This window comes from Mycobacterium sp. WMMD1722, assembly GCF_049315205.1.
Lineage (GTDB): Bacteria > Actinomycetota > Actinomycetes > Mycobacteriales > Mycobacteriaceae > Mycobacterium.
In genome coordinates this window covers 5,053,158-5,110,167 of record NZ_CP186056.1, presented here as the reverse complement: position 1 = coordinate 5,110,167, position 57,010 = coordinate 5,053,158, and the positions used below count along the sequence as shown (strand labels likewise).

At 69.0% G+C, this 57,010-nt stretch carries 53 protein-coding genes (2 of these 53 only partly in view); 20 read left to right on the top strand and 33 right to left on the bottom strand.

Annotated elements, in window-relative coordinates:
- Both ACN27E_RS24850 and ACN27E_RS24845 read left to right on the top strand, forming a co-directional pair.
- A protein-coding gene (locus ACN27E_RS24850; RefSeq protein ID WP_422745582.1) for an Mrp/NBP35 family ATP-binding protein crosses the window boundary here: on the top strand, positions 1 to 318 show its 3' end. It extends 825 nt beyond the left edge of the window; the window shows 318 of its 1,143 coding nt (coding positions 826-1,143); the start codon falls outside the window, past its left edge; its stop codon occupies positions 316 to 318.
- A gap of 54 nt (positions 319 to 372) precedes the next feature.
- Positions 373 to 1,044: a glycoside hydrolase gene (locus ACN27E_RS24845; protein ID WP_422750103.1), complete on the top strand. Its 672-nt coding sequence runs from the start codon at positions 373 to 375 to the stop codon at positions 1,042 to 1,044.
- Here the strand turns inward: ACN27E_RS24845 and ACN27E_RS24840 are convergent.
- On the bottom strand, positions 1,041 to 1,181 hold the full coding sequence (locus ACN27E_RS24840; protein ID WP_422745580.1) for a hypothetical protein: 141 nt from the start codon (positions 1,179 to 1,181) through the stop codon (positions 1,041 to 1,043). The two genes, ACN27E_RS24845 and ACN27E_RS24840, sit on opposite strands and share 4 nt — an antisense overlap.
- A gap of 532 nt (positions 1,182 to 1,713) precedes the next feature.
- Between ACN27E_RS24840 and ACN27E_RS24835 the strand changes: the two genes are divergently transcribed.
- On the top strand, positions 1,714 to 3,294 hold the full coding sequence (locus tag ACN27E_RS24835) for a hypothetical protein (protein ID WP_422745578.1): 1,581 nt from the start codon (positions 1,714 to 1,716) through the stop codon (positions 3,292 to 3,294).
- A 50-nt stretch (positions 3,295 to 3,344) separates the two neighbouring features.
- On the opposite strand, the gene tatB is transcribed toward ACN27E_RS24835, so the two are convergent.
- The 4 genes from tatB to sigE form a co-directional block, all read right to left on the bottom strand.
- The gene (gene tatB / locus ACN27E_RS24830; RefSeq protein ID WP_422745576.1) at positions 3,345 to 3,761 is read right to left on the bottom strand and encodes a Sec-independent protein translocase protein TatB; all 417 of its coding nucleotides are present in this window, start codon (positions 3,759 to 3,761) and stop codon (positions 3,345 to 3,347) included.
- Positions 3,761 to 5,251: a S1C family serine protease gene (locus ACN27E_RS24825; RefSeq protein ID WP_422745574.1), complete on the bottom strand. Its 1,491-nt coding sequence runs from the start codon at positions 5,249 to 5,251 to the stop codon at positions 3,761 to 3,763. Before ACN27E_RS24825 ends, tatB begins: the two co-directional genes overlap by 1 nt.
- Positions 5,252 to 5,335: 84 nt before the next feature.
- Positions 5,336 to 5,734, bottom strand: coding sequence for an anti-sigma E factor RseA (rseA, locus tag ACN27E_RS24820; protein ID WP_422750102.1), 399 nt, complete (start codon positions 5,732 to 5,734; stop codon positions 5,336 to 5,338).
- A 98-nt stretch (positions 5,735 to 5,832) separates the two neighbouring features.
- Positions 5,833 to 6,612, bottom strand: coding sequence for an RNA polymerase sigma factor SigE (gene sigE, locus ACN27E_RS24815; RefSeq protein ID WP_422745572.1), 780 nt, complete (start codon positions 6,610 to 6,612; stop codon positions 5,833 to 5,835).
- 178 nt (positions 6,613 to 6,790) lie between these two features.
- On the opposite strand from sigE, the gene ACN27E_RS24810 reads away from it, so the two are divergent.
- The 4 genes from ACN27E_RS24810 to ACN27E_RS24795 all read left to right on the top strand — a co-directional run bounded on the left by ACN27E_RS24810 (position 6,791) and on the right by ACN27E_RS24795 (position 10,746).
- A complete protein-coding gene (locus ACN27E_RS24810; protein WP_422745570.1) occupies positions 6,791 to 7,456 on the top strand; it encodes an O-methyltransferase in 666 nt (221 codons plus the stop codon).
- A gap of 116 nt (positions 7,457 to 7,572) precedes the next feature.
- Positions 7,573 to 8,241, top strand: a complete 669-nt coding sequence (locus ACN27E_RS24805; protein WP_422745568.1) for a TetR family transcriptional regulator — start codon at positions 7,573 to 7,575, stop codon at positions 8,239 to 8,241.
- Positions 8,228 to 9,145 (top strand): ATP-binding cassette domain-containing protein, encoded by a 918-nt coding sequence (locus ACN27E_RS24800; RefSeq protein WP_422745566.1) that lies wholly within the window; start codon positions 8,228 to 8,230, stop codon positions 9,143 to 9,145. Before ACN27E_RS24805 ends, ACN27E_RS24800 begins: the two co-directional genes overlap by 14 nt.
- Positions 9,142 to 10,746, top strand: a complete 1,605-nt coding sequence (locus ACN27E_RS24795) for an ABC transporter permease (protein ID WP_422745564.1) — start codon at positions 9,142 to 9,144, stop codon at positions 10,744 to 10,746. The genes ACN27E_RS24800 and ACN27E_RS24795 overlap by 4 nt, the downstream gene beginning before the upstream one ends.
- 94 nt (positions 10,747 to 10,840) lie before the next feature.
- Here ACN27E_RS24795 and glgC read toward each other — a convergent pair whose 3' ends face one another.
- On the bottom strand, positions 10,841 to 12,055 hold the full coding sequence (gene glgC / locus ACN27E_RS24790; RefSeq protein WP_422745562.1) for a glucose-1-phosphate adenylyltransferase: 1,215 nt from the start codon (positions 12,053 to 12,055) through the stop codon (positions 10,841 to 10,843).
- Between the two features lie 172 nt (positions 12,056 to 12,227).
- Here glgC and glgA point away from each other — a divergent pair, with 172 nt between their 5' ends.
- Positions 12,228 to 13,391 (top strand): glycogen synthase, encoded by a 1,164-nt coding sequence (glgA, locus tag ACN27E_RS24785; RefSeq protein ID WP_422745560.1) that lies wholly within the window; start codon positions 12,228 to 12,230, stop codon positions 13,389 to 13,391.
- A 24-nt stretch (positions 13,392 to 13,415) separates the two neighbouring features.
- On the opposite strand, the gene ACN27E_RS24780 is transcribed toward glgA, so the two are convergent.
- The 7 genes from ACN27E_RS24780 to ACN27E_RS24750 all read right to left on the bottom strand — a co-directional run bounded on the left by ACN27E_RS24780 (position 13,416) and on the right by ACN27E_RS24750 (position 18,977).
- On the bottom strand, positions 13,416 to 13,583 hold the full coding sequence (locus ACN27E_RS24780) for a DUF3117 domain-containing protein (RefSeq protein WP_005059648.1): 168 nt from the start codon (positions 13,581 to 13,583) through the stop codon (positions 13,416 to 13,418).
- A gap of 149 nt (positions 13,584 to 13,732) precedes the next feature.
- Positions 13,733 to 14,344, bottom strand: a complete 612-nt coding sequence (locus ACN27E_RS24775) for a DNA-3-methyladenine glycosylase I (RefSeq protein WP_422745558.1) — start codon at positions 14,342 to 14,344, stop codon at positions 13,733 to 13,735.
- A complete protein-coding gene (locus tag ACN27E_RS24770) occupies positions 14,341 to 14,655 on the bottom strand; it encodes a DivIVA domain-containing protein (protein ID WP_422745556.1) in 315 nt (104 codons plus the stop codon). Before ACN27E_RS24770 ends, ACN27E_RS24775 begins: the two co-directional genes overlap by 4 nt.
- Before the next feature lie 21 nt (positions 14,656 to 14,676).
- On the bottom strand, positions 14,677 to 15,654 hold the full coding sequence (locus tag ACN27E_RS24765; RefSeq protein WP_422745554.1) for a glucosyl-3-phosphoglycerate synthase: 978 nt from the start codon (positions 15,652 to 15,654) through the stop codon (positions 14,677 to 14,679).
- Entirely contained in the window at positions 15,651 to 16,475 is an 825-nt protein-coding gene (folP, locus tag ACN27E_RS24760; RefSeq protein ID WP_422750100.1) for a dihydropteroate synthase, read from the bottom strand. The genes ACN27E_RS24765 and folP overlap by 4 nt, the downstream gene beginning before the upstream one ends.
- Before the next feature lie 80 nt (positions 16,476 to 16,555).
- A complete protein-coding gene (fadD6, locus tag ACN27E_RS24755; RefSeq protein ID WP_422745552.1) occupies positions 16,556 to 18,364 on the bottom strand; it encodes a long-chain-acyl-CoA synthetase FadD6 in 1,809 nt (602 codons plus the stop codon).
- A 46-nt stretch (positions 18,365 to 18,410) separates the two neighbouring features.
- Entirely contained in the window at positions 18,411 to 18,977 is a 567-nt protein-coding gene (locus ACN27E_RS24750; RefSeq protein ID WP_422745550.1) for a TIGR00730 family Rossman fold protein, read from the bottom strand.
- Positions 18,978 to 19,047: 70 nt separating this feature from the next.
- Between ACN27E_RS24750 and ACN27E_RS24745 the strand changes: the two genes are divergently transcribed.
- Both ACN27E_RS24745 and ACN27E_RS24740 read left to right on the top strand, forming a co-directional pair.
- Complete coding sequence (locus ACN27E_RS24745; RefSeq protein WP_422745548.1) at positions 19,048 to 21,147, top strand: AAA family ATPase; 2,100 nt, start codon at positions 19,048 to 19,050, stop codon at positions 21,145 to 21,147.
- A gap of 85 nt (positions 21,148 to 21,232) precedes the next feature.
- The gene (locus ACN27E_RS24740; protein WP_422745546.1) at positions 21,233 to 21,892 is read left to right on the top strand and encodes an ESX-1 secretion-associated protein; all 660 of its coding nucleotides are present in this window, start codon (positions 21,233 to 21,235) and stop codon (positions 21,890 to 21,892) included.
- On the opposite strand, the gene ACN27E_RS24735 is transcribed toward ACN27E_RS24740, so the two are convergent.
- Positions 21,889 to 23,505 (bottom strand): ABC-F family ATP-binding cassette domain-containing protein, encoded by a 1,617-nt coding sequence (locus ACN27E_RS24735; protein ID WP_422745544.1) that lies wholly within the window; start codon positions 23,503 to 23,505, stop codon positions 21,889 to 21,891. The genes ACN27E_RS24740 and ACN27E_RS24735 overlap by 4 nt on opposite strands.
- A 92-nt stretch (positions 23,506 to 23,597) precedes the next feature.
- Positions 23,598 to 24,665, bottom strand: coding sequence for a succinyl-diaminopimelate desuccinylase (dapE, locus tag ACN27E_RS24730; RefSeq protein WP_422745542.1), 1,068 nt, complete (start codon positions 24,663 to 24,665; stop codon positions 23,598 to 23,600).
- 14 nt (positions 24,666 to 24,679) lie between these two features.
- Between dapE and dapD the strand changes: the two genes are divergently transcribed.
- On the top strand, positions 24,680 to 25,645 hold the full coding sequence (gene dapD / locus ACN27E_RS24725; RefSeq protein WP_422750098.1) for a 2,3,4,5-tetrahydropyridine-2,6-dicarboxylate N-succinyltransferase: 966 nt from the start codon (positions 24,680 to 24,682) through the stop codon (positions 25,643 to 25,645).
- On the opposite strand, the gene ACN27E_RS24720 is transcribed toward dapD, so the two are convergent.
- Positions 25,642 to 26,247 carry a TetR/AcrR family transcriptional regulator gene (locus tag ACN27E_RS24720; RefSeq protein WP_422745541.1) on the bottom strand — a complete coding sequence of 202 codons (606 nt, stop codon included), beginning with the start codon at positions 26,245 to 26,247 and terminating at the stop codon, positions 25,642 to 25,644. The genes dapD and ACN27E_RS24720 overlap by 4 nt on opposite strands.
- Positions 26,248 to 26,329: 82 nt before the next feature.
- On the opposite strand from ACN27E_RS24720, the gene ACN27E_RS24715 reads away from it, so the two are divergent.
- A complete protein-coding gene (locus ACN27E_RS24715; protein ID WP_422745539.1) occupies positions 26,330 to 26,545 on the top strand; it encodes a hypothetical protein in 216 nt (71 codons plus the stop codon).
- 13 nt (positions 26,546 to 26,558) lie between these two features.
- On the opposite strand, the gene ACN27E_RS24710 is transcribed toward ACN27E_RS24715, so the two are convergent.
- Together ACN27E_RS24710 and ACN27E_RS24705 are read right to left on the bottom strand one after the other, a co-directional pair.
- Complete coding sequence (locus ACN27E_RS24710; RefSeq protein WP_422745537.1) at positions 26,559 to 26,906, bottom strand: VOC family protein; 348 nt, start codon at positions 26,904 to 26,906, stop codon at positions 26,559 to 26,561.
- Positions 26,903 to 28,312, bottom strand: coding sequence for an acyl-CoA synthetase (locus tag ACN27E_RS24705; protein ID WP_422745535.1), 1,410 nt, complete (start codon positions 28,310 to 28,312; stop codon positions 26,903 to 26,905). Before ACN27E_RS24705 ends, ACN27E_RS24710 begins: the two co-directional genes overlap by 4 nt.
- A gap of 43 nt (positions 28,313 to 28,355) precedes the next feature.
- Between ACN27E_RS24705 and ACN27E_RS24700 the strand changes: the two genes are divergently transcribed.
- The 3 genes from ACN27E_RS24700 to ACN27E_RS24690 all read left to right on the top strand — a co-directional run bounded on the left by ACN27E_RS24700 (position 28,356) and on the right by ACN27E_RS24690 (position 31,284).
- A complete protein-coding gene (locus ACN27E_RS24700) occupies positions 28,356 to 28,901 on the top strand; it encodes an NUDIX domain-containing protein (protein ID WP_422745534.1) in 546 nt (181 codons plus the stop codon).
- Between the two features lie 127 nt (positions 28,902 to 29,028).
- Entirely contained in the window at positions 29,029 to 30,681 is a 1,653-nt protein-coding gene (locus tag ACN27E_RS24695) for a nucleobase:cation symporter-2 family protein (protein ID WP_422745532.1), read from the top strand.
- 90 nt (positions 30,682 to 30,771) lie between these two features.
- On the top strand, positions 30,772 to 31,284 hold the full coding sequence (locus ACN27E_RS24690) for a hypothetical protein (protein WP_422745531.1): 513 nt from the start codon (positions 30,772 to 30,774) through the stop codon (positions 31,282 to 31,284).
- A gap of 10 nt (positions 31,285 to 31,294) precedes the next feature.
- Here ACN27E_RS24690 and ACN27E_RS24685 read toward each other — a convergent pair whose 3' ends face one another.
- Together ACN27E_RS24685 and pruA are read right to left on the bottom strand one after the other, a co-directional pair.
- Positions 31,295 to 32,263 (bottom strand): proline dehydrogenase family protein, encoded by a 969-nt coding sequence (locus ACN27E_RS24685; protein WP_422745529.1) that lies wholly within the window; start codon positions 32,261 to 32,263, stop codon positions 31,295 to 31,297.
- Between the two features lie 3 nt (positions 32,264 to 32,266).
- Positions 32,267 to 33,898, bottom strand: a complete 1,632-nt coding sequence (pruA, locus tag ACN27E_RS24680; RefSeq protein ID WP_422745528.1) for an L-glutamate gamma-semialdehyde dehydrogenase — start codon at positions 33,896 to 33,898, stop codon at positions 32,267 to 32,269.
- Positions 33,899 to 33,982: 84 nt separating this feature from the next.
- Between pruA and ACN27E_RS24675 the strand changes: the two genes are divergently transcribed.
- The gene (locus ACN27E_RS24675) at positions 33,983 to 35,554 is read left to right on the top strand and encodes a PucR family transcriptional regulator (RefSeq protein WP_422745526.1); all 1,572 of its coding nucleotides are present in this window, start codon (positions 33,983 to 33,985) and stop codon (positions 35,552 to 35,554) included.
- Here ACN27E_RS24675 and ACN27E_RS24670 read toward each other — a convergent pair.
- The 8 genes from ACN27E_RS24670 to ACN27E_RS24635 all read right to left on the bottom strand — a co-directional run bounded on the left by ACN27E_RS24670 (position 35,544) and on the right by ACN27E_RS24635 (position 44,244).
- A complete protein-coding gene (locus ACN27E_RS24670; RefSeq protein ID WP_422745524.1) occupies positions 35,544 to 37,286 on the bottom strand; it encodes an acyl-CoA dehydrogenase family protein in 1,743 nt (580 codons plus the stop codon). The two genes, ACN27E_RS24675 and ACN27E_RS24670, sit on opposite strands and share 11 nt — an antisense overlap.
- Positions 37,283 to 38,368: a succinyldiaminopimelate transaminase gene (dapC, locus tag ACN27E_RS24665; RefSeq protein ID WP_422745523.1), complete on the bottom strand. Its 1,086-nt coding sequence runs from the start codon at positions 38,366 to 38,368 to the stop codon at positions 37,283 to 37,285. Before dapC ends, ACN27E_RS24670 begins: the two co-directional genes overlap by 4 nt.
- Positions 38,369 to 38,400: 32 nt before the next feature.
- Entirely contained in the window at positions 38,401 to 38,724 is a 324-nt protein-coding gene (fdxA, locus tag ACN27E_RS24660; RefSeq protein WP_422745521.1) for a ferredoxin, read from the bottom strand.
- Positions 38,725 to 38,998: 274 nt separating this feature from the next.
- Positions 38,999 to 39,547 (bottom strand): YceI family protein, encoded by a 549-nt coding sequence (locus ACN27E_RS24655; RefSeq protein WP_422745519.1) that lies wholly within the window; start codon positions 39,545 to 39,547, stop codon positions 38,999 to 39,001.
- Between the two features lie 99 nt (positions 39,548 to 39,646).
- The gene (locus ACN27E_RS24650) at positions 39,647 to 42,223 is read right to left on the bottom strand and encodes a bifunctional FO biosynthesis protein CofGH (RefSeq protein ID WP_422745518.1); all 2,577 of its coding nucleotides are present in this window, start codon (positions 42,221 to 42,223) and stop codon (positions 39,647 to 39,649) included.
- 90 nt (positions 42,224 to 42,313) lie between these two features.
- Positions 42,314 to 42,706, bottom strand: coding sequence for a hypothetical protein (locus ACN27E_RS24645; protein ID WP_422745516.1), 393 nt, complete (start codon positions 42,704 to 42,706; stop codon positions 42,314 to 42,316).
- Positions 42,707 to 42,818: 112 nt separating this feature from the next.
- Positions 42,819 to 43,655 carry an N-acetyl-1-D-myo-inositol-2-amino-2-deoxy-alpha-D-glucopyranoside deacetylase gene (gene mshB / locus ACN27E_RS24640; protein WP_422745514.1) on the bottom strand — a complete coding sequence of 279 codons (837 nt, stop codon included), beginning with the start codon at positions 43,653 to 43,655 and terminating at the stop codon, positions 42,819 to 42,821.
- A gap of 28 nt (positions 43,656 to 43,683) precedes the next feature.
- Positions 43,684 to 44,244, bottom strand: a complete 561-nt coding sequence (locus ACN27E_RS24635) for a hypothetical protein (protein ID WP_422745513.1) — start codon at positions 44,242 to 44,244, stop codon at positions 43,684 to 43,686.
- A gap of 184 nt (positions 44,245 to 44,428) precedes the next feature.
- Between ACN27E_RS24635 and ACN27E_RS24630 the strand changes: the two genes are divergently transcribed.
- Positions 44,429 to 45,475, top strand: a complete 1,047-nt coding sequence (locus tag ACN27E_RS24630; protein ID WP_422745512.1) for a class I SAM-dependent methyltransferase — start codon at positions 44,429 to 44,431, stop codon at positions 45,473 to 45,475.
- Positions 45,476 to 45,485: 10 nt separating this feature from the next.
- On the opposite strand, the gene ACN27E_RS24625 is transcribed toward ACN27E_RS24630, so the two are convergent.
- On the bottom strand, positions 45,486 to 46,451 hold the full coding sequence (locus tag ACN27E_RS24625; protein WP_422745510.1) for a phytanoyl-CoA dioxygenase family protein: 966 nt from the start codon (positions 46,449 to 46,451) through the stop codon (positions 45,486 to 45,488).
- A 126-nt stretch (positions 46,452 to 46,577) separates the two neighbouring features.
- Here ACN27E_RS24625 and ACN27E_RS24620 point away from each other — a divergent pair, with 126 nt between their 5' ends.
- A complete protein-coding gene (locus ACN27E_RS24620; protein WP_422745508.1) occupies positions 46,578 to 47,621 on the top strand; it encodes a class I SAM-dependent methyltransferase in 1,044 nt (347 codons plus the stop codon).
- A 12-nt stretch (positions 47,622 to 47,633) separates the two neighbouring features.
- Here the strand turns inward: ACN27E_RS24620 and purU are convergent, their stop codons facing one another.
- Together purU and ACN27E_RS24610 are read right to left on the bottom strand one after the other, a co-directional pair.
- Complete coding sequence (gene purU, locus ACN27E_RS24615) at positions 47,634 to 48,479, bottom strand: formyltetrahydrofolate deformylase (RefSeq protein ID WP_422750096.1); 846 nt, start codon at positions 48,477 to 48,479, stop codon at positions 47,634 to 47,636.
- 274 nt (positions 48,480 to 48,753) lie between these two features.
- Entirely contained in the window at positions 48,754 to 50,220 is a 1,467-nt protein-coding gene (locus ACN27E_RS24610) for a hypothetical protein (protein ID WP_422745507.1), read from the bottom strand.
- Between the two features lie 648 nt (positions 50,221 to 50,868).
- On the opposite strand from ACN27E_RS24610, the gene ACN27E_RS24605 reads away from it, so the two are divergent.
- Together ACN27E_RS24605 and ACN27E_RS24600 are read left to right on the top strand one after the other, a co-directional pair.
- Positions 50,869 to 52,014, top strand: coding sequence for a hypothetical protein (locus ACN27E_RS24605; protein WP_422745505.1), 1,146 nt, complete (start codon positions 50,869 to 50,871; stop codon positions 52,012 to 52,014).
- Between the two features lie 39 nt (positions 52,015 to 52,053).
- Positions 52,054 to 53,277 carry a chloride channel protein gene (locus ACN27E_RS24600; protein WP_422745503.1) on the top strand — a complete coding sequence of 408 codons (1,224 nt, stop codon included), beginning with the start codon at positions 52,054 to 52,056 and terminating at the stop codon, positions 53,275 to 53,277.
- On the opposite strand, the gene ACN27E_RS24595 is transcribed toward ACN27E_RS24600, so the two are convergent.
- The gene (locus ACN27E_RS24595) at positions 53,266 to 55,149 is read right to left on the bottom strand and encodes an ABC transporter family substrate-binding protein (RefSeq protein ID WP_422745502.1); all 1,884 of its coding nucleotides are present in this window, start codon (positions 55,147 to 55,149) and stop codon (positions 53,266 to 53,268) included. The genes ACN27E_RS24600 and ACN27E_RS24595 overlap by 12 nt on opposite strands.
- Positions 55,150 to 55,183: 34 nt before the next feature.
- Positions 55,184 to 57,010, bottom strand: the 3' portion of a protein-coding gene (gene typA, locus ACN27E_RS24590; RefSeq protein WP_422745501.1) for a translational GTPase TypA. The gene runs 75 nt beyond the window's last position; only the last 1,827 of its 1,902 coding nucleotides appear in the window; its start codon lies beyond the right edge, outside the window; its stop codon occupies positions 55,184 to 55,186.

The following is a 57,010-nucleotide window of genomic DNA, read 5'->3' as shown; positions in this document are numbered from 1 at the left end:
CAGCGGATCGTCGGGGTGGTGGAGAACATGGCCGGACTGCAGCTGCCCGACGGGTCGACGCTGCAGCTGTTCGGGGAGGGTGGCGGCCGGCAGGTGGCCGAGAGCCTGTCCCGCGCAGTCGGTGCCGAGGTCCCGCTGCTGGGACAGATCCCCATCGACAAGGCCATCGTCGACGCCGGCGACACCGGCGTGCCGCTGGTGCTGTCAGCCCCGGATTCGGCGGCGGGTAAGCAACTGCACGCCGTCGCCGACGCGCTGTCGGCACGTAAGCGCGGACTGGCCGGGATGTCGCTCGGACTGGATCCGGCCGGACGCTGACCCGCCGATCCGTCAGCGCGAAGTTGGCCTCGCCTCAGCCGTCGCGGGACTAATCTGCTCGACGTGGGCAAGGGACTGTTCGCCGGCGGCCGTGGCAGGGTGCTGGCCGTGGCGGCGTCCGTCCTGATCTGCGTGGGCTCGTTCTACTTCCAGGCCCACGCCCCCGCCGCGGAGAAACCCGCCGCGGCGCCGTCGATCGGTGACTCCGCACCCGCCGCGGCGCCCTCGATCGCCAGTCCGCCAGCCGAGCTGCTCGCGGCCAACGCGCCGGATCTGCCGGCCGCGGCGCTGCCGTTCGCGCTTCCCAAGGGCGTCGCTCCGGAGAGCGGATTGCAGGTGCGCACCATTTGGGCGGCCCGGGCGATCAGCGCAATGTTCCCCGAGATCACCACGATCGGCGGGTACCGGCAGGACGCCCTCCCCTGGCATCCCAACGGCCTGGCGATCGACGTGATGATCCCCGATCACGGCAGCGAGGCCGGCATCGAACTCGGTAACCAGATTGCCGGCCTGGCACTGGCGAACGCCCAACGGTGGGGCATCCGGGACGTGATCTGGCGGCAGGGCTACTACCCGGGTGTCGGCGCGCCGAGCTGGACGGCGGACTACGGCTCGGAGACCCTCAACCACTTCGACCACGTGCACATCTCAACGCTCGGTGGCGGATATCCGACCGGCCGGGAGACCTACTACGTCGGTTCGATGAATCCGGCGCCGAAGTCCTAGGTGGCGTCGGTGTCGAACGGCGTCACGCCGGGCGTGGGCGGTGTCGACGCGGCGGGCGGAGCGGTCGGCGGTGGTACCGCGGGCGGACCCGGCTGGGTCACCGGCTTCTCGGGCGTCTTGTCGAACTTGCTGAGCATACGTCAGCAAGCGGGTGAGACGGATGAGCGATCCTATTGCGATTTCAAGCAACGGCGTCTTGGCCAGTGGTAATCGAACGCTGAAGAAGGGGAAAACCGGCTACCATCCGTCCTCACAGACAATCATCAGGGGGTAGCTTTGAAGCGTAAGCGCCACGCAGGCACCGAGAAGAGTGACCGAGGACGGCATCGCGCTAGCCGCGGACTGCATACTCAACCCTATGCCTGGCTTGGAGCGGGCGCGGTTTCTCTCGGACTCGGCGCAGCGGCAATAGCCGTCGGATCAGGAATCGCCCATGCTCAAGACGGCTCTACCGGCGCGGGCACTGAGCCATCTTCCATATCTGGAGCTTCGACCACCACGCGCGCTGGCGTTGAGTCCACTCGGTCCCACTCGTCGACGTCTGAGCCTGACAAGCGAGCACTATCGGACAGGCGTTCTGCGATACAGCGCCCACTTTCGTCGCTGCGCAACTCCGGTCGCGATGTTGAGAACAGGGGCATCGAACCACGTAAAGCACGGGTTGAGGGAGTGGATGAGCACGAGCCCGATGGTGCAATTGAACGGCGCTCTACTGAGTTGACACTCAGCACGAGGCTCTCACGACACGCAGAATCGGCGGCGCCGACTTCCACGGCATACACTCTGTCTACGGTTTCCGAGAGCACCGCGTCAGCGCCGCGACATGTATTGAGCGCAGGCGAGTTATTCCTTGGCGGCAATTACATCGAACTGGGCATCAGCACGGTGGGCTCGTTCGGAACTGCAGGCGGCAAGCCCGAGGGCTTCACCGGAGGCAATCCGCCGGGCGGGCACGAGAACAGCATCGGCCTATCCTATGACGTCGACGGCTATGGACACGGGTCGGACGCCGCCCTTGACTTTTTCGTACCGGATGCTCCCGAGGAGCGGTGGTCAATCGGCATCGACAACACTAGATTCGCCGGCTTCAGTGCATTAGCTGGGACGGCGGGCAATGCGACTTCCCTGACGAACACAGCGCTGACGGACAACTCGAGCGGCAACGTCCTATCAGCTTCATTCAGCTCGACCGTCGATGAGTCGCTGAGGGTCACCCAAACGCACACGTTCAATACCAACGACAGTTACTGGGCAACGACTGTCACCCTGACGAACGTTTCAGGCGTTGACCTTGCGAACGTCGAATTCATGCGGTCGTTCGACCCTGATGGCACGCGTTCAGTAGGTGGCGACAACACAACTGTAAATACGGTGCTAGGACAATTCGAAACTGACGGCTTCTCAATGGTGTCGGCCGCTAGCCTGGAGGGTGACGCATACGATACTCTGACCGGAAGCCGCGCAGTTATCTTCCTCTACTCCAGAGACCCTCGGGCAATCGCTTACACGGGGGGGTTTACGAATGCTAATCCCTACGAATTCGATAATCTCAACCAGTCCAACGGTTACACCACGACAGCTGACGATGCCATAGGAATTGTGTTTAAAGCCGGGAATATGACGCCTGGGTCCACGGTCACGTTCACGTACTACACTGGCGCCACTACAGATGACGATCCCAACATAATTGAACAGCAGACAGGCGGGAGTTCATCGACTGTTGAAACCTTTGACTCGGACGCGAGTGGCGTTAACGCCTTCTATGGGAATCTAAACGCTGGTTGGTCATTGGCTGGCTTCTCAAGCGATGTGGCCGAGGTGTTCCGATCCAATACGCTTAACCCCGGCGTGAAGCGAGGCATAACTTTAGGCAGCTTTTTATTGGGCATCCGCGACATGATTTCAGGGCGCGCTCAAGGTGACGCCGGCCGTGAACTGAGCGGCCTTATAGATTCGAGTTCGGCAGTCGTCGGTTTAGTGAGCCCACCACTATCGGTGGCGGCTCAGATCGCCAAGACGTACGCGGCATTCTGGGTTCCGATCTCGAACGAGGAGCAGACCGCCTTCCTAAACTTCATCAGCCAGTGCGCCTTTCATAAGAATAGCGATCGATTAACAATGAGCGAATCCACTAGAGTGCTTAACCGTTACCAAGGGGCCCTCGGTCTGGCTAACTTATTGAGCGACCATTCACTTTACACGACCCGAGGTCTGGCGAACCTTCTCGGGCAAAGCGGATGCCCGTCGTAGTTGCCAGCAATGTTCCGCTACGTCGGTTCGATGAATCCGGCGCCGAAGTCCTAGGTGGCGTCGGTGTCGAACGGCGTCACGCCGGGCGTGGGCGGTGTCGACGCGGCGGGCGGAGCGGTCGGCGGTGGTACCGCGGGCGGACCCGGCTGGGTCACCGGCTTCTCCGGTGTTTTGTCGAATCTGCCGGTGAGAAACGAATCGTCACCGTCGAGCAGATGTTTGGTCAGGGCGGCGCGCGGGGTCATCCCGCGCAGCTTCTGCAGTTCGCTGATCGGCTCCCGCAGATCGTCGAATTCGGGGCCGAGGTCCTCGCGCAGCTGACTGGTGGCACCGCTGATGTAGTCGCGGGCCTGGCGCAGCGTGCTGGAGGTCCAGCGGATCGCGCCGGGCAGCCGCTCCGGCCCGAGGATCACCAGCCCGGCGATCACGAGGATCAGCATCTCGCCCCAGCCGATGTTGGAGAACATCAGTCGGCGGCGTTGTCGGCGGCGGGTGTGACGGTCAGCGTCACCGGACGCCCGGAGCGCATCACCTCGACCGGTGCCGGCTCTCCGATCTTGAGTTGGCGGACGGCGACCACGAACTCGTCGGCGTCGGCGACCTCGCGGTCACCGACCTTGACGATGACGTCGTTCTCCAGGATCCCGGCTCGTTCAGCCGGGCTACCGGCCACCACGTTGGCCACCTGAGCGCCGGAGGCGATGTCGTTGCTGACCGACTTGGCGGTGAGACCCAGGGTGGGATGCGAGATCCGGCCGTCCTTGATCAAGGCGTCGACCACGGTCTTGACCTCGTTGACCGGGATGGCGAAGCCCAGGCCGCTGGCGCTGTCGGACAGCGACTTGCCGGCGGTGTTGATGCCGATGACGTTGGCGTCCATGTCGATCAGCGGTCCACCGGAGTTGCCGTGGTTGATCGAGGCGTCGGTCTGCACACCGTCGATCACGGTGTCGGTGTCGGACCCCTCGCCCGAGAGCGGAACCGGCCGGTGCAGGGCGCTGATGATGCCCGAGGTGACGGTGCTGCGCAGGCCCAGGGGTGCGCCAGCGGCGATGACCTCTTCACCGACGCGCAGCGAATCGGAGTCGCCCATCTTGGCCACGGTGAGATCGGGCACGTTGTCGACCTTGAGCACTGCCAGGTCGGTCTTGGGGTCCCGGCCGACCAGGTTGGCCGGGTACTCCTTGCCGTCGTTGAAGACGATGGAGATCTTCCACTGCGCCGGGTTGTTGGCCGCCTCGGAGATCACGTGGTTGTTGGTGACGATGTAGCCGCGCTCGTCGATGACGACGCCGGACCCCTGCGAGCCCTCCGGACCGTTCTTGGCCTCGACGGTCACCACGGAGTTCGCCACCGCGTCGGCGACCTTGGTGATCCGGTTCTCCGGCGGGTCACCGGCCTCGCCGGTCTCCAGCGTCACCTTCGAGGTCGTGAAGGCCGACACCTTGTCGGCGGTCTTGTTGCCGATCCAGCCACCGAGTCCACCGATCACCAACGCGGTGAGCACCAGCACCGCCAGCGCGATGTAGGAGACCCGCCCGCCGAACAGCACCTGGCGGACGCCGAGCTTGCCGATCGGGGCGGGTGGGGTGGCCGGTGGCGCCGGTGGCCGCGCCGGGGTTCCCAGCGACGCCGGGGCGCCGGGGTCACGCCACGGATCGGGTGCGGGGGCGCCGGCCGCGGGTCCGCCGTCGAGCGCACCGGCATCGGCGGGGTGGCGCTGCAGCGAATCGCTGCGCCCGGGTGGGCGGCCGAAGGCCTCGGCCAGGACGGGATCGGGCGCCTTGGCGGTCGGCCGGAATTCCGCGCGACCGCGGTCCTGCTCCACCCCGGTGAACGAACCGGTGACCCCGCCGGGCCGGCCGAATGCACGCTGCGCCGACGGATCCACCGGGGGCCGGTCGACGGGTCGGGGGGCCATGCGGTGGCTGGTGCCGGACTGGTCCTGGTTGGTCACCCGTGTATCGCTCTCTCCGTAGTGAGCACCCGGCGACCCGACAGGACCGGCCGGGGCACGCCGATCTCGACTTCGCAGACCAGCCTACCGGCGTTTGCGTCGGTCGCGCGTAGCGTCATCAGCAAACGTGGGCTGGTCCGCTCCGTCGGTGGCGGGATGCTGCATATGCTGCGGGATCTGCGACAACATGTCGAGCAGCGACGTGGGGACGGCAATCGGTCGCGAATCGCGCAACGCGGCGCGCGCCTTGCTCTGGGCGTCCACCTCGGCCGCACACTGGGGGCACAGCGACAGGTGATGCGCCGCGCGCAGATGCGCATTCATCCGCAACTCCCCGTCGACGAAGGCCGCCATGGCCTCGGTGGACAGGTGCTCGGTGGAGCCGAACTGGCGGGGGGCGCCGACCGGGGCGTCGCTCTGGGACGCGAACTGGGCGGGCAGCCAGGAGAAGGCCCGCCGGAACACGTGCCCAGGATCGACCATCACCCGCGCTCCCCTCGGTCCCGTCGTTCTCGATACGTCACCCACGTGAATACCCACTTGAATGTAGCGCGGCAGGGCCGCCCGGACACCCGTGATGGTCAGGCTGTTGCCGCGGCGTCGGGCGGATGGTGGGCGAGGTACTCGCGCAGGGCCTGCCGGCCCCGGTGGATGCGGCTGCGTACCGTACCGAGCTTGACGCCGAGTGTGGCGCCGATCTCCTCATAGGACAGGCCTTCGATGTCGCACAGGACCACGGCGGCACGGAACTCCGGCGGCAGCGAGTCCAGCGCCGCCTGCAGATCCGGTCCCAGGCGCGAATCGTGGTAGATCTGCTCCGGATTCGGATCGTCGGCAGGCACCCGGTCGTAGTCCTCGGGCAGCGCCTCCATCCGGATCCGGCCGCGGCGCCGGACCATGTCGAGGAACAGGTTGGTGGTGATGCGGTGCAGCCACCCCTCGAACGTGCCGGGCTGGTAGTTCTGCACCGAGCGGAACACCCGGATGAAGGTCTCCTGGGTCAGGTCCTCGGCGTCGTGCTGATTGCCCGACAGCCGGTAGGCCAGCCGATAGACCCGATCGGCGTGCTGGCGGACGAGTTCATCCCACGAGGGCATGGTCGTCTTGTCGCCGGTGGCGTCGAACACCGCCGTCCCGGTGAGCTCGTCGGACGGCTCCACCCAATCGGAATCGCTGTACTGCTCGAGGTGGGCCATGGACACAGGAGCGGCGGCGTTGGCCGCCGCGGTGTTGGTGGTCGTCGGATCCTCCATGTCGACACTGGCATCGAGTCCCTCGGCACCCGCCGATGGATCGTCGATTGCGGCAACACGATCACCGGCGTCGTTATTCCTGCCGCGACGCCATGCGATGTGTTCCATGCGAGCCACCGTTCCTGATCGGGGTGTGGGTGCGGTATGAGAGGTATGAACGTTCCCTGAGAATGCCGCTTACCCACTCGTTCACCTGCGGAAACCCGGCGGATTGGACGTACATCACACGTTGCCGCGCGGGCGTGTCGTGGACGCGCGGCTTGCCGGTGGGCAATACAGTGCGGGCATGGCCAGCACCGACGATCCGGCGGGCGAACCGCGACCCAGCCGCGCCGAGGCGATCGTCGCACATGCGGAGCAATCGATCTCCGAGGACGGCATCGTGGCCGCCGCCCGGGAACGGGCCGTCGACATCGGTGCCGGCGCGGTCACCCCCGCGGTCGGCGCACTGCTCAGCGTGTTCGCGCGACTGACCGGCGCCAAGGCTGTCGTCGAGGTCGGCACCGGCGCGGGCGTCAGCGGACTGTGGCTGCTGTCCGGGATGCGCGAGGACGGTGTGCTCACCACCATCGATGTCGAACCGGAGCATCAGCGCATCGCCAAACAGGCGTTCACCGAAGCCGCCATCGGACCGGGCCGCACCCGGTTGATCAGCGGCCGCGCCCAGGAGGTGTTGACCCGCCTCGCCGACGACTCCTACGACCTGGTGTTCATCGACGCCGACCCGGTCGACCAACCGCAGTTCGTCGTCGAGGGCGTGCGCCTGCTGCGCCCCGGCGGCGCGATCGTCGTGCACCGGGCCGCGCTCGGCGGACGGGCCGGCGACGCCGGCGCCCACGACGCCGAGGTCGCCGCTGTACGGGAGGCCGCCCGGCTGATCGCCGAGGACGAGCGCCTCACCCCGGTCCTCGTCCCGCTGGGCGACGGCCTGCTCGCCGCCGCGCGCGACTGATCCTCTCTGCCGCGAAACAGCATTCCGGGTCGTCAAGCCGCCCGCTTGGCAACCCGGAATGCTGTTTCGCGGCACCCCCTTGACGCGGGGCTGAACGCGCGTTTAGCGTATTGAACATGCGTTCAGCCGCCGACGATCGCACCACTGCCGCCCGCATTCGCGACGCCGCGATCGCGCAATTCGGCGAGCACGGGTTCGACGTCGGCGTGCGCACCATCGCCAAGGCCGCCGGGGTCAGCGCCGCGCTGGTGATCCACCACTTCGGGTCGAAAGAGAACCTGCGCGCGGTCTGTGACGACCACATCGCCGAAGAGATACGCAGCGGCAAGTCGGCGACCATCCAGAGCAACGATCCGGCCACCTGGTTCGCGCAGCTGGCCGAGATCGAGTCCTACGCGCCGATGATGGCCTATCTCGTGCGCAGCATGCAGTCCGGCAGCGACCTGGCCAAGACGCTGTGGCGCCGCATGATCGACAACACCGAGCAGTATCTCGACGACGGTGTGCGGGCCGGCACGGTCAAGCCCAGCCGCGACGCCAAGGCGCGGGCGCGTTATCTGGCCCTCAACGGCAGCGGGGCGTTCCTGCTGTATCTGCAGTTGCACGACAACCCCACCAACCTGCGCCAGGTCCTGCACGACTACGCCGAGGACATGGTGCTGCCTGCGCTGGAGATCTTCACCAACGGTCTGCTGGCCGAACCCACCATGTACGACGCCTTCCGCACCCAGCGGGAGAAGGACATCCCGTTCAGTCCCGGAGGAGACGACGATGAGCCGACATGACCGTCCGGAGACCCCGGCCGTCGAGATCAAGGGCCTGGTCAAGACATTCGGGCGAACCAGGGCACTCGACGGTCTCGACCTGACGGTGTCCCCGGGCCACATCACCGGGTTCCTCGGACCCAACGGTGCCGGGAAGTCCACGGCCATCCGAGTACTGCTCGGCCTGCTGCGCGCCGACACCGGTACGGTCCGGCTGCTCGGCGGGGACCCGTGGCGCGACGCGGTCGCCCTGCACCGTCGAATCGCCTACGTGCCAGGTGATGTCACGCTGTGGCCGAATCTCACCGGACGCCAGTCCATCGACTTCCTGGCCCGGCTGCGCGGCGACGGCGCCGTCGACACCCGGCGTCGGGACGACCTTCTCGAACGCTTCGAACTCGATCCCGACAAGAAGGCCAGGACCTACTCGAAGGGCAATCGCCAGAAGGTCGCCCTCGTCGCCGCATTCAGCACCGGCGCCGAGCTCTACATCCTCGATGAACCCACCTCCGGACTGGATCCGTTGATGGAGAAGGCTTTCCAGCGCTGCGTGGCCGAAGTCGCCGGCGACGGTGCTGCGGTGCTGCTGTCCAGCCACATCCTCGCCGAGGTCGAGAAACTCTGCGACACCGTCACGATCATCCGAGCGGGCCGCACCGTGCGCTCGGGCACCCTCGCGGAACTGCGCCATCTGATGCGCACGACCGTCACGGTGCGCACGCGCGCCGATGCACAGGCGTTGCGCAGCGAACCGTTCGTTCACGACCTCACCTGTTCCGACGGGCTCTACCGGTTCTCGGTGGGCCGCGACGACCTCGACTCGGCGATGACGCGGCTGAGCGGTCTGGGTATCGAGGAGCTCACGGTCACCCCGGCCTCACTGGAGGACATGTTCCTGCGCGAATACTCCGGAGCACTCGGATGAGCACCGCTGCGGTGGCCGCGTCGTCCGATACCGGGTCGCCCTATACCGGGGTGCCCGCTCTGCTGCGGCTCGCCGTGCGGCGTGACCGGGTCCGCCTGAGCGTGTGGATCGCCACGCTGACCCTGCTGATGGTCTACACCCCCACCGCGATCAAGCTGGCCTACCCGGACGAGGCGGACCGGCTCGCGCGGGTCCAGCTGCTCAAGACCCCGGCCGGCATGATCCTGGGCGGTCCGATGTTCGGCGGCAACGAGACCGATCTGGGCACCATGATGGCCAACGAGCTGATGCTGACCCTGATCGTGGCGGCGTCGATCCTGTCGATCCTGACCGTCGTGCGGCACACCCGCGCCGACGAGGAGAGCGGCGCGGCCGAACTCATCCTGTCCTCGGTGGTGGGTCGGTACGCCCGCACGACGGCCGCACTGGTGCTCGTCGCCGGGGTCAACGCCACGCTGACGGTCACCATGACCGTCGCGATGGCCGCCTCCGGTTTCAGCGTCATCGACACTGCGGCGATGTGCCTCGGCGTCACCGCGGTGGCGATGCTGTTCGGCGCGGTCGCCGCGGTCAGCGTCCAGCTGTGGCGCCAGGCGCGTGCCGCGACCGGTACCGCCATGGGCACGCTCGCGGTCGCCGCGCTGGTCCGCGGGGTCGGCGATGTGATCGACAACTCCGGCAGTGCGCTGAGCTGGTTCTCGCCCATCGCCTGGGCGCAACAGATGCGCTCCTTCGTCGCGCTGCGGTGGTGGCCGTTGACCATGATCGTGGCGGCGACCGTCGCGCTGATCGCGCTGGCCGCGGTGCTCGAGCGCCGCCGGCAGTACGACAGCGGAACCATTCCCGCGACCGGTGACCGGCCCGGCGCACCGCCGATCCGCGGGGTACTCGGCCTGCACCTGACGTTGCAGCGCGGCCTGACGGCCGGATGGGGCGTCGGGTTGTTCCTGGCCGGCCTGGCCTTCGGCTCCATGACCCAGTCGCTGCATGACGCGGCTCGAACCAACGAACTGATCGCACGACTGCTGCAGGCGCAGGGCCCCGACGGCGTCTACACGACGATGTCCCGGTTCCTGGCCGCCGCCTGCACGGCCTATGTCGTGGCTGCGGTGCTGCGCGGCTACGCCGACGAGGAGGCCGGCCGGGTCGAGCCGGTACTCGCCGGGGCGGTGTCGCGGTGGCGGTGGCTGCTCAGCGGGGTGGCCGCGGCGCTGCTGGGCGCGGTGCTGTTGATGGCCGGCGCCGGTCTGGGTAACGGCCTGGGTGCAGGTCTGACACTCGGCGAGCCCGCGACCATCGCGCGGTTGACGCTGGCCGGGCTGGCCTATGTGCCCGCCCTGGCCGTGCTGGCCGGTGTCGCCGCGCTCGCCGTCGCGCTGCGCCGTCCGTGGCTGGCCTGGTCGGCGGTCGCCTTTGTGGTCGTGTCGCTGTATCTCGGTGCGCTGCTTCGGCTTCCGCAGTGGCTACTCGACATCTCACCGGTGGGCCGGACCGCCGCGCCGAGCAGCTATTCGGTCGGCGCGCTCGCGGTCATGGTGGTGACCGCGAGCGCACTCACCCTTCTGGCGGCCTGGCTCTACCGGCGACGGGACGCGGCATGAGACTCGCAGTGAAGTCCCTGGCGTCGGCGGTGGCCGGGGTCCCGATGCTGGTGGCCCGGATCGTCGACGAGGAACCCCGGGTTGTGGTGACCGGCTAGATCCAGATGCCCTTGCCGACGGCGACCACTCCGCCGGCGCTGACGCTGAAGCGTTCCCGGTCCTTCTCGAGGTCGACGCCCACCATCTCGCCGGGTCCGACCACCACGTTCTTGTCGAGAATGGCGTGGCGCACGACGGCGCCGCGGCCGATCCGCGTGCCGGGCATGATGACGCTGCCCTCGACGATGGCGCCGTCGTCGACCACCACGTTGGACGACAGCACCGAATTGCGCACCGACGACGCGGAGATGATGCTGCCCGCGCCGACCACCGACTCCTGCGCCGAGCCGCCGTTGACGAATTTGGCCGGCGCCAGGTTCTCGGATTCGCCGCGGATCGGCCAACGCTTGTTGTACAGGTTGAAGATCGGGTGCACCGACACGAGATCCATGTGCGCGTCGTAGAACGCGTCGAGGGTGCCGACATCGCGCCAGTACCCGTGGTCGCGTTCGGTGGCACCGGGCACCTCGTTGTCGCTGAAGTCGTAGACAGCGGCCATGCCGTCGTTGACCAGTCGCGGGATGATGTCGCCGCCCATGTCATGGTCGGAGTCGTCATCGTCGGCGTCGGCGCGGATGGCGTCGATGAGCACCTTGGTGGTGAAGATGTAGTTGCCCATCGAGACGAAGGTCTGCTCCGGGTCATCCGGGGTGCCCGGCGGATCCGGTGGCTTCTCGATGAAGCTCTTGATCCGGCCGGACTCGTCGGAGTCGATGCAGCCGAATGCGGTGGCCTCGGCACGCGGCACCCGGATGCCGGCAACCGTCGCGCCGGCACCGCTCTCGATGTGGAACTGAAGCATCTGCTCGGGATCCATGCGGTACACGTGGTCGGCGCCGAACACCACGATGTAATCGGGGTCCTCGTCGTAGATCAGGTTCATCGACTGGTAGATCGCGTCGGCCGAACCGGTGTACCAGCGTGGACCGAGCCGTTGCTGTGCCGGCACCGGCGTGATGTATTCACCGGCCAGGCCGGACAACCGCCAGTTCTGCGAGATGTGCCGGTCCAGCGAATGCGATTTGTACTGGGTCAGCACACAGATGCGCAGATAGCGGGCGTTGACGAGATTCGACAGGACGAAGTCGATGAGTCGATAGGCCCCGCCGAAGGGAACCGCTGGCTTGGCCCGATCGGCCGTGAGCGGATACAGGCGCTTGCCCTCCCCGCCGGCCAGAACGATGCCCAGCACGTGTGGCAATTCCCTCATGACTCCAACCCTATTCGCCGGAAATGGCTGCGGCTAGCCATTGATCACACCAATACCCGCTCGCGGCCGGTCCACCGCAAAATTTCACCCGTTGTCGGGCATCGGGTTTCGCGTCGCACGCGTTCGCGAACAGGACTGTCGCCCGTCGGTCACGCGCACTACGGTCGTACCCATGCGGGTGGCGATGATGACGCGGGAGTATCCACCCGAGGTGTACGGCGGGGCCGGTGTGCACGTCACCGAGCTGGTCGCGCAGCTGCGCCATCTCGTCGAGGTGGACGTGCACTGTATGGGAGCGCCGCGCGACGGGGCGTTCGTCGCCCAGCCGGACCCAGCACTCAAAGGCGCCAACGCGGCGCTGGCCACCCTGTCGACCGACCTGAACATGGTCAACGCGGCCGGAAACGCCACCGTGGTGCACAGCCACACCTGGTATGCCGGGATGGCGGGTCACCTGTCGGCGCTGCTGTACGGCATTCCGCACGTGCTCACCGCCCACTCGCTGGAGCCGATGCGGCCCTGGAAGGCCGAACAGCTCGGCGGCGGTTACCGGGTGTCCTCGTGGGTGGAGAAGACGGCGGTCGAACATGCCGACGCGGTGATCGCCGTCAGCTCGGGGATGCGCGACGACGTCCTCAAGACCTACCCCACCCTGGATCCGGGCCGGGTGCACGTGGTCCGCAACGGCATCGACACCGACGTCTGGTACCCGGTCGAGCCGCCCCCCGATGAGTCGGTGCTCGCTGAGCTCGGCGTCGATCCGGCGCGTCCGATCGTCGCATTCGTCGGCCGCATCACCCGGCAGAAGGGGGTGGCGCATCTGGTCGCGGCGGCACACCGCTTCGCCCCCGAGGTGCAGCTGGTGTTGTGCGCGGGCGCACCGGATACCCCGGAGATCGCCGCGGAGGTGACGACGGCGGTACAGGAACTGGCCCGCGCCCGCACCGGTGTGTTCTGGGTCCGCGAGATGTTGCCGGTCGGCAAGATCCGCCAGATCCTCTCCGCGGCAACGGTGTTCGTATGTCCCTCGGTGTACGAACCGCTGGGCATCGTGAATCTCGAGGCGATGGCCTGCGGGACGGCGGTGGTGGCGTCGGACGTCGGCGGCATCCCGGAGGTGGTCGCGGACCGGCACACCGGATTGCTGGTGCACTACGACCCCAACGACCCGGTCTTCTTCGAGACCCGCCTCGCTGACGCGGTCAACTCCCTGGTCGCCGACCCGCAACAGGCACACCGCTACGGCGCCGCGGGTCGCGAGCGGTGCATCGCGGAGTTCTCCTGGGCACAGATCGCCCAGCAGACCGTCGAGATCTACAACGCGGTCACGGCCTAGGGTCTGCGCGTCGGCGGCCGGCGCTCAGCTGGTGACGTTCTTCAGTTCGTCGCCCAGTGCCGCAGCCTCGTCGGGAGTCAATTCGACGACGAGCCGCCCGCCACCTTCCAGTGGTACCCGCATCACGATGCCCCGCCCCTCCTTGGTTGCTTCCAGAGGACCGTCACCGGTCCGGGGCTTCATCGCCGCCATCGAGAGCTCCCTCCACATGAGCAGACCCGCCGCCGGACCCGCCATCTCTTGACGTGTCTCGGCAGTCAACTCCTCTATTCTTCCCTATCCGTGGGCATACGTCTGCCAAGACCCTGTCCAGCGACGTGTCCCGGGTCGCATCGGCGGGTTCAACGCACCGGCGCAACCCAGCAGGCGGCGACGTGGTCGTCGACCATTCCGGTGGCCTGCATCAGCGCATAGGCCGTCGTCGGACCCACGAAGCGGAAGCCCCGGCGTTTGAGCTCCTTGGACATCGCGGTCGACTCCGGGGTCGAGGCGGGGACCTGGGACAGCTCGGCCGGCCGCGGCCGGGGCGGCGGCGCGTACGACCACAGCAGCTCGGCGAGATCGACCCCGTCGTCGTCGAGCGCCGCGACCGCCCGGGCGTTGGCGATGGTGGCTTCGATCTTGGCGCGGTTGCGCACGATCCCGGTGTCGGACAGCAACCGTTCGACGTCGCGGTCGGTGTAGCGGGCGACGCGTTCGGCGTCGAAGCCGTCGAAGGCCGCCCGGAAATTCTCCCGTTTGCGCAGGATGATCAGCCACGACAGACCGCTCTGAAAGGCCTCCAGGCTGATCCGTTCGAACAGGTGCGCCGAATCTCGCACCGGCTGACCCCACTCGTAGTCGTGGTAGTCGCGGTACATCAGGTAATCCCCCGCGGCCAGCCGGGACCCGTCGAGCCAGCCGCACCGGACCCGGCCGTCCTCGGCCACCTGGGCGGATCGGGCCGTGGTCACGGTGACGGCTCGTCGGCCATCGTCTGGGCCGCGCGCACCGCAGCGAGTTCGCCGCGCAGCGCGTCGATCTCCTGGCCCAGGCGGTCCAGTGCCCAGTCCACCTCGCTGGTCTTGTACCCGCGCAGGGTCTGGGTGAATTTCAGGGCGTCGACGTCGGCCCCGGTGACGCCGGAAGCGGGCAGCACCGTGGCCGTGGTGGCGCGGGGCAGCGGCGGGAGCGACTCGCCGCGGCCGAACAGCACACTGCCCACCCCGAACAGCACCGTCGCGACCAGTACCAGCACCACCAGGTAGAGCAGTATCAGCGTCACGCCATCGATACTGCCCGACGGCTACGACAGCGAGCGCAGGGTGGCCATCGGCGGCCGATCCTCCAGCGAGACGCCCGAGGCCCGCGGCGAGAATCCGTCGCCGTCGGCGAAGAACTGGGTCAGCCCCACTCCGGAGTCCGGAATGCCGCACCGTGACATCAGGGTGGCGATGACCTGGCGGCTCATCGACGCCAACTCGGTGAGCGGCCGGTTGCGGTGGGTGCGCACCCCGAGATTCACCTGTGCGATGCCGTCCAGGCCGACCCGGTCGTAGGCGTCGACCAGCAGCCCAATCTCCACGCCGTAGCCGGGCGCGAACGGGACGGCCGTCAACAGCTCACGGGTGCCGGCGTACTCACCACCGAGCGGTTGCAGCAGGCAGGTCAGCTCGGGACGCAGCGACGCCAGCAGTGGACGGGCCACCAGTTCGGTGACCCGGCCGCCTCCGTTGGCATCCTCACGGCCGCTGACCTTGAGCGGCCTGCGGTAGAACCCCTTGACCAGGTGGACGCCCGGGGTGACCAGCAGCGGTCCCAGGAGTTTGGGCACGAACATGGGGTCGGGGTCGAGTAGGTCGGAGTCGACGAACGCGATCAGATCGCCGGTGGTGGCGGCCAGCGAACGCCACAGCACCTCACCTTTACCGGGCTGTGGGGCGATCTCCGGAAGCGCCACCTCCCGGCTGATCACCCGTGCGCCCGCGGCGACCGCACGGATCGCGGTGTCGTCGGTGGATCCGGAGTCGAGCACGATCAGTTCGTCGACCAGTCCGCCGAGCAGCGGGGTGATGGTCTCCACCACCCCGGCGACGGTCTCCTCCTCGTTGAGCGCCGGCAGCACCACCGATACGGTGCGCCCCGCCTTCGCGGCCTCGAGCTCGGCGACGGTCCATGCCGGCCGGTTCCAGCTGTGGGTGGCGAACCACGGGTGCTGGGCGATCGCATCCTCGGCGCGGAGTTCCGCGGTGAGATCCGATAGCGGTTCCGATAGAGCTGTCATGCCAGTCCCCTCACCGTGCGCGTCGGTGGACGCGAGCCCTGGATCGACGCGACCATCTCCAGGACGCGCCGAGTGGGTCCGACCTCGTGCACCCGGAACATGGCCGCACCGGCCGCCGCGGCGAGCGCCGTGGCGGCCAGCGTGCCCTCGAGGCGTTCGGTCAGACCCACACCCAGAGTCTCCCCGACGAAATCTTTGTTGCTCAGGGCCATCAGGACCGGCCATCCAGTTTTTACAAGGTCTTCCACGTGCCGCAACAAAGTAAGACCGTGGTAAGTGTTCTTGCCGAAATCGTGTGTCGGATCGATGAGGATGCGGTCCCGCGCGACGCCCGCGGCCACCGCCTGGTCCGCCGCCGCGGTGACCTCGGCGAGGACATCGTCGACCACGCCGCGTTCGGTGATGCCGTAGTTGACCCGGAACGGCCGGGTGCGGGGCACCGCGCCGCCGGTGTGCGAACAGACCAGCCCGGCGTTGAATTCGGCGGCCACCTCGGGCAGGCCCGGATCCGCTCCGCCCCAGGTGTCGTTGATCAGGTCGGCGCCGGCCGCGCACGCCTGTTTGGCCACCGCCGCACGCCAGGTGTCCACGCTGATCACCGCGTCGGGGAAGGTGGCGCGCAACCATTCGATGAAGGGGACGACGCGGGCGATCTCCTCGTCGGCGTCGACGACCTGCCCGGGCCCGGCTTTGACGCCGCCGACGTCGATGACGTCGGCACCGTCGTCGACGATGCGGTGCGCCGCCGCCTTGGCAGCCTCATCGGAGAAGGAGGCTCCGCGGTCGTAGAACGAATCCGGCGTCCGGTTCACGATCGCCATGATCAGCGCCCGGTCCCCGGCGACCGGGCGACCGCAGAAGGTCGACTGCACCCTTCCAGGCTACGGACGCATGAGGTCGGCTATTTGGGCTTCTGGCCGTCCTTCACCTCGGCGAGGTACTCGTCGTAGAACGGCACATAGCCCTCGTCCTTACCGGAGAGCACGTAGATGGGGTCGTCGACCGTGACGTCGTCGTCGTCACCCTCACCACTGCTGCCGCCGTAACCCTCCTTGCGCAGGTCGACCTTCTGGCTCTTGAACGTCGACGTGTGCGCCAGCTCCTCGACCACCCGCACGAACAGCGGCACGGCGTAGGCGGGCAGCTTGCTGTACACCGCGTCGGCGAGTTTCTTGCCGTCGAACTCCTGACCGTCCTTGAGCTGGATGGCGACCATGCCGGCCTTGCCGCCGGTGTCGGGTACCTCGACGCCGAACACCGTGCACTCTTCGACCTGTTCGTCGGTGGAGACGGCGGCCTCCACCTCGGTGGTGGCGACGTTCTCCCCCTTCCAGCGGAAGGTGTCGCCGAGCCGGTCGGTGAACGCGGCGTGTCCGAAGCCCTGAGCGCGCATCAGGTCACCGGTGTTGAACCAGACGTCACCCTCTTTGAAGGCGTCACGGACGAGTTTCTTCTCCGTCTCCTTCTTGTCGGTGTATCCGTCGAACGGCTGGAAGTTGCTCACCTTGGACAGCAGCAGCCCGGGTTCGCCGGTGGGGACCTTCTTCACCCGGCCCTTGTCGTCGCGCTTGGGGTCGCCGGACTCATCGTCGTATTCGACGAATGCCACCGGTGTCGGGCAGATCCCGGTGGTCTTGTCGAGGTTGAAGAAGTTGACGAACGCGGTGTTGCCCTCGCTGGCGGCGTAGAACTCGCAGACCCGGTCGATGCCGAAGCGGGTGGTGAACTGATCCCAGATCGCCGGGCGCAGGCCGTTGCCGGCGATGACGCGCACCTTGTGTTGGCGGTCGGTGTCCTTCTCGGGCTGATTGAGCAGGTACGCGCACACCTCGCCGATGTAGACGAACGCCGTCGCCTCATACCGGATCACGTCGTCCCAGAATTTCGACGCCGAGAACGACTTGCCGACCGCCAGCGTCGCACCCGAGTTCAGCACCGAGGACAACGCGACGGTCAGCGCGTTGTTGTGGTACAGCGGCAGACAGCAGTAGAGGGTGTCGTCGCTGGTCAGGCGCATGCCCATACCGCCGAACCCGGCGAGGGCGCGTAGCCAGCGGTAGTGCGTCATCACGCTGGCCTTGGGCATCCCCGTCGTGCCGGAGGTGAAGATGTAGAACGCCTTGTCCTTGGCCAGCACGGCCGAGGTGGCGGCCGGGTTGCCCGACGGTGCGGTCTCGGCGAGACGCTGGAATTCGTCGAGCGTCAGCAGGCCCTCGGTGTCGGCCCCGCTCTCCTTGATCGGGTCGACGAAATCCTCGTGGGCGACGACGACGGTCGCATCGAGCAGACCGAGACTGTGCGCGAGCACATCGCCGGTCTGGTTGTAGTTGAGCATCCCGGAGATCGCGCCGCACTTGACGGCCGCGAGCATGAGCAGGATCGGTTCCGGGGAGTTGCGCAACATGATGCCGACGACGTCGCCGTGGCCCACCCCGCGGGCGGCGAGCACCGCGGCGTAGCGGTTCACCGTCTCGTTGGCCTCGCGATAGGTGACGTCACGGTCCTCGAACCTCAGGAACACCGTGTCGGCATTGCGCGCGGCGCGCTCCTGGAACACCTTGCCGATCGACGTCTTCGCCGACGGGCGCGCCAGGAATCCGGTGAACACCCCCCGCAGGATGACCGGCGCATCCATGATGATCCCCGGCACCTGACTGGCGAGGTCCAGCAACCCGACGCTGCTGCGGGTGCCCGACTTGTCGTCGCTCATGCCTTCTGTTCCCTCCGCTGTTCGTTTGTCGCAAACACCATAGTGATCATGGTCGCTGCCGCGGCGCGCACGCCTGCAGGGCCTCCTCCACGTCGTCGACCACGACCAGCCGGTCCAGCGCACCCTGGGCGACGTAACCGGTGTCGACCAGCTGGCGCAGCCAGACCAGCAAACCGTCGTAGTGGCCGATGGGGTCGAGCACCACGACAGGTTTGTCATGCATACCCAAAACCGCCGCAGTCCAGGCTTCGAAGAACTCCTCCAGGGTGCCGATACCCCCGGGCAGGGCGATGAACGCGTCGGCGCGATCTTCCATCACCTGTTTGCGTTCCCGCATGGTGTCGGTCACGACGAGCTCGTCGGCGTCGACATCGGCGACCTCGCGGTGCACCAGCGCCTTGGGGATCACGCCGACGGTGTGGCCGCCACGCGCCCGAGCACCTCGGGCCACCGCGCCCATCGCCGAGACGTTTCCGCCGCCGGAGACCAGTGTCCAACCGCGCCCGGCGATGGCCGCGCCGACCCGGTTCGCGAGGTCGGTCAGGTCGGGGTGGTTCGGGCCGGACGCACAGTAGACGCAGACCGCCCAAGGATGCTGGGGTTCGGGAGACACACGGTCAAGGTAGACGAGCGTTTGGCGTAATCACCGTTCGCGCCGGAACGGCCGGACCTAGAATCCGGCGGTGCCTGTTGAGTGGGTGGTGGCGCCGCACGAACCGGCACTGGAGGCGATCGAGTCCGGGCTGGCGAGCCGGTCCGGCGCCGCGCTGATCGGCCCGGCAGGGGTGGGTAAGACCGCGCTGCTGCGGCTGGCCCACGAGCGACTCGGCGCGGCGTCCCTGGTGACGGCGACCGGGTCGACGCGGGTGATCCCGTTCGGCGCCCTCGGCGGTCTGATCGACATCCCGCCGACGGGGCGGACGGCGTCGATCCTGCGCGCGGCGCGCGACTCGCTGCACGACCGGCTGCTGCTGGTCGACGATGCCCACCTGCTCGATCCCCTGTCGGCGACACTGCTGCACCAGCTGGCGCTGAGCGGATCCGCGCGGTTGATCGTCACGGTGGCAGCGGGTGCGCCCATCCCCGAACCGGTGACCGCACTGTGGGAGGACGATCTGCTGGCCCGGGTGGACCTCGAGCCGCCCGGCCACGACGACGCGCGGGTGGCCGCGCAGGCCGCGGCGTTCGTCGCAGATCTGGACGCCGACGCCCGGCGGACGCTGCAGTGCCTCGCCGTCGAGAACCCGCTCACCCTCGACGTCCTGACCGCCCTCGCCGGTCCCGACGGACTCGGCGCCGCGGTGACGGCGGAGGCGGTCACGGTCGACGGCACGCTGGCCTACGCCGCGCACCCGCTGTTCGTCGATGCGGTGAGTGACCGCACCGGCGGACCGGAACTGCGCCGCATCCGCACGGAGCTGGTGGCCGTGCTGGCGTCGCACCGGCCCACCGGCGTGCTGGAGCGGTTGCGGCTGGCCGCGCTGGCGGTCGACAGCGATCACGAGCTACCCGCCGCGGATCTGACCGCGTCCGCGCAGGAGGCGCTGCGGCTCGGCGACCTCGGGCTCAGCGAACGGCTGGCCCGGGTGGCGCTGGAACTCGGGGGCGGCCTGGCCGCCCGGCTGGCGCTCGGTTACGCGCTGGCCTGGCAGGGCCGCGGCCGCGAGGCCGACGCGGTGCTGGCCGACATCGACGGCGGCCAGGACGAGAACACCCTGTCCGAACCCGATCTGCTGGCCTGGGCGCTGCCGCGCGCGGCCAACCAGTTCTGGATGCTGTCCGAACCCGAACGCGCGACCGCGTTCCTGCGCACGGTGCGGGGACGGGTCGGCAGCTCGACGGCACAGTCGACGATCGACGCGCTGTCGTCCACCTTCGCCATGAATTCGGGCCTGCCGGCGGCGGCGATGGAGCTGGTGACCAAGGTGCTGAGCCGCGAGGACGCCGATGCGACCGCCGTCGGGTGGGCCAGCGCGGCGGGCGCGCTCAGCTGCGCGCGGATGGGCCGGCTGGCCGAAGTGGAGAACCTGGCCGATCAGGCGCTGGCCGTACAGGCTCCCGGACTGCTCAGGTTCACCAGCGGGTACGGCCAGATCACCGCTGAACTGTTCGCCGGTCGGCTCGATCGGGCGCACGACCTGGCGCGCCGACTCACCGAGTTCTCCGAATGGCAGCAGCCCGGCCGCGCGATCGGCGAGGTGTTGATCGCCGACGTCCTGATCGCCCGCGGGGAGCTCGATGCCGCGGTCAGCCTGCTGCGCGACGCCGCGGCCACGCTCGCACCGACCGGGTACTCCTGGGGTCCGCTGGCGTGGATGCTGCTCGCGCAGGCGCTCGGACAGCAGGGTGCCACCGTCGAGGCCGGAAAAGCCCTGTCCCGGGCCGAATCCCGGCATGGACTGAAGTCGATGCTGTTCGCCCCGGAGCTGGGGATCGGCCGCGCGTGGACGATGGTCGCGCGCCGCGACCGCCACGGCGCCGTCGCCGCCGCGCGTGAGGCGGCCCGCAGCGCCGAACGCGGTGGGCAGCTCGCGGTGGCGCTGCGCGCACTGCACGAGGCGGCGCGCCTCGGCGACGCCCGGGCCGCCGATCAGATGGTGCGGGTGAGCAGCGGGCTCGGCATCGGTGACTCCCCGTTCGGTCGCGTGGCGCTGCAGCACGCGCGGGCATTGGCGGCGTCGGATGCCGACGGACTGGACGCCGCCGCCGCGGCGCTGGCGGGGATCGGGATGCAGGGCGCCGCCGCGGACGCGATGCGCCAGGCCGAGGCACTGCGCGGCTGAACGCGGCCCGCGGGCAAATCGGCGTCCGGACCGGCCGCCCGGCGGCCGTAAGATTCTTGGCGACGACCAGGGAGGTGACCCGCCGATGAGTGGACCGTTGAACGTGCACACCGATGGCCTGCGCCGGTTCTCGCAGACCCACTCGGACATCGCGTCGCAGGTGTCGCAGTTGGTCAGCGGTGCGCCCACCGCCGCGGGTGTGCAGACGACCCACGGTCCGATCGCCGCGGCCGTGCAGTCCGCGCTCGGTGACGTGCTGGGCTCGCGCACCGGTTCGCTGCAGAACACCGCGACCAGTGGGACCACGATCTCCGGGCTGCTGCACAAGGCCGCGCAGATGTACGACGACGGTGATCGCCAGGGTGCGGAGCGGGTCCGGGCGATCGCCGACGCCATGTCGCAGCAGGGGTCGGGCGGTGCTCCGGCCGCGGGCGGCGGGGCGGCTGCCGGCGGTGGTGGAGCGGCCGGCCAGGCGGGCGCAGCGCTGGGTCAGATGGTCGGTCAGCTCGGTCAGGTGAGCCAGCAGGGCAGCGGCGCGCTGCAGGGTCTGCAGCAGGTACCCCAGCAGGTGATGCAGGGCGTCCAGCAGATCGTCGAGGCGGCGACCGGTGCGGCCGGGGAGGGCGCCGAAGGCGCGACCGGGGATGCCGGCGAGGGAGATGCCGCTCCCGGGCTCGTCGGGCCGGCCATCGGCGGCGTCGTGGGCGAGGAGAACACGCCACCGCCGCCGACTCAGAGCACCTAGCTCTCCCGCAGCACACCGTCTTCGAGTCTCAGCCGTCGCTGAACCCCGATCGCGTCGAGGAACCGCTCGTCGTGGCTGACGACGATGAACGCGCCCTGATAGGCGTTCAACGCCGATTCCAGCTGTCCGACGCTGGCCAGGTCGAGGTTGTTGGTCGGTTCGTCGAGCAGCAGCAGCTGCGGCGCCGGCTCGGCGAACAGGACGCACGCCAGCGTCGCACGCAACCGCTCACCACCGGACAGCACTGCCACCGGAAGATGGATACGGTCTCCGCGGAACAGGAACTGCGACAACAGGTGTCGCTGCCGCGTGGTGTTCATGCCGGGCGCATGGGCCGCCAGATTGTCCACCACGGACCTACGGTCGTCGAGCAAGTCGAGCCGTTGCGAGAGGTAGGCCAGCCGGCCGTCGGCCCGTGCGAGGGCCCCTTCGCGGGGGATCAGCTCACCGGCGATGATCCGCAACAGCGTCGACTTTCCTGCCCCGTTGGCGCCGAGAAGGGCGATGCGTTCGGGTCCGCGGACCGAAAGGTCGATCCCGTCGCCCGCGAACAGCTCCGGTCCGCCGTGGTCGACGTGCAGACCGGTCGCGGTGACCAGATCGCGGCCGGCAGGAACCCGTGTTCCGGGGAGGTCGATGGTGATCGAGTCGTCGTCGCGCAGCGCGCGTTCGGCGTCGTCGAGGCGGGCCCGCGCCACGTCGACGCGTTTGGCGTGCACGTCGTCGGCCCTCGCCGCCGACTCCTGGGCGCGGCGTTGCATCGCCCCGGCGACGATCTTGGGTAAGCCGGCGTCTCGGACATTGCGCGTCGCGGTACCCGATCTGCGAGCCGCGCGTTCCCGGGCCTGCTGCATCTGTCGTTTCTGGCGGTCGAGGTCCAGTTCGGCGCTGCGCACGTCGCTCTGGGCCGCGCGTTGCGCCTCTGCCACCGCGTGCTGGTAGGCGGTGAAACCGCCGCCGAACTGTGTCATCTCGCCGCGGTGCAGTTCGGCGATCCGATCCATCCGGTCGAGCAGCGCCCGGTCGTGGCTGACCAGCAGCAAGCTGCCGGTGAAGTCGTCGAGGGTGCTGTGCAGGGCGGACCGCGCGTCGGCGTCCAGATTGTTGGTCGGCTCGTCGAGCAGCAGCACGTCCGGGGATGCGATCAGCTGGGCGGCCAGCCCCAGCGAGATCACCTCGCCGCCGGAGAGCGTGCCGAGCGTGCGGTCGAACGCAAGTCGGCCGAGACCCAGCCGGTCGAGCTGGGCCCGGGCCCGCTCCTGGATGTCCCAATCGTCACCGATCGCGCCGAACACCGCCTCACCGACCTCCCCGGCGGCGAGCGCATCGAGCGCCGCCAGCACCGGGGCGATGCCCAACACCTCGGCGACGGTGCGACCGGTGTCGATGCTCAGCCGCTGCGGCAGGTAGCCGATGACCCCCTCGACGGCGACCGACCCGGCGGTGGGTGCGAGCTCCCCGGCGATCAGCTTGAGCAGCGTCGACTTCCCGGCGCCGTTCGGGGCGACCAACCCGGTGCGGCCGCGCCCGAGGGTGAACGACAGGTCGTCGAATACGACCGTGTCATCCGGCCAGGAGAACGACAGGGCAGAACAGACGATGGATGCAGACATGAGTGGGACTCCACAGAGGAGGGACGAGTCAGCGTGCTCCGATCAGCCGGAGAATTCGTCTGCCCACATGCCGTCCAGGATAGGCAGCGCCGTCAAGCGGATAAATATCCGCGCAGCATGTCGGTGGCTCTGGTGATCTGGTCCACCGACACCCGTTCGTCGGCGCGGTGCGCCAGATTCGGGTCGCCCGGACCGTAGTTCACCGCCGGTATGCCGAGGGCGGCGAAGCGGGCGACGTCGGTCCAGCCGTATTTCGCCCGGACCTGTCCGCCGGCCGCGTCGACCAGCGCCGCGGCGGACGGACGGGTGAGCCCGGGCAGCGCGCCCGGGGCGGCGTCGGTCTGCTCCACCGCGACGTCGAGCCCGTCGAACACCTCGTACACGTGCGCCAGCGCCTGCTCGACCGAACGGTCGGGAGCGAACCGGAAATTCACCGTCACACTCGCCGCATCGGGGATCACGTTGCCCGCGATGCCGCCGTCGATGCGCACCGCCGACAATCCCTCCCGGTACATGCAGCCGTCGATGTCGACCGCCCGCGCGCGGTATCCGGCCAACCGGTCGAGCACGGCGCCGAGTTTGTGAACGGCGTTGTCGCCCAGCCACGATCGCGCGGAATGCGCGCGGGTGCCACTGGCCCGCACCACCACGCGCAGCGTGCCCTGGCAACCGGCCTCGATGAATCCGCCCGACGGCTCGCCGAGGATCGCCACGTCGGCCCGCAGCCAGTCGGGCAGTTCACGCTCGATGCGGCCCAGGCCGTTGGCGGTCGCTTCGATCTCCTCGCAGTCGTACATCACCAGCGTGATGTCGTGGGCGGGGTCGGCGATGGTGGCGGCCAGGTGGAGGAACACCGCATCACCGGACTTCATGTCCGACGTGCCGCACCCGTACAACTCGTCACCGACCCGACGGCTCGGCACATTGTCCGCGGCGGGCACCGTGTCGATGTGACCGGCGAGCAGCACCCGCGACGGCAGCCCGCGCCGGGTCCGTGCCAGCACGGCATCGCCGCTGCGGATGACCTCGAAGCCGACGGTCTGTTCGCGCAGCGCGGTCTCGATCTCGTCGGCGATGCGCTGCTCGTGCCGCGACTCGCTGGGGATGTCGACCAGCGCCGCGGTCAGCTCGACCGGGTCACCGTGCAGGTTCAGGCCCATGGGAGTCAACGGTAATCTCTAGGACCGTGACTTCTGCTGCTGGAATCGGCCTCGCGACCATCGCTGCGGACGGAACCGTGTTGGACACGTGGTACCCGGAGCCCGAAATCGACGTCGACCTCCTCAGCGACGACGAGATCGGCACCGTGCGCCTGTCCGCGGCCGAGGTCGCCGAACTCGGCGAACTGACCGGCCGCGATGAGGACCGCGATGTCGACGTGGTGGCCGTGCGCACCGTCATCCGCGATCTGGCCGACAAGCCGTCCGACGGTTACGACGCCTACCTGCGGCTGCACCTGCTCTCGCACCGGCTGATCCAGCCGCGCGGCGCCAACCTCGACGGCATCTTCGGGGTGCTGGCCAACGTGGTGTGGACCAGTCACGGACCGTGTGCCGTCAACGGATTCGAGATGGTGCGGGCGCGGCTGCGCCGCCGCGGTCCGGTGACGGTGTATGGCATCGACAAGTTCCCGCGCATGGTCGACTACGTGGTGCCCACCGGCGTGCGCGTGGCCGACGCCGACCGGGTGCGCCTCGGTGCGCATCTGGCCGAGGGGACGACGGTCATGCACGAGGGCTTCGTCAATTACAACGCGGGCACCCTGGGTTCGTCCATGGTGGAGGGCCGGATCTCGGCGGGTGTGGTGGTCGGCGACGGTTCGGATGTCGGCGGCGGCGCGTCGATCATGGGCACGCTGTCGGGCGGCGGCACAGAGGTCATCTCGCTGGGCAAGCGCTGCCTGCTGGGCGCCAACGCCGGGGTGGGCATATCCCTCGGCGACGACTGTGTGGTGGAGGCCGGCCTCTACGTCACGGCCGGCACCAAGGTGCGCACCGCTGACGGTCAAACCGTCAAGGCGCGTGAGTTGTCCGGCGCGAACAACCTTCTGTTCCGGCGCAATTCGGTGTCCGGCGCGGTGGAGGTGGTCAAGCGCGACGGCTCCGGCATCACGCTCAACGAGGCGCTGCACGCCAATTAGCTCGGGGGGCGGGTGATCACGTCGAACGCCCGCCGGACCTGACGGTCGAGTAATTCCACGGCCCTGGACGCGTCGAGCTCGCCGAGCAGCATCTGTGCCTGCAGACCGGAGGCGAGCGCCTCGAGTGTCTCCGCCTCGGCGCGGACGGCTGCTGCGTCCGCCGTCGCGTCCCCGATCACCTGCTGAAGTAGTGCTGCCAGCGAGGTCTCGGACCGCGACGCGCCCGCAGCCGCGGCCAGATCGTCGTCATGGAGCAGCCGAACGAAGTAGGCGGCGTAGACGGTGTGCCGCAGTCGGCGTTCCTCGTCCAACGGCAGCAGTTCCATCAGGACCTGGCGGACGAGCTCGGCCGGGGTGACTGCGCCGTCGCGCCGGAGCCGTTGCTGCGCAACCTGTTCGGCGTCGTCGTTCAGGATTCGCAGCGCCCCGACCAGGAGCTCGGAGCGGGTGCCGAAGTAGTACTGCACCAGCCGCATCGAGACACCGGCCTCGTCGGCCACCTTTCGCAGCGAGACGTCTTCGAGTCCCTGACCAGCGGCCAGCCGCCACACCGCCTCGGCGATCTGCCGGCGGCGCTGCTCGTGGTCGACCTGGCGCGGCATGGACCGTTCGTATCACACGGCTTGATGCGATCGCATCAAGCAGTTATGGTTCGATCGCACCATAAAATGGGAGGTTCACATCGTGCGCGGATTCGCAGTGGCACAGATCATCGGCATGGCTCTGCTGATCGCGGGCGGCCAGGGACTCATTCGACTGGTGGTGGACTCCGACAACCGCGGATTCCTCACCTGGCTGCCCGGCGGGGCGACATCGGTCGGCGGCGGGTACGCCGTGCTGGTCGTCGCCGGAATTGCGCTGGCGGCGTGGGCGCAGCGCCGCCGACACGCCACGGATTAGCGGCCGGGCCGGCCTACTCGGCGGACAGCACGCAGAATTCGTTGCCCTCAGGATCGGCGAGCACCACCCAGGTCTGCTCGCCCTGTCCGATGTCGGTCCGCCGCGCGCCGAGGCCGATCAGTCGGTCCACTTCGGCCTGCTGGTCGTCGGGCGTGAGATCGACGTGTAGACGGTTCTTGACCACCTTGTCGTCGGGTACGCCGAGGAACAGCCAGTCGGCGCCGGCGCCCGTGGGCGCCCGCAGGACGACGTCCCCGTCGTCGGCGTCTTCCATCGGCCAACCGAGTACCTGGGACCACCAGCTCGCCAGAGCGCGGGTGTCGTTCGCGTCGATGCACAGATCGCTGAACCTCAGAGTCATTTCATCAGTTCCTCCTTCATGACCTTCCCCATCGCGTTGCGCGGCAGGCTGTCGACGATGCGCACCTCCCGGGGCCGCTTGTGGACCGAGAGTTGTTCGGCGACATGAGCGATCAGGACATCAGGGGCGGCGTCGCCGACGACGAACGCCACGATGCGCTGACCGAGATCGGGATCGGGCACGCCGACGACGGCGACCTCGCGGACACCGTCGTGCCCGAGCAGCACCGACTCGATCTCTCCGGCACCGATGCGGAATCCACCCGACTTGATCAGGTCGACCGATTCGCGGCCGACGATGCGGTGCATTCCGGTCCCGTCGATGACCGCCACGTCGCCGGTGCGGTACCAGGTTCCGTCGAACACCTCGGCCGTCGCGTCCGGCCGGTTCAGGTAGCCGTCGAACAGGGTCGGCCCACCGACCTCGAGCCGGCCGATCGTCTCACCGTCGTGCGCCACCGGCGCACCCGCGTCGTCGACGAGCCGGGTCCGAACTCCCGGCAGCGGCAATCCGACCCACCCGGGCCGGCGCTCGCCGTCGGCGCGGGTGCTCAGCGTGATCAGCGATTCGGTACTGCCGTAGCGCTCCACCGGTTGATGTCCGGTCAATGCGGCCAGCCGGTCGAACACCGGCACCGGCAGCGGCGCGCTGCCGGATACCAGGAGCCGTGCGGCGCTCAGCGCCCTGGCCGCCGGTTCGTCGGCCGCGATGCGTGACCACACCGTCGGCACACCGAAATACAGGGATCCGCCCGCCGCGGCGTAGGCATCGGGGGTCGGCCTGCCGGTGTGGATCAGCCGATTGCCGATCCGCAGCGAGCCGAGCACACCGAGCACGAGTCCGTGCACGTGATACAGCGGAAGACCATGCACCAGAACGTCATCGGGCGTCCACCGCCAGGCATCGGCGAGTGCGTCGACATCCGCGGCGATCGCCCGGCGGCTCAACACCACACCTTTGGGCGGACCGGTGGTGCCGGAGGTGTAGATGATCAGCGCGGGCGCCTCGGCCGGGGGTTCGGCGTATCGATGCCACGATCTGGCGTGCAGCCGCACCGGGATATGCGGCAGTCCTTTCCCGTCGGCACCGTCGTCGCCCGGCCGCTCCCCGAGCCAGGCCTGCGCCCCGGAGTCGGTGAGGATGTGCGCGCGTTCGGCGACACCGACGTCGGCGGGCACCGGCACGACCGGCACCCCGGCGATCAGGCAGCCGGTGATGGCCAGCACCGTGGTGGCGGTCGGCGTGGCCAGGACGGCGACGCGTCCCGCGCCGGCGACCCGCTCGGCGACCGACGTCGCCGCCCCCACGAGATCGCTGTGGCTCAGCGTGGTGCCCCCGATGCGGACGGCATCGGCGAGGTCGGCGCCCCCGGCGACGGCGGCGGGGTTCAGTGCGGCCAGCAACACCACTGAGACGCTACTCGCGCGCGCCCTCGGCGATACTGGCCGCGTGAAGATCGAGTGTGTCGCGAGCCGCGAGGTGTACCGCAACGACTGGCTGGTCCTGCGCGAGGACGCCATCCGCCGGCCGGACGGCACGGACGGTATCTACTCCGTGGTCGACAAGCCGACGTACGCGCTGGTCATCGCCTGTGACGACGGCGACCGGGTGAAGTTGGTCGAACAGTTCAGATATCCACTGGGTCTGCGCCGGTGGGAATTCCCGCAGGGCACCGCGCCGGGACGGGCCGATATGGATCCCGAGGCGTTGGCCGCTCGGGAGCTGCGCGAAGAGACGGGGTTGCGCGCCGAGAACATCACCAGGCTCGGGTTGCTCGACGTGGCACCCGGGGTGAGCAGTCAGCGCGGCTGGGTGTTCCTCGCCACCGGGCTGACCGAGGGCGAGCACGACCGGGAGCACGAGGAGCAGGACATGCGCAGCGCCTGGTTCAGCCGCGCGGAGGTCGAGAGGATGATCGGCGCCGGCGAGATCACCGACTCCCAGTCGATCGCGGCCTACGGCCTGCTGCTGCTGCGGGAGCGCCTGCAGAGCTGAGCACCTCTGTCGGTGGCCGGTTCTGCCCGCGCGACGGTGCGTAATGCAACGGTCACCGCGAGGGAAAGGTCACGAAATCCCGCGATCCGACCATGAACCGGTGGCCACCCTGACCAGACTGATCTCCGTGGGCAGAGCAGCTCCGAAGCCGGTCGACGAGATCCCCCCACTACGCCGGCTCCTGCCGCTCGCGGTCCAACATGTGCTCGCCATGTACGCCGGCGCGGTGGCGGTACCGCTGATCGTCGGCGGCGCCCTGGTCAGTGCCGGCCGGCTCGACTCGTCGGACATCGTCCACCTGATCATGGCCGACCTGTTCGTCGCCGGGATCGCGACCATCCTGCAGGCCGTCGGGGTGTGGCGGTTCGGGGTGCGGCTCCCACTGATGCAGGGCGTCACCTTCGCCGCGGTCGGGCCCATGATCACCATCGGCAGCACCCACGGGGTCGCGACGATCTACGGCTCGGTCATCGCCTGCGGCCTCTTCATGATCCTGCTGGCGCCGGTGTTCGGCCGTCTCATCCGCTTCTTCCCGCCCCTGGTGACCGGCACCATCATCCTGATCATCGGGGTGTCGCTGATGCGGGTGGCCGCAGGCTGGTTCGGCGGCGGCACGGCCGCCGGTGCCGACTTCGGCGCACCCGCCGCGGTGGGCATGGGCTTTTTCACCCTGGTCGTGATCCTGCTGATCGAACGCTTCGCCCCCGAGGCCGTCCGCCGTGTCTCGATTCTGCTCGGACTGGTCATCGGCACCCTGGTGGCGATCCCGCTCGGGATGGCCGACTGGAGCCACCTCGGCGACTACGACTGGGTCGGCATCGTGACACCGTTCCAATTCGGCGTGCCCCGCTTCGAGCTCAGCTCGATCATCGCGCTGCTGATCGTCGCGATCGTCATCATGACCGAGACCACCGGCGACATCGTGGCCGTCGGCGAGATCGTCGACGAGAAGATCACCCCGCGCCGCCTCGCCGACGGACTGCGCGCCGACGGTCTGGGCACCGTACTCGGGGGCGTCTTCAACACGTTCCCCTACACCGCCTTCGCCCAGAACGTGGGCCTCGTCGCCATCACCGGCGTGCGCACCCGGCATGTGGCCAGCGCCGCCGGGGTCATCCTCATCCTGCTCGGGCTGCTGCCGAAGCTGGCCGCGGTCGTCGAAGGCATTCCATTGCCGGTGCTCGGCGGCGCAGGCGTCGCCCTGTTCGGCATGGTGGCCGCCAGTGGTGTGCGCACCCTGTCGAAAGTGGCCTTCGACAACACCAACGTGCTCGTCGTCGCCGTCTCGGTGGGGGTGGCGATGCTCACCGAGGCCAAGCTCTACTACACCGACCGCGCACTGGCCGACTCCCCCGGCTCCAGTGTCGATGTGTCACTGGATCTGTACAACCGGTTCCCCGACTGGTTCCAGACCATCTTCCACTCGGGTATCTCCGCCGGCGCGGTGACCGCGATCGCCCTGAACCTGTTGCTCAACAGTCGCTCTCGCACGGACTCGGCCGCGGATTCCGCCGAACACGCCGCCCACGACGCGCCGCGGGCAGCGCTGCCCGATCCGCTCGACGCACTGCGCGCTGCCGACCCGTCCACGCCGGCCGAGCAGCTGCGCGAGCTGGCCGAGCGCCGGCCCGAACTCCACACCATCATCGTCACCAACCCGTCGACCGATCTGGCGACCTACGAGTGGATCAAAGGTCACGGCGATCCCCAGGTCGAGACCGTGTGCCGCAGATGGGACGAGGTCACCGACGGACAGTTCTCCCGCCGGCGAGGTGAATAACAACATTGTCATTTTTCAGTAACGACGGCCCACCGGCGTGAAATGCGCCGCTACGCTTGTGCTTCCAGCCCGAGAAGTGCGAGGAAGGCGATGGCGACCCGTCGAGCGTTCACGGCGCTGCTGACAGCAGCCGCCGCCATGGCGGGGCTGCTGATGACGGCGCCGGGCAGCACGGGCGCACCGGTCGGCCAGCTGTGGACCGGCCCGTTCAACCTCGTGAGCTTCGCCTCGCAGAAGGGCGGAACCAGTTCGGCCGCACGCCAACCCGAGGCCGACTTCAGCGCGTCATACGTCTTCAAATCCGACTGCACAGGCGGTGTCTGCATCGCCACCGTCGTCAGCGGTCCGCGGCCGACCAACCCCACCATTCCGCAGCCCCTGCGCTACGTCTGGGACGGCGCCCGGTGGACCCAGTCCTACGACTGGCAGTGGGACTGCTTCATGGGCGACGGGCAACCCAAGGTCTGGGCCCCCGCCCGCAGCTTCGCCTACTACGTTCCGCAACGCGACGGCTCCCTGCAGGGCAGCTGGACCACCGAGATCTACGGCGGCCCCTGCAGCGGCAACGTCACCATGGCGGTCAAGGCCACCCCCATCTGGTGACGTCCGGACCTCAGTGCTGGACCAGCGCGCGCAGGAAGAACGTCAGATTCGCGGGCCGCTCGGCCAGCCGGCGCACCAGGTAGCCGTACCACTGGGTGCCGAACGGCAGATACACCCGCACCGCGTTGCCCGCATCGGCCAGTCGGCGCTGTTCGTTGTCGCGGATGCCGAACAACATCTGGTACTCGAACTGGGTGACGCTGCGTCCGTAGCGATCCGCCATCCCCGGCACAGCCTCGATCACCGCCGGATCGTGCGACGCCACCATCGGATAGCCGCTGCCCGCCATCAGCACGTCCAGACACCGTAGATAGTTGTCGGTGACCGCGGCGCCGTCCCGGAACGCCACCGAGTCGGGTTCGTCGTAGGCGCCCTTGCACAACCGGATTCGCGCGCCGGCCGCGGCGAACTCCTCGCAGTCCTCGAGCGTGCGGCGCAGGTACGCCTGGAGCACGGTGCCGAGCCACGGGAAGTCGGCGCGCAGTTCCCGGACGATCGACAGCGTCGAGTCGGTGGTGGTGTGGTCCTCGGCGTCCACGGTCACCCACGCGCCGATGCGCTGGGCCTGGCTGCAGATGGTGTGGGCGTGCTCCAGCGCGATCTTCCTCCCGTCGCGCGGCAGGGCCTGCCCCAGTGCGGAGAGCTTCAGCGACACCTCGAGGGGACGGACGGCGTCGACGTCCGTGCCGCCATATTCGGCATGGCGGCCCAGGGCATCGAGCAGGTCTGCATACGCCTCGGCGGTCTGCGCCGCGGAGTCGGCGTCGGTGACGTCCTCGCCCAGATAGTCGACGCTGACCAGGCGCCGCGAGTCCCGCAGCGCGCCCACCGTGGACAGCGCATCATCCACCGTCTCGCCGGGCACGAAGCGGTGCACCACCTCCCGTGTGACGGGCACCCGCTCGACGGTCCGGCGCAACGCGGCCGACCGGCTGGCCGCCAGGATGGCCGGTCGCGCGACGCGCTGGAAGACGCCCATCGCTCACCCCTCCATGTGTGGATAGTCGTGCGCGGTCGGCGGCGTGAAGTTCTCCTTGATCGACCGGGCCGACGTCCAGCGCAGCAGGTTCTGCGGCGAACCGGCCTTGTCGTTGGTGCCCGACGCGCGGGAGCCGCCGAACGGCTGCTGCCCCACCACCGCACCGGTCGGCTTGTCGTTGACGTAGAAGTTGCCCGCGGTGTGCCGCAACCGCTCCTGTGCCCGCAACACCGCGGCGCGGTCGTCGGCGATCACCGCCCCGGTCAGCGCGTAGCGGGCGCCGCCGTCGACCTCCGCGAGCATGGCGTCGTAGTCCGCGTCGGGATAGACGTGCACGGCCAGAATCGGCCCGAAGTACTCCTGACTCAGCGATTCGTCGGCCGGATCGTCGGACACCAGCACGGTCGGCCGGACGAAATAACCTGTGCTGTCGTCGTATTCACCGCCGGCGGCGATAGTCACCCCGGCAGCGGTCTTGGCCCGTTCGATGGCGGCGACGTTCTTGTCGAACGCGCGCCGGTCGATCAGAGCGCCACCGAAGTTCGACAGATCGGTGACGTCGCCGTAGCGCAACGCCTCGGTGGCGCCCAGGAAGTCGTCACCCATCTGCTGCCACACCGAACGCGGGATGAACGCGCGTGACGCCGCCGAACACTTCTGGCCCTGGTAATCGAATGCGCCGCGGATCAGCGCGGTCCGCAGTACGTCGGGGTCCGCGCTGGCATGGGCGACGACGAAGTCCTTGCCGCCCGTCTCCCCCACCAGGCGTGGATATCCGTTGTAGCGTTCGATGTTCGTGCCGACCTCACGCCACAGCTGTTGGAAGGTGGCCGTCGACCCGGTGAAGTGGATGCCGGCCAGCCGGGGGTCGGTCAGCGCCACCTCCGACACCGCCCGCCCGTCGCCGGCGACCAGGTTGATCACCCCGGCCGGCAGTCCCGCCGCCTCCAGCAGCTGCATGGTCAGATATGCCGAGAACATCTGCGTCGGTGCGGGTTTCCACACCACGGTGTTGCCCATCAGGGCGGGGGCGGTGGGCAGATTGCCGGCGATCGCGGTGAAGTTGAACGGCGTGATGGCGTAGACGAAGCCCTCGAGCGGTCGATAGTCGGTGCGGTTCCACACGCCGCGACTGCTGACCGGTTGCTGCGCGAGGATCTGACGGGCGAACGCCACGTTGAACCGCCAGAAGTCCACCAGCTCGCAGGGCGCGTCGATCTCGGCCTGATACGCCGACTTCGACTGGCCCAGCATGGTCGCGGCGGCCATCTTCTCCCGCCACGGCCCCGCCAGCAGATCCGCGGCGCGCAGGAACACCGCGGCGCGTTCGTCGAACGGCATCGACTCCCACGCCGGCTTCGCGGCAAGCGCGGCATCGACTGCGGCGGTGGCGTCGGCGTGTTCGGCGTTGGTGAACACGCCCAGAACCGATTCATGCCGGTGCGGCTGCACGACGTCGATCCGTTCACCGGCACCCATACGGTGTCGGCCGGCGATCACGTGCGGTAGATCGATCGGAGCGGCGGCGGCGAGGTCCTCGAGCGCGGTGGCCAACCGCGTGCGCTCGGGTGAGCCGGGTGCGAAGTCATGCACCGGCTCGTTGGCGGGCACGGGTACGTCGCTGATGGCGTCCATGTTCCGAGGTTCCTCTCCGAACCCGCCGTCAGTGATTAGCCGATCGGCCAAAGATGCGACGAGACATAGTTACGATTGGCCAATATGAATGCCGCCCGGGTCCGGCTCGGTGACCTGCTCCTCGCGCTGGACCGCGCCATGGTGACGCTGGTTGCCGCACCGCGCGGCCTCGATGTGCCCATCGCCACCGTCGCGCTCGTCGACGCCGACGACGTGCGCCTCGGGGTCGCCCGCGCCGCCGGCAATGCCGACCTGTTCTTCCTCCTGGGCGTGCCCGACGACACGGCCGCACGCTGGCTCGAACAGCAGGTCCGCACCCCGGTGGCGGTGTTCGTCAAGAAGCCCAGCGCGACCCTGCAACGACGCGCCGCCCGGCTGGGTGTCGCCGTGGTCGCCGTCGACCCGCACGCCCGCTGGGAGCGGGCCTACCGGCTGGTGACGCAGTTCCTCGACCACGGCCGCGATCACGACGATCCGCAGTCACCCGGCGGCAACGACCTCTTCGCGCTCGCCCAGTCGATCGCCGACCGCACCCGCGGATTGGTGACGGTCGAGGATGCGCAGTCCCATGTGCTGGCGTATTCGTCACCGAACGACGAGGCCGACGATCTGCGTCGGATGTCCATCCTGGGCCGCGCCGGCCCGCCCACTCATCTCGAATGGCTCGCCGCAGCCGGGGTTTTCGATGCCTTGCGCGCCGGTGATGAGGTGGTTCGGGTCGCCGAGCGGCCCGAGCTGGGACTGCGGCCGCGATTGGCCGTCGGAGTCGCCGTGGCGGCGCCGCGCCGGCCACCGACCTTTGCCGGGACGATCTGGCTGCAGCAGGGCTCGGCTCCACTGGCCCGCGACGCCGAGGAGACGCTGCGCGGCGGCGCCGTGCTGGCTGCGCGGATCCTCTCGCGCATGGCCGCCACACCGTCGGCCCACACCCTGCGGCTGCGCGAACTGCTCGGCCTCGCCGGCGACGAACCCGGTGACGTCCGGGCGACGGCGCGCGAACTGGGCCTGGAGACGGGCGGCCGGGCCGCCGTGATCGGTTTCCAGGGCGGCCCAGGTTTGGCCGAGGTGATCGTGTTGAGCGCGACCGCCTTTCGGGCCGACGCGCAGATGGTGTCGGCCGACGACCGGGTGTACGTGCTGCTGCCGCAGACCGGTGGGGCGGCGACGGTGACGTCGTGGGTGCGCGGCTCGGTGGCCGCGCTGCGACGCGAACTCGGCGTGACGGTCCGCGCGGTGATCGCCTGCCCGGTGTCCGACCTCGACGGGGTGGCCACCGCCCGCGCCGACATCGACCGGGTCTTCGACAGCGCCGCTCGCCATCCCGACGCGATCGGCCAGGTGGTGTCATTGGCCGAGGCGCGCACGACGGTGCTGCTGGACGACATCGTCGCCCAGGTGGCGGGCCAGCCCCGGCTGATCGACCCCCGAATCGCCGCGTTGCGCGACCAGGATCCCGTGCTGGCCGAGACGTTGGCCGCCTATCTGGACGGCTTCGGTGACGTGGCCGCCGTGGCGCGACGACTGCACGTGCACGCCAACACGGTTCGCTACCGGGTCCGCCGCCTCGAGACCATCCTCGGCGGCTCGCTGTCCGACGCCGGCGACCGTCTGGTGCTGGCGTTGAGCCTGCGCGCCACCGATCCGCTCAACCGGTGAACGCGCCCGCCAGCAACTCGTCGAAGCGCTCGATCGCCTCATCGCCGTCGTCGTCGATCCCGCGCAACGGTCCGTGGTCGGCGAGATGGCGCTTGGCATACAACCGCGCCACCAGCGCCTTGCGTTCGTCGCCGCGTTCGGCGCGCTCCCAGGCGGCCCGCTCGGTCAGCAACGCGCCTGCGTACACGTCGGCCATGAACTGCGCCAGCGCGAACAGCCGTGCTTCGGCGACGGCGCCGTCGAGTTTCCGCCACGCCGCCACCGCGGCGTCCAGATCCGATACGCGTTGCGAGACCAGGGCGGTCGTCGCATCGTCATCGGAGACCGACACCGCGTCGCGCAGCCGGGTCAGCAGGGCCTCGTGGGCCTGCGCCTTCTCGATACCCCGTCGGACATCCAGGCACAGAATGTTGTCCGGACCCTCCCAGATGGTGTTGACCTGGGCGTCGCGCAGCAGCCGCGCCACCGGCCAGTCCTCGATGTAGCCGTTGCCGCCGTGGATCTCGATCGCATCCGAGGCCATGGTGATGCCCAGCCGGCACACCTTCAGTTTGGTGACGGGCACCGCGATCCGCTGCCGGATCCGGCTGGGCTGGCGGTGATTGGGCAGTCCGGTGCCGTCGAACACCAACGCCTGGGCCGCCTCGACATCGACGATCATCTCGGCCAGTTTGCGTCGCATCAGCGGTTTGTCGATCAGCGGCGATCCGAACGCCTGCCGGCGCCGGGCGTAGCACAGCGATTCGACCAGGGCGCGACGCGCATTGCCCAGGGCGAACAGTGCGATGCCCAGCCGGGCGGCGTTGGTCAGCTCCATCATCCGGCCCAGGCCCTTCCCGTCGGACGGGCCGGACTCCGACGTCGGCTCGCCGGAGAGCAGGAACGCCTCGGCGTCGGCGAACTCCACTTCGCCGGAGGCCACCGACCGGGTACCGAGCTTGTCCTTGAGCCGCCGGATCCGCACCCCGTTGCGCGATCCGTCGCGCCGGGTCCGCAGCACCAGGAACGTCGCGACACCGCGACTGGAATCCGGTGCGCCCTCGGGTTTGGCCAGCACGACGAACGCCTGACCGTCGCAGTTGGAGGCGAACCACTTGAATCCGTTGAGCAGCCAGGCGTCGCCATCCCGGGTCGCCGTCGTCTCGAGTGCGCCCAGATCGGAGCCGCCGGTGCGTTCGGTGAGCATCTGCGCCGTCTCACCGTCCCACTCCCCGGAGGCGAACTTGTCCAACACGTGGTCGCGGACATCGGCCGGGGCATACGCGGCGACGAGCGCCTGCACCATCCCGCCGCCGGTACCCAGCGCGCAGCCCATCCCGATGTCGGCCTGATCGAGCAGGTAATTCGCCACGAACATCGGGATCGACGAGCGGCCACCCGCGGCGCGCACCTCGTCGCGAAGCGTCCGCTGCGCGTCGAGCACCGCGCGCTTGGACCGGATGAACGAGTCGGGCAGCACCACCCGACCGACGTCGTGCCCCCAGCGGTCGTAGCGCTGCAGCGTCGGGGGATGACGGTCGGTCTCCTCCGCCCAGCGCGCGACCGGCCCGCCCATCAGATCGCCCATGGCGACCAGGTGGGGTTCGGCGACGGCCACCTGCTCGGCGGGCAGGTAGTACGCCAGCGTCGTCTGCAGCGTCGGATCGGTGCTGTACCAGTTCAGACCGACGGCGCCGGCGAAGCTCTCGGTGCGGTACCGATCCGTCTTGTCCGGGGTGCTGAACCCGCTCACGCCAACCGCCGCGCGGCCGCGTCGATGCGCTCGTCGGTGGCGGTGAGCGCCAAGCGCACATGCTGCCCGCCGCGCGGGCCGTAGAACTCGCCGGGGGCGGCCAGGATGCCGCGTTCGGCCAGCCAGCCCACCGTCGCCCGGCACGGCTCGCCGCGGGTGGCCCAGAGATACAGACCGGCCTCGGAATCGTCGACGGTGAATCCGGCCGACTGCAACGCCGGCAGCAACACCTGCCGCCGACGCGCATAACGCTCCCGCTGCCGGCGCTCGTGCGCGTCGTCGTCGAGCGCGGCGACCATCGCGGCCTGCACGGCGGTCGGCACCATCATCCCGGCGTGCTTACGCACCGCCAGCAGTTCGGCGACCACCGCGGGATCACCGGCGACGAAGCCGGCGCGGTAGCCGGCCAGCGAGGACGTCTTCGACAGCGAGTGGATCGCGAGCAGCCCGGTGTGGTCCCCGCCGGACACATCGGGATGCAGCACGGAGAACGGCTCCGCGTCCCAGGCCAGGCCGAGGTAGCACTCATCGGAGGCCACCAGCACCCCGCGGTCGCGAGCCCAGCCCACGACCTTGCGGAGGTGGTCGGCGCCCAGGACTTTGCCGGTGGGGTTGCTCGGCGAGTTCAGATAGACCAGCGCCGGTCGCTGCGGACCGAGCTGGGTCAGCGAGTCGGCGCGCACCACCTGAGCGTGGGCTAGCCGGGCGCCCACCTCGTAGGTGGGATAGGCAAGTTCGGGGACGACCACCACATCGTCGGAGGTGAGCCCGAGCAGTGTGGGCAGCCAGGCGATGAGCTCCTTGGTCCCGACCACCGGCAGGACGGCGTCCTCGGCCAGGCCGGTGACGCCGTAGCGGCGCTCCAGCGCCGCCTTCGCCGACGCGCGCAGCGCAGGGGTCCCCGCGGTGGTCGGATAGCCCGGCGAACCGCTGGCCGCGGCCAGCGCCTCGCGGATCACCGGTGCCACCTCGTCCACCGGGGTGCCGACCGAGAGGTCGACGATGCCGTCGGGATGCGCGCGAGCCACCGCGCCGGGCTCGGCCAGCGTGTCCCAGGGAAACTCCGGCAGTGTGGCGGACACCGCCCGCCGCGCCACCTCAGGCGTCGGAGACGTCAGTCTTCGCCCTGCGGCGGCAGGTCCTTGACGACCTGCGGATCGTTGTCGGTCTGACCGACCTTCGACGCGCCGCCCGGCGAGCCCAGCTCGCTGAAGAAGTCCGCGTTGTGCTGCGTGTAGCCGCTCCACTGATCGGGGACGTCGTCCTCGTAGTAGATGGCCTCGACCGGGCACACCGGTTCGCAGGCGCCGCAGTCCACGCACTCGTCGGGGTGGATGTACAGCATGCGTGCGCCCTCGTAGATGCAGTCGACGGGGCACTCCTCGATGCATGCCTTGTCCTTGACGTCGACACAGGGTTCGGCAATGACGTACGTCACCGGTTCTCCTAAGCGTTCTTCGGTCTGACCAGTGGGCTGCTGGCGCGGGCGGGCCGCCGAGTCGGCGACCAGTTGTTCGCCTGGAAGTATCCCCAGGCGGGTTCTGGACGGTCGTCTCAGTGTGCCCTAACTTGCACGCGGCGCCCCGGTAGGGGTGCCGCGTGGTTACTGATACTAAACGTCGCACATACAGTCCGACCAGTCGCCACACCAAACGCACGACGCCACGGCGCGGTCGCGCCGTGGCGTCGGAAGACGGTCTGGAGGCGGGGGCTCAGGCCTGCTTGAGCGCCTCGATCTCGAGGGTGATGGTGACCTTGTCGCCGACGACGGCTCCGCCGGTCTCCAGCGGGGTGTCGATGTCGATGCCGAAATCGCGGCGGTTGAGCACCACGGTCGCATCGAAGCCGGCGACCTCACCGTGACCCATCCCCGGGTTGACCCCGTTGAAGTCCAGGTCCAGCGTGACGGCCTTGGTGACGCCCTTGAGCGTGAATTCGCCGTCGAGCGCGTAGTGGTCGCCGTCGGCGCGCACCCCCGTGGAGGTGAAGGTGGCGGTCGGATACTTCTCGGCGTCGAAGAAGTCGGCAGCCTTGAGGTGGGCGTCGCGCTGCTCGTTGCGGGTGTTGATCGAGGTGACGTCGATCTCCGCGGTCACCGAGGCGGTGCCGTCCTCGCCGACGGTGATGGCGCCGCTGAACCGGTCGAAGGTGCCGCGCACCTTGCTGACCATCAGGTGGCGTACAGAAAATCCGATCGTCGAATGCACGGGGTCAATCGCCCAGGTGCCGGCGCTCAGGGCGGACGCGGTGGCTGACGTCATGGTGGTCTCCTTCGTCACGGGTCGCCGGACCGTCCGGCACCCTCGACGAGATAAACGGACCACGGTCCGGTTTCTATTCCACGGTCGATGGGCGAGCAGTCAGGCCGCCAGCGGCGCGTACGTCGTGGTGCGCTGACGGGCGGGCCGGCCGATACCCCGGGCGATCGACACCAGCTCCTCGACGCTCTTGGCCGACCCGTTCTCCGATCCGGCCATCCGGGAGATGGTCTCCTCCATCAGCGTGCCGCCGAGATCGTTGGCGCCACCCTGCAGCATCACCTGGGTCCGCTCCACGCCCAGCTTCACCCAGCTGGTCTGGATGTGGTCGATCCGGCCGTGCAGCATGATCCGGGCCAGCGCGTGCACCGCCCGGTTGTCCCGGTGCGTCGGACCGGGTCGCGCTCCGCCCGCGAGGTACAGCGGCGACGACTGATGCACGAACGGCAGCGGGACGAACTCGGTGAATCCGCCGGTGCGGTCCTGGATTCCGCGCAACACCCGCAGATGCCCGACCCAGTGCTTCGGGGTGTCGACGTGGCCGTACATCATCGTCGAACTCGACCGCAGCCCCACCTGGTGGGCGGTGGTGATGACGTCGATCCACTCCGACGTCGGCAGCTTGCCCTTCGTCAGGATCCAGCGCACCTCGTCGTCCAGGATTTCGGCGGCCGTGCCCGGGATGCTGCCCAGGCCGGCTTCGCGCAGGGCGGTCAGCCACTCGCGGGTCGACAGCCCACTCCTGGTGACGCCGTTGGCGATCTCCATCGGAGAGAAGGCGTGGACGTGCATCGACGGCACCCGCCGCTTGACCGCGCGCACCAGGTCGGCGTAGCCGGTCACCGGCAGTTCAGGATCGATACCGCCCTGCATGCAGACTTCCGTCGCCCCCACCACGTGGGCTTCCCAGGCGCGGTCGGCCACCTCCTCGGCGGACAGGGAGTACGCGTCGGCGTCGCCCTTACGCTGGGCGAACGCGCAGAACCGGCAGCCGGTGTAGCAGATGTTGGTGAAGTTGATGTTGCGGTTGACGACGTAGGTCACGTCGTCACCCACCACGTCGCGGCGCAGCGAATCCGCCAGCGCGGCAACGGCGTCCAGGGCCGGACCGTCGGCGCTCGCCAGCGCCAGGTACGCGTCGTCGGACAGCGCCGCCGGATCACGCTCGGCCGCGCGCAGGGCGGCCAGCACATCGGTGTCGATGCGCTCGGGCGCCCGCGCGGCGAGTTCGGAGACCTTCTCGCGAATGGACTCCCAGTCGCCGAACGCGCTGCCGAGGTCACTGCGGGTCTCGGTCAGCCGTCCCTCGCTGTCGATCGCCGAGTGCAGATCGGTGCGCCCCAGCGACTGCAGCGCCTCGTCGGGTTCCTGCCACGGCCGGCCCTGCGGGTTGACGTCGAGGGCCAGACCGTCGGGACCGGCGAGCGCATCCACGTGTCCCCGCACCCGGGGATCGATCCACGCCGCGCCGGCCTGGACGTACTGCGGTTGCGCGGTCAGCCGCTGCACCAGGTCGTATCCCGCCTCGGCGGTGACATCGGCCAGATCGTCGAGCGCCGGCCACGGCCGCTCCGGATTGACGTGGTCGGGCGTCAGCGGCGAGACCCCACCCCAGTCGTCGACGCCCGCCGCGATCAGCGCCAGGCACTCCTGCCGGGACACCAGGTTCGGCGGCGCCTGGATCCGCATCTTCGGACCCAGCACCAGCCGCGTCACGGCGACCGTCGCGAGGAAGTCGTCGATCCCGGTGTCGGGCACACCCGCCATGGCGGTGTGGTCCTTGGCCCGGAAGTTCTGCACGATCACTTCCTGGACGTGCCCGAACTCTCTGTGCGACCGGCGGATCGCGTGCATGGTCTCGGCGCGCTCGGTCAGCGTCTCGCCGATTCCGACGAGCAGTCCCGTGGTGAACGGGATGGACAGCCGGCCCGCGTCGTCGAGTGTGCGCAGCCGAACCGCGGGATCCTTGTCGGGGCTGCCGTAGTGCGCCAGCCCCTTCGTCTCGAACAGCCGACGCGACGTGGTCTCGAGCATCATGCCCATCGACGGCGCCACCGGCTTCAACCGCGACAGCTCCGCCCAGCTCATCACGCCCGGGTTCAGATGCGGCAGCAGTCCGGTCTCCTCGAGCACCCGGATCGCCATGGCCCGTACGTAGTCCAGAGTGGAGTCGTAGCCGCGCTCGTCGAGCCACTGCCTGGCCTCGTCCCACCGGGTCTCGGGGCGGTCACCGAGCGTGAAAAGAGCTTCCTTGCACCCCAGTTCGGCACCGCGGCGGGCGACGTCGAGGATCTCGTCGGGCTCCATGTACATGCCCTTGCCCTGCGCGCGAAGCCGGCCGGGCACGGTGACGAAGGTGCAGTAGTGGCAGGTGTCGCGGCACAGGTGCGTGACGGGGATGAAGACCTTGCGCGAATAACTGACCGGAAGGCGGCCGTTGGCGCCGAGGCGCCCCGCCGAGGACAGTCCGGCGTCGCGGACCCGTGCCGCGCTGGCACACAGGTCGGCGAGGTCGTCACCGCGCGCAGTCATCGCGATCGCGGCCTCGTCGACGTTGAGCGCCACACCGTCGCGGGCCCGCCTCAACACCCGGCGCAATGCGGCGGGGCTGGGCTCTTCGGTACGCGGTGGGACCGCCGGAGCTGGCAGATCGGTGCCGTGATGGGGGTTCAGAGCCACTCCCGAACAACCCCGCCATCCGTGGTTTTCATCCGCGCTTCCCACATCCTGGAATCACAGCCTCCGGCATACCGGCCACAGTAGCCTTCGTCAGCGACGCCATAGCAGCCACGCCGGTGGCCCGGCGCCCAGCGCGAGATACACCAGCACGCTGTAGGCCATCACACCTGCGCCGCCGAAGACGATGTCGCCGCCCGGCCCCCCGAGCGTCAGCACCGCCACGGTGGCCAGCCAGGTCCACAGCGGCAGCGCGGCCACCCGCCCCGAATCGGTCCACTTCATCGCCACCCACACCAGCGCCGCGTTCATCGCACCGGCCAGCAGTGCGGTCAGCGGAACCGGGATCACGCCGATGCGCAGCGGAAGGAACAACGCGCCGATGATCGCGACGAGAATGCCGTCGAATGCGAGTAGACCCAGGACGAGATTGCGGGTCAGGTCGGGATGCTGTCGAGCAGGCCCACCAGGGACCCCACCACCCACTGGAAGTTGTCGAGGCGGTCCTGCCAATGCTGCAGATTGGGGTCGAGGTCGGGGTCCATGAGAGTCCCTTCGGCGTCGCTGGATGACGGCAGCGTACCCCGAGCGGCAGCAGCTAGACCAGATCCAGTCCGGCGAGCAGATCGTCGCCGGAACCGGGCGGGCCCGACACCTGGATGTAGTGCTCCTCGGCGAGGACCGGCATCGCGATGTTGTTCGACAACGCCAGCGAACGACCATCGGGTGCCACCGACACCTGCGTCGCATGCGCGCGCAGCGCCGCCACCTTGGCCGCCAGACTCGCGGCCACGTCGATCACCACGTCGATGCGGTCGTCGGGATAGCCGAACGGCACCTCGTCGACGCTGATCCGCGTCCATTCCGGGGGGAGTTCACCCAGGTCGCGGAGACCGGATGCGATGGCCGACGTCGCCGAGACGGTCCAGCAGACCCTCGGCACCGCCCAGCGGGCCGCGTCCACGGCCGCGGTGGTGACGCGGTGGGTCTGGATGTGGTCCGGATGGCCGTACCCACCGTCGGGGTCGTAGGTCACCACGACATGTGGCCGGAAGTCGTCGATCACCCCGGCGAGCGCACCCGCGGCGTCGGGAAGAGGGGCGTCGACGAAGCGGCGGTGCCGCCGGGGTGGCGTGCCCGCCATCCCGGAGTCACGCCAATGACCGGGGCCGCCGAGAAAATGGGGTTCGCCGGCACCGAGCGCCTCGAGCGCCCGGGTGAGTTCGGAGATGCGATAGCCGCCGAGCTGATCGGCGTGGTCGACGGCGAGTTGCGCAAATCGCCGGCCGATGACCTCGCCCTCTTCGCCCAGCGTGCAGGTGACCACGCGGACCTCGGCTCCTTGCGCGGCATACCGCGCGATGGTGCCGCCCGTGGTCAGCGTCTCGTCGTCCGGGTGAGCGTGGACGAACAGCAGACGCGGACGCGTCCTCACCGGGTCAGCCGGTGAGGACACGTCGGCCTCACTTGCAGAGTTCGACGATCTGCTGACGCGTGGCGTCACCCTCGCGCAGGCGTGCGGTCTGCGCCGGATCGCTGTTGGGGACGTTGGCCAGCGCGTTCACGCCGATGTCCTGCAGCGTGTTGCCGAACTTGCGGGTCTGCTCGGCGAGATCGTCGGGGACCTCGGAGTCGAGGCTGTTGAGCAGGTACTCCCCGCCACCGATCAGGGCCAGCCGCGCGTTGCCCGCCACGGCCGCCTGCGGCACCGGATCCGGGCCGAGGTTGTTGTTCGTCTGCAGCTGCACGGCCTTGGCCACCGTGTCGAAGGCGGTGCACACCCGCTGCTTCGGGTCACCCGGCAGCGTGTTGCCGGCGGCGGACGACGACGAGTCCTTGCTGAGCAGCGACCAGGCCGACAGTGCGATCGCGACCACGGCCAGCACCAGCGCCGCCGGAGCCAGCCACTTCGGTGCGGGCCGCTCCACCGCGACGGGCGTCCGGCCCACCGCCGAACTGCCCGACAGCTTGTCTCGCCCGGAGGTCGTCTCGGTCTTGGGATCTGCTTCATTGGAATCCGGCATGGGGTGAATACTAACCGTCGGCCCGGCGCTGTCGACCTTCGCGTGCCCGCTTCCGCGGCCCGGGAACTGTTTGCTCGAGGGTCTGTCACGGCCGGACGGCGACACGCTATGGTGAGCGGTCAGGCGGGCTGCCCGCCTGCCCCCGTCGGCCACCCGCCACAGCACCCGCCACAGAAGGAGCCCGGTGACGAGCCCGCCTCTGCGACAGTACGATTCGCGTCGCCTCCATGAAGCAATGGCCCGCCGCCTGCATCGTCGCGGCGAGGCGCGGGGTGAGATCGTCATTCCTGCCGTACCGGGCATGCTCGACGTCTACGTCCGGATGTGTGAGACGACGTTCGCCAGCGTCGGTGCGCCGTTCAGCGCCGAGCAACTCGAACATCTGCGGGTCGCGCTGGAAAGTCAGCTGGTCGAGGCGTACCAGGCGACCCAGCGGTCGGACATCGTGATCAGCTGGCACTGCCCCGTCGGCACCACGTTGAACTACCACATCCAGCCTCGCTGGCGGACCATCGCCGAGACCTACGACGACTGGATCGCCACCCGCGAACCACCGCTGTTCGGCACCAAGCCCGATGCCAGAGTGTGGGACCTGGCCAGCGAAGCCACCGATCCTAAAAGGTTCTCGATCCTCGATATCGGCGCCGGCACCGGACGCAACGCGTTGGCGCTCGCCCGGCGCGGCCATCCGGTCGACGTGGTCGAGGTCAACGAGAAATTCGTCGACATGATCCGTGCGGAGGCGCAGAAAGAACAGTTGCGGATGGGTCTGATCCAGCGCGACGTGTTCGCCACGGAGGCCGACGATCTCGACGACGACTACGACCTGATCATCCTGTCGGAGGTGGTCGCCGAATTCCGCACCACAGAACAGCTCCGGGCGTTGTTCCAGCTGGCGTCCGACCGCCTCGTTCCCGGTGGGCATCTGGTGTTCAACACCTTCATGGCCGCCCACAACTACACCCCCGACGAAGCGGTCATCCAGCTGGGTGAGCAGATGTACACCCGGATCTTCACCTACCCCGAGATGGCCGCAGCGGCAGCCGATCTACCGCTCGAGCAGATATCCGACGAGTCGGTCTTCGACTACGAGCAGGCCCATCTACCCGCGGGCGGGTGGCCGCCCACCGGCTGGTATCCGGAATGGGTCAGCGGACAGGACGTCTTCGCCCTGCCGCGTGAACAATGCCCGATCGACATGCGCTGGCTGGTCTACCAGAAGCAGGCCTGACCGACCCCGTTCAGAAGATGCTGAGGGTCACGGGCTGCGGCTCCGTCGACCCGGCCGGACCGACGATCGGCGTCACGGCGGGAGCCGCGCCGGCGGTCACGCCCGGCATGAACCGCTGGTAGAGCGATGTGGCCATCGCCGCCACATCGTCGGTCAGCGGGTACATGTGCCGATACTGGAGCGCCTGCTTGCCGATCAGGCCCAGCCGCTCGGTGAACGTCGGCATCCGGTGCGGGTCGAGCAGCGGGCTGTTGAAGGGTGCGCAGTCACCGCGCTGGAATTCGAAAGCCGCGCTGATCCGCGGGGCGGTGCCCAGTCGGCTGCCACGTCCACCCCAGTGCAGGACAGCCTGGTTCCACGCGAGCAGGCTGCCTCCGGTGGCCGGGAGCGCCCGAATGTCCTGGGGGTTGTACACCACGTTGTTGTCGTGGCCGTCCCACCGGCGCTCGACGAAGCGTTGGTCCCGGTGCGCCGGCAGCACGTACATACAGCCGTTGAGCGGCGTGGCGTCGGTGAAGGGCAGCCACACGGTCAGCGTCTGCGGCGAATTGTCGTCGTCGATGGTCGGTTGCACGCGGTCGCGGTGCGGACCCCATCCGGCCGAGCCCTCGTTGGGTTTGACGTGCCACACCCAGAAGTCGGGCAGAGCGCGGTAGTCCTCCCCCAGCGCGGTCGACAAGAACCGCGAAAGACTCTGGAATGCCAGCCAGGGCTCGTCGTAGACGAAGGCGAAGGGCAACGGGATACCGCACTGGAACAGGGTGGAGACCGCGCTGCGAATGGGGGCGATGCGCGCCTCGGAGAGCGCGTCGGCCACCTGGATGTAGCCTTCGCGCTGCAGGACCGGGATCAACTCGTCCGGGTCGCCGACCGCGGCAGGCGCAGCGGTGCTGTCCCCCTCAATCGTGAGGCCGGGGCACAGCTCACGCCAGAAGTCGCGCTGCTCGGCCTGCTGGGCGGAAAGTATTGACTGCATCCGCCGATGATACCGCCGGCCGGGCTTCATTCGAACCCCGCGAGGGGCCTCAACTGGGATTTCGCGGTGCCGCAACGCGCCTCATCCGCTGGCGTTTGCGAAGCGGGTCCGGTAGAAGAAGGGGTGATGGACATACAAGCCCCGGAACCAGTGACACAGGCCCAGCTGCGGGCGGCCATGACACACCGGCTGTTGCGCCGATCGGTGTCGAGGGGAGAGATCACGCTACCCGCCGCACCGGGGATGATCGACGAATACGTGACGATGTGCGAGAACCTCTTCGCCGCCGCCGGTTCGCCGTTCAACAGCGAGCAGCGCGACCACCTTCGGACTGTGTTACAGGGCCAGCTCGACCGGGCCTACGAGGTGTCGCCGCGGTCCAACATCGTGATCACGTATCACTCGCCGGTCGGAACGGCGTTGAACTACAACGTCAACGGCCAGTGGTGGACCGTCGAGGGCGCGTACGAGAACTGGATCAGTACCCGCAAGCCCCCGCTGTTCGGTACCCATCCCGATGCCCGGGTCTGGGCGGTGGCCAACGAAGACGCAGATCTCGCAACGCATCACGTGCTCGACATCGGTGCGGGCACCGGCCGCAATGCGCTGGCGCTGGCGCGTAAAGGTTTCCCGGTCGACGTCGTGGAACTGACGCCGAAGTTCGCGGAGATGATCCGCGAGAGCGCGACGGAGGAGTCGCTGAACGTCCGGGTGATCCAGCGCGACGTCTTCGACACTCTCGACGATCTACGCCAGGACTATCAGTTGATCTTCCTGTCGGAGGTGGTGTCGGACTTCCGGTCGACCGACCATCTCCGCGGCCTCTTTCATCTGGCGGCACATTGCCTCGCTCCGGGGGGTCGGCTGCTGTTCAACGCATTCCTGGCGCGACCGGGTTACACCCCCGACAACGCCGCGCGCGAACTCGGGCAGCAGATGTACACCAGCGTGTTCACGGTGGAGGAGATGAGCCGGGCCGTACACGGCTATCCGTTCCAGTTGGAGTCCGACCACTCCGTGTACGACTACGAGAAGGCCAACATCCCAGCGGAATTCTGGCCGCCGACCAGCTGGTACGAGGACTGGACCACGGGCCGGGACCTGTTCGACGTCCCCCGTGAGGAGTGCCCGATCGACATGAGGTGGCTGGTCTTCCGCAAGACCGTCTAACCAGCAGACGCGCTAGAAGACGATCGTCTGGTTCCCGTGCCGGATGATGCGGTCTTCGCAATGCCACGACACCGCCCGGGACAACACCGCACGTTCGACGTCGGCCCCGAGGCGGACCAGGTCGTCGACCCCGTGCCGGTGGTCCACCCGGACCACGTCCTGTTCGATGATCGGACCCTCGTCGAGTTCTGCCGTGACGTAATGCGCCGTGGCACCAACCAGTTTCACCCCGCGTTCCTTGGCTCGACGATAGGGTGCGGCGCCGATGAAGGCGGGCAGGAACGAGTGGTGGATGTTGATCAGCGGGCAGCCGACCTCCTCGAGGAAGTTCGACGTGATGATCTGCATGTAGCGGGCCAGCACCACCAGATCGACGTTGCCGCGCAACAGATCCAGCATGCGGCCTTCGGCCTCTTCGCGGATGTCCTTGCGCGCGGGCACATGGATGAACGGAACCCCGAACGGACGCACCTGGTCGGCCAGATCGGCGTGATTGGCGATCACCATCGCCACCGACATCTCCAGTTCCCCGCGACGGTTGCGCCACAACAGATCCAGCAGACAGTGGTCTTCCTTGGACGCCAGGATGGCGACCCGCTTGGGTTTGGCGGCCTCGGTCAGCCGGAAGTCGATCTCGAACTTGGTGGCCACCTGGTCGACGAACGAGCGTTCCAGTTCATCGCGCGCTGCGGCCAGACCCGGTAGGTGAAAGATGGTGCGCTGCATGAAGGTTCCACCGGTCTGCCGGGTGGAATGCTGGTCGAGCGACACGATGTTGGCGCCCGCGCCGGCCAGGAAGGCGCTCACCGCCGCCACCAGCCCCGGCCGGTCTGCGCAGCGCAGGAGCAACCGGCCCATGTCTTTCACGGGCAGCGACGTGTGGGCGGCCGGGTTCTGACCCACCGTGCCACCCAAGACGTTCGTATCGGTTCCGGCGGTCATGACTCCCCCACTAGTGTCCGCGTCCTCGAACGAGCTTAACGAACTCACAACGCAGAACACCGGGCCCACGAATGGGCCCGGTGTCTGATGTTCACTGCTTGTGCGGTGACCCGGAGGTGTCGGTACTGGACGCGACACCTCCGGGGTTGACCCGCGTGGAACCCGCTAGCGAGTTCCGGGAGGTGACGGACTAGCCAGCCGACACGCCGCCACCGGCGCCACCGGCGCCACCGGCGCCAGCCTTACCAGCCGCACCGGAGCCGGGGGTGGTGCCGGCCGCGCCGCCCGTGCCACCCGCGACGCCGGAGGCACCGGCGCTACCGGCCGTGCCATCGCCGCTGGCGCCGCCAGCGCCGCCCTTGCCGCCCTTGCCCGCGTCGCCGCCCTTGCCGCTCGAGGCCTGGACCGCGGCCGGGTCCACCAGGTTGAAGCCACCCTGGCCGCCTGCGCCACCGGGGCCACCCTGGCCGCCAGCGCCACCGTTGCCACCGGGGCCGGCCACGCCGCCACCGGTCAGGAACGGAATGAAGCCGCCGCCGCCGGCCGCGCCACCGTTGCCACCGTTGCCACCATCGGCACCGTTGCCACCCTTACCGCCGTCGCCTCCGACGCCGCCGGCACCGAGGAGGTTGTTCGCGCCAGCGCCACCGGCACCGCCCGCGCCACCGTTCGCGCCAGCGCCACCGACACCGCCGGCGCCGCCGTTACCGCCGAAGCCGAAGAGGAAGCCACCGGCACCGCCGGCGCCGCCGCTGGCACCGTTGCCGCCGTTAGCCGTCGAGTTCGCACCGTCGCCACCGTTACCGCCAGCGCCGCCACCGATACCACCAGCGCCACCGACACCGCCGTTGCCGCCGCCGCCGAGCGCATCGCCGCCGAGGCCGCCGACGAGACCGGCTCCACCGACGGCGCCATCGCCACCGTTACCGCCGGCCGTGCTGCCGTTGCCGCCGGCGCCGAGGCCATTGGGGCCGGTGAAGCCGGTGACGCCATCGCCACCATCCTGGGGCACACCGCCGACGACAACGCCGTTGGCGCCGGGCACCAGGTTCGGAAGAGCAGTCGGGTTGCGGCCGTCACGACCGGCGCCACCGACGCCGCCGTTGCCACCGTTGCCGAACAGGAAGGAGGCGTTGCCGCCGTTGCCACCGTTGGAGGGCTCCACCGCGGCACCCGTGGCGATGTCGTAGCCGCCGAAGCCGCCGTCGCCACCGTTGCCACCGTCACCGAAGAAGAAGCCGGCGTCGCCGCCGTTGCCACCGTTGGTCCACGACTTGGTGACCGGGTCGTAGAGGGCGTCGCCGCCGTCGCCACCGGAACCGATGAACAGACCGCCGTTGCCGCCATCCTGGCCGGGCAGGCCGTCAGCACCGTTGCCGATGAAGATGTTCAGGATCGGGATGGCACCGAAGATGTCGAGGAAGCTGTTGCTGATCGAGGTGACCGGGGTCAGCAGGGCCAGCGGCGAGCCGAAGGAATCGCCGAAGAAGGCCAGGCCGTCGCCGAAGAAATCGAACTGGGTGGGAGCGGAAACCACCGGGGCGGCCTGCGCGGCCGGAGCGGCCAGCAGAGTCGCGGCCGGGGCACCCAGAACGAGGCCGGCACCACCGATGGCGGCAGCGGTCGCGAGGAGCGGACGCTTGGTTGAGTTGGACATGTAGTTCATCCCCCTTACGGATGAGAGCTGCTGAATGAGCACCAGCAACGTAGCACCGCGCAAGTCTTGGGCGCACTAACTTTCCAGGCGGATCCGGCGGTTTACTTGCATGCGCAACTAGTCGGAGTTTCCTCCCGCAATGAGATTCTGAGAGACCTGAACATTGCTGACAGGTTCGTCTCAGCGTGGGTTTGCCGGACATTTAGGCAGGTCAGAACGTTTTGACGGTGATGCATGTGATGATGCTGTGATCTCTGTGGAGAGTGTGGAAGCGATGCGGGTCAGCCGCTTCTCAGCCTCCGCTCAGCTTTCAAATTCGCTTGCGCGCTATCTGAACCCAGGGTTAACGGCGCGATACTTGACTCCGGAACAAGATCGCGACCGACAGCTGACTTCGGAGTAGCAAACCGCGGGGCCGACCCCTCGAACCCCCGGCAGCGGCGATCGGCCGGAAGTTTGCAAGTGTGACTGGTACTACTCATAAACCGCAGGTCACGCGGCCATCACAGGCACCTCTCAACATCGCTACCTTGTACTACCTGCAAAGACCCCCACGGAATGCGCAGGCAATGGGTCTCGAATTGGTAGCTTCTCAGGCTCCTATTAGGCTAAAGTTAAGCGATTCATAGCCTCGGGGAGGAAGGCACCATGCGCCGCACACTCGGCCCGTTCCTGGTGACAGGAGTGGTGATGGCCGGTGCCGCGGCGGTGGTGGCCAATCCGGTGGTGGTCCCCCCGTCCGATGTACGGGTGTCGGTGTCCGATATGGCGACCGGCGGCCGACCACTCGACATCCTCGATCCCGTCTTCCTCGAATCGATCGGCGCGATGCGACCCGGATGGCCCACCGCAGTGGCCACCCTCGACGCCCTGTTGGCCGATCTGGCCGATAATCCCACCTCGGTCAGCCCCCAGGTGCTCGCCGAGGCGCTGCAGCGGGCGGCCGACAGTCCGTCACCGGCGACGGGCACATCGCGTGAACAGGCGCATGATGCGGGCACCACCGCACCCCCGGTGTTGACCGATCCCACCGAGAGCACCGTCGTGGTGATGCGCGCACTCGCCAACTTGACCAGCGGCATCAACGAGGCAGCCAACACCCTGGTCGAGCAGGTGACGATGACCCCCGCGCTCATCCTGGCCCTCACCGAACGGGTGATCAGCGGCGAGTTGTCGCCGATCGAGGCGCTGCGCCGGCTGATCAACGCGCCGTTCGGCGGACAGGCGGTCATCACCGGCGACGAGCGCATCGACGCGGTCTTCCAGAACAGTGTGCTGACGCCGATCCTGGACGCCCTCAATGCCAGCACGAAGCCGCCGCTCGAGACCGGAGCCAAAGATCCCGCCCCCGGTGTCGCCCGGCAGGCGCCTGCGGAGACGTCGACATCGACCTCCGCCGCCGGGGAGCGCAGCTCGCAGGACCGTGCGGACTCGAACGACGCGCGTCGCACCGCATCCGCGGCAGATGCCCCGCAACAGCCGGTCTTGCAGTCCGGCGGCGCACCCGCAACTCCCTCCCCCGTACCCACTCAGACTCCGGGCGTCGGCAGCGGCGGACCAACCGCGCCGGCCTTCCAGAGCGATATGACCGAGGGCGTGCGTGATCGGATTCGTCAGGCCCTCGACGACATCGGCGACACCGTCAAGAGGTTGACCGGCCAGGACGATTCCGGGGCCGGCGGCGGCACCACGCCGACCACGGTCAAGGCCCCGAAGCCTGCTCAGCCCGCCGGTGGCGACGACAGCTCCGGCGGCGGCAAGGATGACGCGCCCACCAGCGGGGTCGGCCGCTAGGCCGACGTCGCACCCGGGACCCGGCGGACCTTGACGTAGATGACCCGGAGAACCCTGGAGTTCAGCTGCGCCGTCGTCATCATCGGCATCGTCGCCGGACTGGCCGGCATGGCCACCACGCTGCTGCTGCACGCCGTCGAGCACCTGGCCTATCACTATTCGTTCGGAACGCTGCTCGATGGTGTCGACAGCAGCAGCCCGCTGCGGCGGGCGCTCGCGCCGACGATCGGCGGTGCGCTGGCCGGCCTCGGGTGGTGGCTGCTGCGTCGTCGCGCGCAGGTTCCCGCACTGGCCGCGACCATCGCCGAGCACCGGCCGATTCCGCGCCTCGCCATGTCGCTCGACGCCGGTCTGCAGGTCCTGCTCGTCGGCGCCGGCGCATCGCTGGGCCGGGAGGGTGCGCCGCGCCAGCTCGCCGCCGCCGGCGGCGACGCCGCCACCTCCCGCCTGTCGCTGACCGCCCGCGACCGCGAGATCCTACTGGCCTGCGCCGCGGGCGCAGGCCTGGCCGCGGTCTACAGCGTTCCGCTCGGCGGCGCGCTGTTCGCGTCGAAGATCATGCTCGGTACCTGGCACCCGCGGGCACTGGGAACCGCACTGATCACCTCGAGCCTCGCCGTGGCGGTCGCCTCACCGGTCACCCACCTGGCGGTACCGCTGGACTGGCCGGATCCATCACTGTCGATGCTGCTGACCGTCCTCGCCTTGGCACTGGCCCCGCTGGCCGTCGCGGTGGGATCCGCGTTCGACCGGCTGACCAGTCTGGCCCGGCCCGCCGTGGCCGTGACCCGCTGGACGATCATCCCCGCCGTGGCCGCGGCCGGGCTGGCGGTGGGCATCTGTTCGGTGTGGTGGCCGGAGCTCCCGGGCAACGGCAAGAGCATCCTGAGTGTGAGCCTGGACAGCGGCATCACCCTGGCGTCCGCCGCCGCGATCCTGCTGCTCAAGCCGCTGCTGACGGCTGCGTTTCTGCGCGCGGGAGCCGTCGGTGGCCTGCTCACCCCCGCGCTGGCGACCGGCGCCGCGGCCGGTTCGCTGGTGGCGTTGGCCCTTAACGCCTGGACCGATCAGCAGCTCAGCGTCCCGGCGGTCTCGCTCACCTGCGCGGCGGGCGTCCTGGCGATCACCCAGCGGGCGCCGCTGTGGGCGGCGCTGTTCGTGTGGGAGTTGGCCAGACCGCCCTGGTGGCTGCTCATCGTGTTCGCCGTCGCGGCGTTCGCGGCGCACCGGCTACACGGCGCGGCCCGTCGGTCACTGCGGTGATTTGGCCCAGTCGCCGGCATCGCCCACGATGCCCACCGGCACCGCCCCGGACAGGCTGACGTTCCGAACATTGGGGCTCGCGGCGACGATCGTGGTGTCCTGCAGGATCGGCAGCACGGTCCACATGTTCCACAGCCGCGGTTCGACGGCGTCGATCACCTCACCGATCGGCTCCCGGCCCTCGAGCGCGGCGTCGATCTTCGGCTGGATGCTGCGATCACACACCCCGGTGATGTTGCTGGGCGCCTGCACCAGCTGCCCCGACTCCGGCGCCGGGGTGGGCGCCGACGGAAGAGTGGTGGGCGTCGACGGACGGCCCGTGGGCGGGACGGACGTCGGGGACGTCGGGGCGGGGCTGCCGGTTGTGGGTGTCGGGTCGTCGCCGTCAGGCGCCGCCGGAGCGGTCGCCACCGGCGTCGCCTCCAGCGCCGGACAGCCGTAGCGCGACGCCAGCGCCGTCGCCAGATCACCGCCGGCCTGACGCCAGCCCACCACGGCGTCGACCCGGTTGTCGAGCAGCGCCTCGCCGTAGAGCTTGACCGGATCCAGCGCGAGCACCGAGGCGTCGATACCCACGTTGCGCAACTGATCGGCGGCGGTGTTGGCAACCGCGACCGACGTCGGATCGTTGGCGGCCACGCCCAGCACCAGCGTCAAGGGGACGCCATCCCGGCTGATCTGCCCGCGAGCGGCGTCCGGGCCCGAGGCTGGCTCCTCGGCGGGCCGGTACCCCGCGTCGGCCAATAGGGCGAGCGCGGCATCGGTGCCCATCGCCGGCGGGGCGGTCGGCACGTACCCCGGATCCGACGGCGATCGCACCTGCGCCTGGGCCAGGGTGACGGTGTTGTCGTCCCCGGCGCCCACCGAGGCGAGCAAGTCGACGTCGAGCAGCCCCAGGATCGCTCTGCGCACCGCCGGGTCGGCGAGCTTCGGCTGCTGACCGCGCAGCGTCACCTGCAGCACCCTGGGCGTCACGATCCTGGCCGTCCGCACGTCGGGGATGGCACTGAGTTGGGCGAATGTCGCGGCGCCGCCGTGGACCTGCGCCACCTGGGTGTCGCCGTTGCGGATCGAGTCGGCCAGGGCCGCGGGTGCGCCCCCGCGCCGGAACAGGACGAGGTCGGGTTTGGCGGGCTCGCTCCAGTACCGGTCGTTGCGGGCCAGCAGGATCTCGTCTCGCTGCGGATCGATGGTCTCGACGCGGAACTGTCCACCGGTCACCGGCATGGCCTGCGCCAGACCGGCGCCGAAGCCGCCCGGGACGTCCTTGACGATATGGGCGGGCAGGATGTCGTTGAACAGCTCCCGCCACGCCGGATACGGCTGGGCGAAGGTGACGACCACCTGTTTGGCGCCCTCGACCGATTGGACTCCGGTGATCAGGTCGTATCCGGCCGGGTCGACCACACCGGGCTGGCTGACCATCTGACGCCACAGGTACCAGTAGTCATCGGCGCCGATCGGCGCGTTGTCGGTCCACTGCGCCTCGGGCCGGATCGTGTAGGTGACCGTGAACGGGTTCTGACCGGTCACCTCGGCCGACTCGAGCAGCGTGCGGTCCAGTTCCCACCGCGATCCGGTCGGCGACGCGGGGTCGGGCACCGGGCGGAACGAGCTCGGCAGCACCAGCGCGGCAATCGCGGCGTTGACCGGCGACTGATCCGAGAGCAGGTGGGGATTAAAGCCCGGGCCGATCGAATCGATCGCCATGATGATCTGCGTCGCCTTGACCGGCGGTGGCGGAGTGGTCTCGGTCGTCTCGGTGCTCTGCGGAGCCGGTGGGGGGCTGACGGTACAGCCCCCCAACGCCAGCACCGGTACCGAGACGAGCGCTCCGGCCAGCAGAGTGCAGCGGCGGGAGCGGATCGACACGCCACTCAGGGTATCGGCCACCCCAGGGCGGCGATCAGCCCCGCGCCTTGGCTCGCGAGCGGGCGCGAGCGCGCATCGTGGCGTCCAGCTCCACTTTGCGCACGCGGACCACCTCGGGGGTGACCTCGACGCACTCGTCCTCGGCGCAGAACTCCATGGCCTGTTCGAGGCCGAGCTCGAGGGGGCGGGCCAGCGTTTCCATCACGTCGGCGGTCGAGGACCGCATGTTGGTCAGCTTCTTCTCGCGGGTGACGTTGACGTCGAGATCCTCGGCGCGCGGGTTGATACCGACGACCTGGCCCTCGTAGGTGTCCTGTCCGGGTTCGACGAAGAACTGGCCGCGATCGGCGAGCTGGATCATCGCGAACGGCGTTACGGACCCGGAGCGGTCGGACACCAGCGATCCGGTGTGCCGGGCGCGGATCTCGCCGGCCCACGGCCGGTACCCGTCGAACACGGCGTTGGCGATGCCGGTGCCGCGGGTCAGCGTGAGGAAGTCGGTGCGGAAACCGATGAGGCCGCGGCTGGGCACGATGAAGTCCATCCGCACCCACCCGGCGGCGTGGTTGGCCATCTCCTCCATGCGGCCCTTGCGGGCGGCCATCAGCTGGGTGATGGCGCCGACGAACTCCTCCGGACAGTCGATGGTCATCGCCTCGAACGGTTCGTGCAGCTTGCCGTCGATGGTGCGGGTCACCACCTGCGGTTTTCCGACGGTCAGCTCGAATCCCTCGCGGCGCATCTGCTCGACCAGGACGGCGAGCGCGAGCTCACCTCGGCCCTGCACCTCCCAGGCGTCCGGGCGGCCGATGTCGACGACCTTGATGGACACGTTGCCGATCAGTTCGCGGTCGAGTCGATCGCGCACCATCCGCGCGGTCAGTTTGTGGCCGGACACCTTGCCGGCCAGCGGCGAGGTGTTGGTGCCGATGGTCACCGAGATCGCCGGCTCGTCGACGGTGATCCGGGGCAGCGCGTGCGCGTGTTCGGTGTCGGCCAGGGTGTCGCCGATCATGATCTCCGGCAGCCCGGCCACCGCCACGATGTCACCGGCGACGGCCTCGTCGGTCGGATTGCGCTCCACGCCGACGGTGGCCAGCAGTTCGGTGATCTTCGCGTTGGTGACCACCGGCACGCCGTCGACCTCCCGCATCCAGGCCACCTGCTGCCCCTTGCGCAGGCGTCCGTTGTAGATACGGATGAGTGCCAGGCGGCCCAGGAACGCCGACGCATCGAGGTTGGTCACCAGCGCCTGCAACGGCGCGTCGAGATCGCCGGTGGGCGGCGGGATGTGCTCGAGCAGCACATCGAAGAGCGGGTCCAGGTTCTCCCCGTCGGGGTTCTCCCCGTTGGCGGGCTGCTCGGTGCTCGCGATACCGGCCCGACCGGAGGCGTAGAGCGTCGGCAGGTCCAGCGCCTTCTCGGCCGCGGCCTGCGCTTCCTCGTCGAGGTCGGAGGCGACGTCGAGCAGCAGATCGTGGCTCTCGGAGACCACCTCGGCGATCCGGGCGTCGGGCCGGTCGGTCTTGTTGACCACCAGGATGACGGGCAGGTGCGCGGCGAGTGCCTTGCGCAGGACGAAGCGGGTCTGGGGCAGCGGGCCCTCGGAGGCGTCGACCAGCAGCAGCACACCGTCGACCATCGACAGACCGCGCTCGACCTCGCCGCCGAAGTCGGCGTGCCCGGGGGTGTCGATCACGTTGATGACGGTGGTGGTGCCGTCGGGGTGCTGGCGGTGCACGGCGGTGTTCTTGGCCAGGATGGTGATGCCCTTTTCCTTCTCCAGGTCACCGGAGTCCATCAGCCGCTCGACGGCGTCGTCACCGCGGTGAGTCAGGGCACCCGACTGCCGCAGCATCGC

Excerpts from the sequence above, each read along its gene's own strand:
- ACN27E_RS24840 (WP_422745580.1), bottom strand. The coding sequence starts at position 1,181 with ATGCTCAGCAAGTTCGACAAGACGCCCGAGAAGCCGGTGACCCAGCCG.
- tatB (WP_422745576.1), bottom strand. The coding sequence starts at position 3,761 with ATGTTCTCCAACATCGGCTGGGGCGAGATGCTGATCCTCGTGATCGCC.
- rseA (WP_422750102.1), bottom strand. The coding sequence starts at position 5,734 with ATGGTCGATCCTGGGCACGTGTTCCGGCGGGCCTTCTCCTGGCTGCCC.
- sigE (WP_422745572.1), bottom strand. The coding sequence starts at position 6,612 with ATGGAACACATCGCATGGCGTCGCGGCAGGAATAACGACGCCGGTGAT.
- ACN27E_RS24810 (WP_422745570.1), top strand. The coding sequence starts at position 6,791 with ATGGCCAGCACCGACGATCCGGCGGGCGAACCGCGACCCAGCCGCGCC.
- ACN27E_RS24805 (WP_422745568.1), top strand. The coding sequence starts at position 7,573 with ATGCGTTCAGCCGCCGACGATCGCACCACTGCCGCCCGCATTCGCGAC.
- ACN27E_RS24800 (WP_422745566.1), top strand. The coding sequence starts at position 8,228 with ATGAGCCGACATGACCGTCCGGAGACCCCGGCCGTCGAGATCAAGGGC.
- ACN27E_RS24795 (WP_422745564.1), top strand. The coding sequence starts at position 9,142 with ATGAGCACCGCTGCGGTGGCCGCGTCGTCCGATACCGGGTCGCCCTAT.
- glgC (WP_422745562.1), bottom strand. The coding sequence starts at position 12,055 with ATGAGGGAATTGCCACACGTGCTGGGCATCGTTCTGGCCGGCGGGGAG.
- glgA (WP_422745560.1), top strand. The coding sequence starts at position 12,228 with ATGCGGGTGGCGATGATGACGCGGGAGTATCCACCCGAGGTGTACGGC.
- ACN27E_RS24780 (WP_005059648.1), bottom strand. The coding sequence starts at position 13,583 with ATGGCGGCGATGAAGCCCCGGACCGGTGACGGTCCTCTGGAAGCAACC.
- ACN27E_RS24765 (WP_422745554.1), bottom strand. The coding sequence starts at position 15,654 with ATGACAGCTCTATCGGAACCGCTATCGGATCTCACCGCGGAACTCCGC.
- folP (WP_422750100.1), bottom strand. The coding sequence starts at position 16,475 with ATGGCGATCGTGAACCGGACGCCGGATTCGTTCTACGACCGCGGAGCC.
- fadD6 (WP_422745552.1), bottom strand. The coding sequence starts at position 18,364 with ATGAGCGACGACAAGTCGGGCACCCGCAGCAGCGTCGGGTTGCTGGAC.
- ACN27E_RS24740 (WP_422745546.1), top strand. The coding sequence starts at position 21,233 with ATGAGTGGACCGTTGAACGTGCACACCGATGGCCTGCGCCGGTTCTCG.
- ACN27E_RS24735 (WP_422745544.1), bottom strand. The coding sequence starts at position 23,505 with ATGTCTGCATCCATCGTCTGTTCTGCCCTGTCGTTCTCCTGGCCGGAT.
- dapE (WP_422745542.1), bottom strand. The coding sequence starts at position 24,665 with ATGGGCCTGAACCTGCACGGTGACCCGGTCGAGCTGACCGCGGCGCTG.
- ACN27E_RS24720 (WP_422745541.1), bottom strand. The coding sequence starts at position 26,247 with ATGCCGCGCCAGGTCGACCACGAGCAGCGCCGCCGGCAGATCGCCGAG.
- ACN27E_RS24710 (WP_422745537.1), bottom strand. The coding sequence starts at position 26,906 with ATGACTCTGAGGTTCAGCGATCTGTGCATCGACGCGAACGACACCCGC.
- ACN27E_RS24690 (WP_422745531.1), top strand. The coding sequence starts at position 30,772 with ATGGCGACCCGTCGAGCGTTCACGGCGCTGCTGACAGCAGCCGCCGCC.
- ACN27E_RS24685 (WP_422745529.1), bottom strand. The coding sequence starts at position 32,263 with ATGGGCGTCTTCCAGCGCGTCGCGCGACCGGCCATCCTGGCGGCCAGC.
- pruA (WP_422745528.1), bottom strand. The coding sequence starts at position 33,898 with ATGGACGCCATCAGCGACGTACCCGTGCCCGCCAACGAGCCGGTGCAT.
- ACN27E_RS24675 (WP_422745526.1), top strand. The coding sequence starts at position 33,983 with ATGAATGCCGCCCGGGTCCGGCTCGGTGACCTGCTCCTCGCGCTGGAC.
- ACN27E_RS24655 (WP_422745519.1), bottom strand. The coding sequence starts at position 39,547 with ATGACGTCAGCCACCGCGTCCGCCCTGAGCGCCGGCACCTGGGCGATT.
- ACN27E_RS24635 (WP_422745513.1), bottom strand. The coding sequence starts at position 44,244 with ATGCCGGATTCCAATGAAGCAGATCCCAAGACCGAGACGACCTCCGGG.
- ACN27E_RS24625 (WP_422745510.1), bottom strand. The coding sequence starts at position 46,451 with ATGCAGTCAATACTTTCCGCCCAGCAGGCCGAGCAGCGCGACTTCTGG.
- ACN27E_RS24620 (WP_422745508.1), top strand. The coding sequence starts at position 46,578 with ATGGACATACAAGCCCCGGAACCAGTGACACAGGCCCAGCTGCGGGCG.
- purU (WP_422750096.1), bottom strand. The coding sequence starts at position 48,479 with ATGGGCCGGTTGCTCCTGCGCTGCGCAGACCGGCCGGGGCTGGTGGCG.
- ACN27E_RS24610 (WP_422745507.1), bottom strand. The coding sequence starts at position 50,220 with ATGTCCAACTCAACCAAGCGTCCGCTCCTCGCGACCGCTGCCGCCATC.
- ACN27E_RS24605 (WP_422745505.1), top strand. The coding sequence starts at position 50,869 with ATGCGCCGCACACTCGGCCCGTTCCTGGTGACAGGAGTGGTGATGGCC.
- ACN27E_RS24600 (WP_422745503.1), top strand. The coding sequence starts at position 52,054 with ATGACCCGGAGAACCCTGGAGTTCAGCTGCGCCGTCGTCATCATCGGC.